The following is a 56,769-nucleotide window of genomic DNA, read 5'->3' on the forward strand; positions in this document are numbered from 1 at the left end:
CGCAAAAGCGCGCGGCCACTTGGGCCTGCCGGGCGCCCGGCTCGGCCAGCGCCTGCGCCACGCGCTGACGCAAATCCATCGAGTATGCTTGCATACAGCCGCTTACGTACGCGGAGCGCCAGCAGCTACATTGTCTGTGAATCTGCTATAGCAATAGCAATTTTGGAAACGTATTCCTCTCTCTAGAATTATACAAATAGAATACTAGTGACATCAATACTTTCTCGCCTGAAGACAAATCAGCAAGTTTGATTTCATCACCTGTTAACTCATTAAACATCCGCAATGTAAATACGTCACGAATCCCATTCTTAGAAGGATCATTAAAAGTAAAAGGCATTTTCCCTTCTTTCAATATTTCACGAAGAACATACCATGGCTTCTGCCCAATTCTCGCAAAAATATCTTCTTCTGATAAACCTTCTGACTTCAATTCTATTTCATCTATTCTATAGTTGTAAAATATTTCAGCAATTTTTTGTCCTAGTTGATTTTCATTTTCAACCAACACTGGAGGAAAGTGTTCTATAAACTCGTCTTTACTTATCAAGTCAAAGGATTTTCCTGTTTTACGAACTATGTCTGAAAAAACATGTCCTAATCTTAATTTAGCCTCACCTTGGACTTGGCCTCTACGTTGCCTAAATTCCTCATAGTATTTATTTAACTGCTGTTGCTGAGCCACTAAATCAATGGAATTGGCATTTGCCAGATTCCACTCTCCTTTTAGATATGCAACTTCGTGTTTACCTACGGTAACTCCCCCAATAGCGACTCTTTCACTTGTACCCACTTTGTTTATTATTGTATTATACACAAGCTCCAATATCTGAGACTTGCCTACACCATTAGGACCAGTTAAAACAGCAAACATTGGCACATTTAACCATTCAAAAGAATCTAAAGACTTATATTTCCCAGAGAAAGAAATATTCATGATATTTTCAGAAAAAAAGTCACTTTTACTAAACCGTCCTAAACCTTGAAAAGGTTACCTATTTCCTAATTTTAGTACTTCCCGGAATCTTCGCCCCGCGCTCCTGGGCTACCTGCTGGGCCAGCTCGTAGCCTGCGTCGGCGTGGCGGAAGACGCCCATACCGGGGTCGGTGGTGAGTACGCGGCGCAGGCGCTCGGCTTTTTCGGGGGTGCCGGTGGCTACGATGACCATGCCGGAGTGCGTGCTGTTGCCGATGCCCACACCGCCGCCGTTGTGCAGGCTCACCCAGTCGGCGCCGGAGGCGGTATTGGCCAGGGCGTTGAGTAGGGGCCAGTCGGCTACGGCGTCGGAGCCGTCCTTCATGCCCTCGGTTTCGCGGTTGGGCGAGGCCACGGAGCCGCAGTCGAGGTGGTCACGGCCGATGACGATGGGGGCCGAGACTTCGCCGCGGGCCACCAGGTCGTTGATGACCAGGCCGAATTTTTCCCGCTCGCCGTAGCCCAGCCAGCACACGCGGGCCGGGAGGCCGATGAAGGGCACCTTGGCCTGGGCCTTTTCGATCCAGCGGGCCAGCATCTTGTTGTCGGGGAAGGTTTCGAGCAGGGCGCGGTCGATGCGCAGGATGTCCTGCGGGTCGCCGGAGAGGGCGGCCCAGCGGAAGGGGCCTTTGCCCTCGCAGAACAGCGGGCGGATGTAGCCGGGCACGAAGCCGGGGTAGAGGAACTGCCCGTTTTCGTCGCGCACTTGCAGGCCGCCTTTTTCGGCCTGACCGCGCAGGTTGTTGCCGTAGTCGAGGGCCACGGCCCCGCCGGCCTGCATGTCGATGATGGCCTGGCAGTGCTTCACGATGGCCTGCAGAGCCTGGCGCTTAAACTCTTCGGGGTTGTCTTTGCGCAGCTGCAATACTGCGTCGATGTCGCCTTCGGGAATGTAGTCCATCAGGTCGTGGGCGGAAGTCTGGTCGGTGACGATGTCGGCCTTGTAGCCGCGCTGCAGCAGCTCGGGCAGCACGGTGGCGGCGTTGCCGGTCAGGCCGATGCTCCAGCCTTTGCGGGCCGCTTTGTACTGCGCCATCAGCTCCAGGGCGTGGTTTAGGTCGCGGGCCTGCTCGTCCACGTAGCCTTCGCGCACCTTCTGCTTCACGCGGGCATCGATGGGCTCGACGACCAGACACACGCCGTCGTTCATGGTCACGGCCAGCGGCTGGGCGCCCGACATGCCGCCCAGGCCGGCCGTCACGGTAACGGTGCCGGCCAGCGTGCCGCCGAAGTGCTTGTCGGCCACGGCGGCGAAGGTTTCGTAGGTGCCCTGCAGGATGCCCTGGGTGGCAATGTAAATCCAGGAGCCGGCCGTCATCTGCCCGTACATCATCAGGCCGAGCTTGTCCAGCTCATCGAAATACTCCTGGGTGCTCCAGGCGGGCACGATGTTCGAGTTGGCAATGAGCACCCGCGGGGCGTGGGCCCAGGTGCGCAGCACACCCACGGCCTTGCCCGACTGCACCAGCATGGTTTCGTCGGCTTCCAGGTTCTTGAGCGTGTTGACGATGGTCTGGTACTCCTTCCAGTTGCGGGCCGCGCGGCCGGCGCCGCCGTACACAATCAGCTCGTCGTAGACCAGGCTCACCGCGGGGTCGAGGTTGTTTTCGAGCATGCGCAGGGCCGCTTCGGCTTCCCAGGTTTTGCAGCGCAGCTCGGTGCCGTGCTTGGCTTTTACCGTTTCCGTGGGCTTGTACTCGTAGTACATCGGGCGCTGGGCCGGCTTGGCTTGGGTGTTGGCAGCGTCCGAGGCGGAAGTGGTTTCGAGGTTGAGTTCGGGGGTGTCGAGGGCAGAGTGTGACATGGGCGGGCGGGAATGTTCGGGGATTGGGTGGAGCGGCGAATATAGGAGTTTCGGCGGGGCAAAATGGCCTTTTTCGGGCGCATGAGCCGATTGATGCGCGGCTTGCTGGCTGGCGTAGTGGCAAGGGCTGCCCAACGGCTAACGCGGCGGCCGCGGCAGCTGACGCTGGGCGGCTGAAGACCGCCGCAGTCCGGGGCGGCTACTGCACGGGCAAGTGGCTCGGCTGAAAAATTTGCCTGGCTTCGACTACCCGCGCTGCCCCGCCGCGTACAGTAGCCATTGCCGCTCATCAATCATCTTCCCTCCTACCGTTAGCAACCCCATGAAGAAGAGTCTGTTTCTAGCACTGGCCGCGGCCACCTTCACGCTAGCCAGCTGCGGCGGCGACAAGCAGCAAAACGACACGCCCGAAGTCAACGGCATGTCCTCGGAGCAGGACGACCCCGGCCGCCCCGACGGCACCAGCAACGACAGCAGCGACACCGACCCCGGCAGCCAGACCGTGCCCGGCACGGCTACCCCCGGTGGCTCGACGGCGGGCAGCGGCAGCGCCACCACCAGCCGGCCCGAACCCGGGGAGAAGAGCGGCAACACCATCGGGGAAGACGAAACGATGCGTAACGGGCAAGTAAGCACCTCGGGCAGCCAGCCTGGCAACACCACGGGCAGCAATACCACCAGCGCCAACGGGGCCGGCACGGGCGCTACTTCGGGCCAATAACCAGTTTCGACGGGACGGCATAGCCACTGCCCCGGTCTGAAGTACTGTACCGGACTCGGTGGCTCGCAGCTGTACGCCTAGTTTAAGTAGAGCGCTTCTGCCTCGATTTCTAAGCCTTAGCCGGTTACCTCCCCGTTCGCTGGGTATCAAGCGTTGGTTGGACTGCCACGGGCTGCCAACTAACGCTTTTCCACCACCATTACTCCTTACTCCATGAAAAAGCTCCTGTTTCTGAGCCTGGCCGCGGCCTCGTTCGCCTTTGCCTCCTGCGACCAAAGCAAAACCAACTCCGCCGAGGGCAGCGCCTCCGGCTCGACCATGACGAGCACCCGACTCGGTGATGCCGACGGCGACGAAGGCAAAGTGGATACCGTGCGCACCGACGCCGGTACCCCGACTGTGAACACCCCCAGCGACACGATGGCCGGGCAATAGCCCGCTTCACTAGGTACCGGCGGCCCCGCAGCATCGAATTGGATGTCGCGGGGCCGCCGGTCTGGTTACAGCCCAAACGGTGTCCGAAAAGTCATTGGAGACTCCCTGCCCGTCATGCTTCGACAAGCTCAGCATGGCGGTACGGGAATTTTCGAATGCTGCCTTTTTGCTCAGCCGCCAGCGCCGCTACTAAGCGCTGTGCCGGTATTATGCATTTCTGCTCCGCGAGGTGTATCGGAAATGTTATAGCAGCCATAGTTTACTGTCGAGTTTAAAACATTATCAACATTTTTTTTCACAAATCTTGGGTTACCTACGGGCATAAGGAGTATAAAGACACGATTGAGCCGCTGAGCCGGCTTTATCGACAACTTCTTACCACAACCTTCACCAACCAATACCATGAAAAAGGTTCTGTTTATGGCCCTGGCCGCAGCATCGTTCACCTTCGCCTCTTGCGGCGGCAACAACCAAGAAGGCGGCTCGGGCGGCAGCACCGGCGGCACTGGCACTGAAAGCACTGGCGGCGGTACCATGGGCGAAAGCGGCTCGGGCTCGTCGGATATGGGCGGCAGCGGCGACGCTGGCATGAGCGCCGACACGAGCATGGGCGGCGGGTCTGGCTCCACCACCACGGGCGCTGCTACCACCACCTCGGGTGGCACGATGACCGGCAGCAGCACGGGCAGCGGCAGCACCGCTGGCACCACGGCCGGCAGCTCCTCGACGGGCGGCAGCACGGCCGGCGGCATGGGCACCACGGCTGGTGGCTCGACGGCTGGCGGCAGCACCGCCGGCGGCACCGGCTCGACGGGCGGTGGCACCACGGGCGGCCGTTAATCCACGCAACCGCAACTCATAAGCCACTTGGCTTTGCAGCAAAAGCCCCGCACGTCGTGTGCGGGGCTTTTTTGTGTTTGCGCCGACGGGAGCCCAGCAGCCAGTAAGCGAAATTTCATAGCAGGATGGCGGGATGAAGCCACGCCAGAGCAACCGCGCCCCGCGGAGCTTTCCTGGCCGCGCGGCCGGTACGCACAGGCGCGGCCCACAGGGCTAAAACGCGGCCTCAGCAACCCTGGCTCCGGCCCCGCGCAGGCCCGGGTTAAGCTGAACGGCCCGGTTGGCTTTTCCGGCGCCCGGTGTACCCCCGCGCCGCCAACCTGCGTACTCCCTGCTACACCAAACACCTGAGCCCGATGAACCAAGTAGCCGCTGGCGTTACCCAGCTCCAGATCCAACGCTTTGTCAACGTGTACTTCGTGGAAAGCAGCAACCCCGGCGAGTGGGTGCTGGTCGATACCGGACTTCCCGGCTCAGAAAAGCAGATTATCGAAACCGCCGATAAGCTGTTTTACCCGGGCACCCACCCCACGGCCATCCTCCTCACGCACGGCCACATGGACCACTCGGGCTCGGCGCGGGCCCTAGCCGAGCACTGGAACGTGCCGGTGCTGGCCCACCCCCTGGAACTGCCCTTCCTGCAGGCCAAAGCCGTGTACCCGCCCGCCGACCCCACCGTAGAAGGCGGCGGCTCGCTGGCCTTCGTGGCCCGCTTCTTCCCGCCCCAGAGCTTCCAGCTCAGCGACTTAGTGCAGCCCCTGACCACCGATGACGACGAAACGCCCTACCTGCCCGGCTGGCGCTGGCTGCACGTGCCCGGCCACGCGCCGGGGCAGATAGCCCTGTTCCGGCAGGAGGACCGCACCCTGCTCGGCGCCGACGCCTTTGCCACCGCCAACCACGAATCGGTGCCCTCGCTGCTGCTGCAGCGCCCGCAGATCAGCGTGGCCGGCGCGCCCTTCAACTATGACTGGCAGCAAGTGCGCGACTCGGTAGAACGGCTGGCCGCCCTGGAGCCGCAGGCCATTGGGTGCGGCCACGGCCCGGTTATTCAGGGCGCCGAAGCCGCCGCGGGCCTGCGCGCCCTGGCCGATAACTTCCCCGTACCCGCGTACGGGCGCTACGTTGATGAGCCAGCCCGCATCGATGCCGACGGCGTGCAGTACCTGCCGCCGGCCCCCAAAGACTCGCTGCCCGCCAAAGCGGTGCTCATCACCACGGGCCTGGCCCTGGCTGCCGTGGCCGGCGTAGCCCTGCTTGGTCGCAAGTCGGGCAGCCGCAAAGACGGTCAACAGCCTATGTACAACTCCAAGGTGTACGACCTGGCGGCCCGCCGCGCCCGGCGCCACGGGCAGGCCGACAACCGGCCGCGAGACTCCGACGACTACGTGTATCCGTACAAGGAAGTGCGTTACTAGTCCGAACTAAGCACCTGACTATGTGTCCTTAACACACACATCGGGCCGCCCTTGCTATGCAGGAGCGGCCCGAGCTTGTTATGTGAGCGTTGTGCCTAAGGAAGATACGTAGAATTTATTTATCCGCGCGGCTCACCGTTACGCCGCCGTTGGTTGTCACGGCCTTCACCGGGGCGCCGCCCTTGCCTAGCGCCACTGATACTTCGCGGCCGATGCTGCCCTGCACCTTGGTGGGAAAGTCGGTGCGGATGGGGCCGTGCTGGGTGCTGGTGAAGAGCTGCGCCGAATAATCGGCCGGTACTTTCCAGCTGATGCCGCCGTTGGTCGTCGTCACATCGAGGCCGGTGCCGTCCCACTTCGCGCCGGTGAGCGTGATGCTCAGGCCGCCGTTGCGGGTACTGCCTTTCACGTCGCCGCCCGCGCCGAGGATACTCACCCCGCCGTTTTCGGCTTCGAAGGACACTGGGCCGCGCAGGTTTTCGAGGTGAATGCCGCCGTTGTGGGTGCGCAGGGCCAGCGCCGTTTTCTCCGGCACAAAGATTTCGTAGCTCACCGCGTAGCCCCCGTCGCTGACGGCGTACCCGCTGTTCTTGCCCGAGCCATCGGAGCCGGCGGCGCGCAGGGTGTTGTTTTCGGTGCTGATTTTCACGTCGGCCACGCGGGCTTTGGCCGTGGCGTCGTCTTTGGCCCAGGCCTGCACCTTGGCCCGCACCCGGATGTCGGCGCCGCTGTAGCCCTTCACCGTGATGCCGCCGTTGCGCAGCCCGTCCACCGTCAGCTTGCCCGATTTGATGGCCGGCAGGGTCAGGTCGCGCGTTTCGCAGTAGCGCCGCTGCTCCGAGTTGCCCCACTTGCCTTCTTCGCAGGTGGACGTAAAGGCCGGCGTCGATTGGGCCAGGACAGAGACAGAGGCAGTGCTGAGCAATAGGGCCGTAAGCAGGATTTTCATAGCGTCAGAAAAGCTTTGGGGTTGGAATGATGCTCTACTGACAAGCGGCAAATATTCAAGGCTGCATATTCAACGAAATATTTCGTAGGCTTTTTTTTGGTGGCTATCGATAGTGTTTCTACGGCTAGTTCCCCTCCTCAATTGAGGAGGGGTTAGGGATGGTTGATGATGCGTTGAACGATGTCCAGCTCTAGCTTTTCTAACTCTAGTCTTCCAACCACCCCTAGCCCCTCCTCAGCTGAGGAGGGGAACTGGCCGCTAGCCTCATTCTAGCCTGCGGCCACGCCCGTCAGGTAAGCCGTGATGATGGTAGCAGCCAGCCGGGCCGTCATGAAGTCCCGGTCGAGCACGGGGTTGAACTCCACTACCTCAAACAGCCGCACCCCGGCGTGCTTGCCCGCCAAAAACGCGGCTACCGTGGCCTGGCGCGGCGTCAGCCCGTCGCTGCTGGGGGCCGACACGGCAGGGGCGAAGGCCTGCGCCACCACGTCGGTATCGAAAGAGACGAAAGTGGGGCCATCGGCCGCGGCGCGGCGCAGGGCGCGCTCCATGTAGAGCGTCATGCCCTCGTGCTGCACGTGGGCCAGCGGCACGATGGTGGCCTGCTGCTGATGCAGGAAATCCACGTCTTCCCAGGTGTTGAGGTTGGAGTGCAGGCCGATTTCGGTGAAGCGCGGGCCGCGCAGGAAGCCCTGACGCAGCAGCTTGCCGTAAGGCGTGCCGCTGCCCAGGTCGGGGCGGTCCTTCACGTCGGCGTGCGCGTCGAGGTTGATGCCGCCCACGGGCTGGCCACCAGTGGCATCGAACAGGCCGCGCACAGTGCTGAAGGTGCCGTCGTGGGAGCCGCCGAGCACCACCACGCGCGGGTACTGGCGCAGCAGCTCCCCTACCCGCTCGCGGATGCGCTGGTGATGCGCGGCGTGGTCGTAGGTCGCGCCGGGGGCGGTGATGTCGCCCGCGTCGGCAATGCGCAGGGCATCGAGGCGCACGTTGTGCTCCAGGTTGTAGGTTTTGTGGTAGCGGCGCAGCTCGCGGCGAATGGCCGCCGGGGCGCCCACGGCCCCGGCCCGGCCGCCTTCCAGGACGGTGCCGTGGTCCAGCGGCAGCCCCACGAGGCAGACATCGGCCTGGGGCAATTCGGCGGCGGGGCGGATCAATTGGCGCAGGAAAGTGGGCATGGCAGGTGGGCAAGTCGATGGAAGGCCAAATGAAGCGGACCGCGGCCGTTGTGCCAAACGGCCGGCGGCGGTACTTTCGGGTATTCTATCACGGTTGGCCGCGGGCGTTGCGCCTGGGTCGGCGGCTTTTCCTGCTTACATGACTTACCGCTTTTTCGGTTTTGTGCTCCCGGCGTTGCTGCTCGGCCTCACCCCGCCCGCGGCATACGCCCAAACCCAGCCGACTACCAAAGCGGCCAGGCCAGTAACTAAACCCGCGCGCAAGCCGGCCGCCAAATCAGCGGCTTCGGCAGCCAGCCCGGCGTCGTTTTACACCACCTACGCCTACCGCTCCTACAGCATTTATTCGCCTGACGAAGCCGAGCCGACCCCGGCCAACGGCGTGGGCGGCACGCTCACGCTCAACGCCGACGGCAGCTACCAGAAGCGGCTGCGGCTGGCGGGGCCGAGCGGCCCGATGTCGTTCAATCAGGACGGGCAGTTTACGCTCAGCGGCGACCAAATCAGCTTTACCTACCCCGGTCCCAACGGCCAGCCCAAAACCGATCAGGGCTCCTTCCGCCTCGACCCGAAGCAGCAGCTGGTGCTCACCATCGAGGGGTTTCCGGCCGGGAGCCGCGGGGTGTACACGCTGGAGGCGCAGCAGCCGGCCGCGGGCGCCAAATAGCCCACCCTACGGCCTCAAACGCGGCCCTGACTTAACGTTGGGGGTTGCCCTTGGTCGGGCTTTCGGCTAACTTGCGGCCCCTTCGGCAGCCGGCCCCTCGCCCGCCGAAACTCACTACCTCACAACTTCACAATTTCACCTTTATAGATGGGACGCGCGTTTGAATTCCGCAAAGGCCGCAAAATGAAGCGCTGGGACCGAATGTCGAAAGACTTCACCCGCATCGGGCGCGAAATCGTCATTGCCGTGAAAGAGGGCGGCGCCAACCCCGACACCAACTCGCGCCTGCGCACGGCCATGCAAAACGCCAAGGGCGTGAACATGCCCAAGGACCGCGTGGAAGCGGCCATCAAGCGCGCCTCCTCGAAGGAAGAAGGCAACTACACCGAGGTGGTGTACGAAGGCTACGCCCCGCACGGGGTGGCCATCGTGGTGGAAACGGCCACCGACAACCCCACCCGCACCGTGGCCAACGTGCGCATGTACTTCAACCGCGGCAACGGCGCCCTGGGCACGGCCGGCTCGTCGGACTTCACTTTCACCCGCAAGGGCGTGTTCAAGCTGGCCGCCGAAGGCCTCGACCGCGACGAGCTGGAGCTGGAGCTGATTGACTTCGGTGCCGACGACATCTACGAGGATTCGGAGGAGGACGAGCACGGCAACGAGAAGCACTACATCGTGGTGGAAACCGCTTTCAGCGACTTCGGCCAGATGCAAAAGGCGCTGGAACAGAAGCAGCTGAACGTCATCAGCGCCCAGCTGCAGCGTATTCCGAACACCACCGTGCACCTGGAAGGCGAGCAGCTGGAGGAGGTGATGAACCTGATCGAGAAGTTCGAGGACGACGACGACGTGCAGGCTGTGTATCACACGCTCGGCTAAGCGTTACGCTCCCCTCTTCCCTAGTCCAAACGCGGGCTGCCTTACCCCAGGGCAGCCCGCGTTTGGCTTTATTTGGGTTCGTTTTCAAGAAAGATTCACTTCCCGCTATTCACCAATGCGAGTATTGATTACCGCCCTGCTTTGGCTCTACACGTGCGTGGCCGTGGCCCAGCAGCAGCAACTAACCGCCCTGATGCAGAAAGCCAACGTGCCGGGCCTGCAGTTGGTGTACAGCCGTGGTACTACTGTCCGGAGCTACTACCTGGGAAAGCGGCAGAACGGCACCGCTCAGGCCGTGGATGCCAGGACCACGTTTCAGGCCGCGTCGCTCAGCAAAGTGGTGCTGGCTTACACCGCCCTGCGCCTGCACGACCGTGGCGTAATCAACCTGGACAAGCCGCTGCTGGCTTACGCCCCCTACCCGCGGCTGGGTACGCAGCCGCGCGCTGCGACCATTACGGCCCGCATGGTACTCACGCACACCACCGGCCTGCCCAACTGGGCCGACAACCCGCTAGGCCCGAGCTGGAAAACCTCGGCCCTGCCACTGAAGTATGCTCCCGACAGCTGCTGGAACTACTCCGGCGAAGGCTTTGTGTGGCTGCAGAAAACGCTGGAGCACCTCACCGGCAAGTCGCTGCAGACGCTGGCGCAGGAAGAGGTATTTGGCCCGCTCAAGATGCCCAGCAGCAGCTTCGTGTGGCGCGAGGCCTTCGGGCGCAACGCCAGCTACGGCCACGACCAGAGCGGTAGGGCCACGGAAATCCGGCAGTTTCAGGAACCTAGCGCCGGCTTCAGCCTGCTCACCACCGCCTCCGATTACAGCCGTTTTGTGCAGGCGCTGGTGCTCGGCCAGGGCCTTAAGCCCGCCACTGCCCGGCTGCTCACCACGGCCGCCAACCCGGCCAACCGCTGCGGCCTGGGACCCACTCCCACTGATCCGTACATTGCCTGGGCCTACGGCGTGGGCCTGGCTGCCACCTCGGCCGGCCCAGCCCTGTGGCACTGGGGCGACAACGGCGACTTCAAAGCCTTCTTTATGGCTTTTCCGGCCCAAAAAGCGAGCCTGGTGTTTTTTACCAACAGCGCCAACGGCCTTAAGCTCACCGACGACTTGCTACGGCTGTTTGTGGGCCCGGGTGAGTACCGCGCCATGCAATGGCTGGCCGAGGAGCAGTAGTCCGCGACAGCGCCCGCCCGATGGCGTTGGGAAGAGGTCGAATTATCAGTACGTTTAGCCCATAAGCCCCTTGGCTGTTCCGTCTTCCGCGTCAACCCGTTTTTTATGAAGCTCCTTTCCGTCCTGCTTGCTACCGGTATGCTGCTAGGCCTAGCCACCTCCTGCACTCAGCCAGACAAAGAAAACGCCTCGGCTGACGCTGCTTCCGCCATCCCTGCCTCCTATTTTGGCGGCGACACAGCCCGCGTGAAGGACGGTGGCGTGCAGGTCATTCCCATCACGACGCCCAAGGGTAAGTTCAACGTGTGGACCAAGCGCTTCGGCAACAACCCGCGCATCAAGCTGCTGCTGCTCAACGGCGGGCCCGGCGCCACGCACGAGTACTTCGAGTGCATGGAGAGCTTCCTGCCGCAGGAAGGCATCGAGTTCATCTACTACGACCAGCTGGGCTGCGGCAACTCCGACAACCCCAAGGACACCAGCATGTGGAGCCTGCCACGCTACGTGGAGGAAGTGGAGCAGGTACGCCAGGCCCTGAAGCTGGACAAGGACAACTTCTACCTGCTGGGCCACAGCTGGGGCGGTATCCTGGCGGCGGAGTATGCGCTGAAGTACCAGCAGCATTTGAAGGGCGTCATCATTTCGAACATGATGATGAGCATCCCGGCCTACAACAAGTACGCCGACGAGGTGCTGGCCCCGCAGCTCAAGCCCGAGGTGCTGGCCGAAATCCGGCAGATCGAGGCCAAAAAGGACTTCCAGAACCCACGCTATATGGAGCTGCTGGAACCCAACTTCTACGCCGAGCACCTGTGCCGCGTGCCTCTGCCCGAACCCGCCGCCCGCTCCCTGGGCAAAACCAACCAGTCGCTGTACGTGACGATGCAAGGGCCGAGCGAGTTTGGCGCCTCGGGCAAGCTGGTGAACTGGGACCGAACGGCCGACCTGCCCAAGCTCGCAGTGCCGGTGCTCAGCATCGGTGGCAAGTACGACACCATGGACCCCGAGCACATGCGCATGGTGGCGCAAAAGGTGCAGAACGGCTCGGCGCTGATCTGCCCCAAGGGCAGCCACATGAGCTTCTACGACGATCAGCAGACCTACATGAATGGCCTGACGAAGTGGATGCTGGCCGTGAACAAAGGCGAGAAGAAAGTGGCGCTGTAACCCGCTCCGGCAATGAACTGCTGCCCTAACGTGCTTAAATCCGGTCTGCTCGCTACCAGTCTGCTACTGAGCTGTATGGCCGCCGCTCAGCAACGCCCTACGCCAGCCAAGGTCCTGAACCCGCCCGGTGTGGCGCCGGCCAAGGGTTACTCACATGCCGTCAGCGTGGACCTGGGCACGGCCACCATGCTCATTATTTCGGGGCAGGTGGCGCTGGACGAGCAGGGCCGGGTGGTGGGGGCCGGCAACGTGGGCCAGCAGGCCGACCAGGCGTTTCGCAACATTCAGCGCATCGTGGAGGCGGCCGGCGGCACCATGCAGCACGTGATGAAGCTGAACTACTTCCTGCTCGACGCGGGCCAGCTGCCAGCGGTGCGCACGGCCCGCGACCGGTACGTGAACACCGCCGCGCCGCCGGCCAGCACCGCAGTGCAGGTTAGCAAGCTGTTTCGCGAGGAGTTCCTCATCGAAATCGAAGCCACGGCCATTATTCCGAAACCGTAGTCTGCGGGGCCTGCCGCGCCGCTACGCCCGTGAGCAATACGACAAGGGCTTCAACCGGCCGGCTCGTCGTACTTTTGCCTTTCGGCTACGTTGTAGTGGTCGGCCTCCATCCCATTTGCTTCCGTCATGCCTACCCGTCTCAACAAGTACATCAGCGAAAGCGGCATCTGCTCGCGCCGCGAAGCCGACCGCTTCATTGAGCAGGGCGTGGTATTCGTCAATGGCAAGCGCGCCGAGGTGGGCACCCAGGTGGAGCCCACCGATAAAGTGGTGGTCAACGGCAACCGCATCGAGCCGCGCGCGGCCGAAGATGCTATCTACATTGCCTTCAACAAGCCCCCGGGCATCACCAGCACCACCGAGCGCAACGTCAAGGACAACATCATCCGCTACATCAAGCACTCGGAGCGGATTTTCCCCATCGGCCGCCTCGACAAGGAGTCGCAGGGCCTGATTCTGCTGACGTCGAACGGCGACATCGTCAACAAGATCCTGCGCGCCGGCAACGAGCACGAAAAGGAATACATCGTGATGGTCGATAAGCCCATCACCGATGCCTTTCTGGAAGGCATGCGCCAGGGCGTGCCCATGCTCGGCACCATTACCAAGCCTTGCCCGGTGCAGAAGGATACCGATTACATCTTCCGCATTACGTTGGTGCAGGGCCTGAACCGCCAGATCCGCCGCATGTGCGAGTTTTTCGGCTACGAGGTGGTGCAGCTGGAGCGCTGGCGCGTGATGAACATCACCCTGAAAGGCCTGGGTGTGGGCGACTGGCGCGAGCTGACCGAAAAGGAATTGGCGGGTATCTTTGCAGCCATTGAGCATTCCAGCGGCACGGCGCCCAAGCGTCGCGCACGCGGCGAGAAAACGCCCCAGCAGCTGGCCAGCGAAGAGTGGCTGAGCGAAGCCCCGCGCAAATCGGGCCCCAAGCCACGGGCCAAAACCTACGGCGCCGAAGCGCAGGCCAAGGGCCGCCACCGCCCCGGCGGGCCCAAGCCCAAAGCTGCCGACGCCGGCCGCAAGCCCGCCGGTGGCAGCAAACCGGCTGGCGGCAAGACAGCTGCCGGCGGCAAAGCAAGTACCCGCAAACCAGCGCGGCCGGGCCGTCACTCCGGTCGCTAAGAGGCCGGGCCACCCGGCGTTGTCGCTGCGGTGAGGTCTAGGTGTACCCGCTCAACCCTTCAGCGCCATGTCGGCTGCGAAAATTGCATTTCTTGTTTTGCTGGTGCTGCTAGCCGTGGGCGGCTGCTCCGGCCAGGAAGAGTACACCGCCTTGCAGGGCCCGCAAAAGCGTTTGGTGTACGCCATGCTGTTCAGGCACACGTTTTCGGTGCAAGCGGCCGTGACCGAGCTGGCGGAGGACGACCAAATAGAGCAGCTCATTCCGACGGAACGCGTGGGCTGCGGGGCCTGGACGCCCCTGGCCTACGCGGCCTACATCGGCAACGTTGGCGCCGTGCGGCAGCTGCTGAAGCACGGCGCCAACGTGCAGTTTCGCGACCAGCTCGGGCAGACGCCCCTCATCCTGGCTTGTCAGGCGGGCAACACCGACGTGATGCGCGAGCTGCTGAAGGCAGGCGCCCACGTGTACGACACCGACGCAGATGACATGTCTACGCTCTCGCACGCCGCAACGGCCGGCAACCGCGAAGCCGTGCGGTTTCTGCTGGGCCACGGCTTCCACCCCGACAGCTCACGGGAGCACATGAACGCCACGGATTTTGCCCGCTTCTACGAGCAGCCGGAAATCAAGCAGCTGCTGGAAGAGCAGGGCCTGGAGGGCAACCGCTACAAAAAATAAGCCCCGCCGCGCAGGCAAAGGCCCGCTGATTTTGCGACGGTTACCGCGCCGCGCCGCCGCCTTGGCCCCTTCTTCATCTTCTATCCGCCGCTTCTGCTATACCTTCGGCCCGCCAAAGCAGCTACCCCACGGCTGCGGCGGGCCGCTTTGTTTGCCGCGGCGGCCTCTTGTTTCCCCACAACCACTCTCCCACCGTTATGCTCCGTACTGACTGGACGCTCGACGAAGTACACGCTATTTATCACCAACCCGTACTGGAGCTCGTGGCCCAGGCCAGCGAGGTGCACCGCCAGCACCAGGCCACCGGCGAAGTGCAGGTGTGCACGCTGCTCTCGGTAAAAACCGGCGGCTGCCCGGAGGACTGCGCCTACTGCCCGCAGGCTGCCCGCTACCACACCGGCGTGCAGGCTCATAAGCTGCTGCCCGATGCCGAAGTGCTGGCCGCCGCCCAACGCGCCAAGGATTCGGGCTCGACGCGCTTCTGCATGGGCGCCGCCTGGCGCGAAGTGCGCGACAACCGCGACTTCGACCGCGTGCTTGGCATGGTGACCGAGGTGAACAACCTGGGCTTGGAAGTGTGCTGCACCCTGGGCATGCTCAACGAGTACCAGGCCGAGCGCCTCAAGCAGGCCGGCCTCTACGCCTACAACCACAACCTCGACACCAGCGAGGAAAACTACTCCAACATCATCACCACCCGCACTTACGGCGACCGGCTCGACACGCTGGAGCACGTGCGCAAGGCGGGTATTTCGGTGTGCTCGGGCGGCATCATCGGCCTGGGCGAGACGGACGAGGACCGCGTGAAGATGCTGCACACCCTGGCCACGCTACCGGCCCACCCCGAGTCGGTGCCGGTGAATGCGCTGGTGCCGGTGCAGGGCACGCCGCTGGCCGATCAGCCCCGGGTAAGCGTGTGGGAAATGCTGCGCATGATTGCCACGGCCCGCATCCTGATGCCCCAGACCATGGTGCGCCTCTCCGCCGGCCGGCAGGAAATGCCCGTGACCGAGCAGGCGCTGTGCTTCCTGGCGGGGGCCAACTCCATCTTCTCGGGTGAGAAGCTGCTCACCACGCCCAACCCCGACTTCGACGCCGACAAAGAAATGTTTGCCTTGTTGGGCCTGAAGCCGCGCCAGGCATTTAAAAATCACGTACCAGAGGGCGCCACCGTTCTGGCCAGCGTCAACTAACTACCCGACGTGCGCGGCAGCGGGCGGCATCACCTGCCGGGCCCGCTGCCGTTTGCGTTGGCCCGGACTTCCCTGCTGTATATGATTATCGATTTCGAACTTAACCTCGACCACGCCTACGCCGAAACCATCCGCCAGCAGCACGACGCCCGCGAGGCCCAGGAGCTGATCGGCGAGCTGGAAGACACCATCGGGGCGGCCATCAGCCTGATTCACCAGCGCTACGGCGTGCTGCCGGGCGTGGGCGACCGGGTGGAAGTGGATTCGGCCTGGGTGGTGGTGACGGCGCGCACCTTCAGCCAGAACGGCGCGGTGTGGCTGTCGGTCGGCCAGTTCGAGGTTTAGCTAACTGCTTTTTTGCTGATGCCCCCTGCTTCGGCCCTGCTTCAGCGCCTGGCGCAGCACTTGCAGCAGCGCGAGGCCGAGGGCACCCGACGCCGCCTGCCACCGCCCCCCAATGCGGCGCGGGTGGATTTTGCGTCCAACGACTACCTGGGCCTGGCCCGCGCTCCTGCGCTGCGCACCGCCGTACAGCAAGCCGCCGCTACCGGCCCGCAGGTAGGCAGCACCGGGGCGCGCCTGCTCACCGGCAACTCCGCCGCCGCCGAAGCCCTCGAAGCGCAGCTAGCGGCTTTCCACGGTGCCGAAGCGGCCTTGCTCTTCACCTCGGGCTATGCGGCCAACCACGGCTTTTTTGCCGCCGCGCCGCGCCGCGCCGACGTCATCTTCTACGACGAGGCCTCGCACGCCTCGGTGAAGGACGGCATCCGCTCGTCCTTCGCTACGGCCTACAGCTTCCGCCACAACGACGTGGCCGACCTGCAACGCCGCCTTGCGCGCCTGCAACTGCCGGCCGGCGCGGCGGTGTTCGTGGCCGTAGAAGCCGTGTACTCCATGGGCGGCGACCAGGCCCCGTTGCGCGCGCTGGCCGAGCTGTGTCAAGCGCACGGCGCGCACCTGATAGTCGACGAAGCTCACAGCGTGGGCGTGTACGGGCCGCGGGGCGAAGGGCTAGTGACGGAGCTAGGGCTGGATGCGCAGGTGCTGGCGCGCGTCGTCACCTTCGGCAAGGCCGTGGGCAGCCACGGCGCCGCTGTGCTGGGCCCGGCCCTGCTGCGCGACTACCTGCTGAACTTCAGCCGGCCGTTTATCTACACCACGGCTTTACCGGAGTACTCCGTGGCCAGCCTGCGCGCGGCCTACGAGCTGCTGCCCAATCTGCACGAAGCCCGCCGGCGCCTGTTTGAGTTATCGGCCTACCTGCTCGGCCAGCTCGGTGCGGTGCCGGGAGTGCAGGTGCCGGCCGATAGCCACGTCATCCACCCCGTGCAGCTGCCCACGCACACGCCGCAGCAGGTGCGCGCCGTGGCCGCCGCCGTGCAGGCGGCCGGCTTCGATGTGCGCGCCATCGTGCCACCCACCGTGCCCGCGGGCCAGCAGTGCCTGCGCGTGATTGTCCACAGCTTCAATACCGAATCCGAAATCGATGACCTCGTTTCCGCCCTCCGTCAAGCGCTGGCCTGAGCAGCCCGACCGGCTCTTCGTTACCGGCATCGGCACCGACGTGGGCAAAACCGTGGCCGCCGCCGTGCTCACGCAGGCCCTCGGGGCCGACTACTGGAAGCCCGTGCAGGCCGGCGGCCTCGACCACACCGACACCGACGAGGTGCGCCGCCTCGTGACGCACCCCGGTAGCTACTTTCACTCCGAGCGGCACCGGCTGCAGCTGCCCGCCTCGCCCCACAAAGCCGCCGCGGCCGAGGGCCGGCAGCTGCTGCCCACCGACTTCACCTTGCCCGACACGCCCAACCACTTGGTGGTGGAAGGCGCGGGCGGCCTGCTGGTGCCCTTGGCGCCGGGCTTCCTGGTGGCGGATCTGGTGCAGCAGCTGGGCCTGGCCGTGGTGGTGGTGAGCCGGCATTACCTGGGCTCCATCAACCACACCCTGCTCACGCTGGAGGTGCTGCGGCAGCGCGGCATTGCGGTGCGCGGGCTCGTCTTCAACGGCCCGGCCGACCCCAGCACCGAGGACGTCATCCTGAACCATACGCCCGCGCCGGTGTTGCTACGCCTGCGCCCCGAGCCCGCGCTGACAGCGGCCGTGGTGGCGGCCTACGCGCCCCAGGTGCAGCTCTAGCCCTGAGCGGTACCCGGCGCTGCTTTTTTCCCGCTTTTCGTCTCTTCTTATGTCCTTAGCCGAACGCGACGCCGCCGTGCTCTGGCACCCCTACACCCAGATGCAGACCGCCCCGCTGCCCATTCCGGTGGTGCGCGGCGAAGGCGCCTGGCTGATTGCCGAAGACGGCCGCCGCTACCTCGACGCGGTGGCTTCTTGGTGGGTAAACCTGCACGGGCACGCCCACCCCTACATTGCCGGCCGCGTGAGCGAGCAGCTCCGCACGCTGGAGCACGTGATGTTTGCCGGCTTTACGCACCCGGCCGCCGTGGAGCTGGCCGAGGGCCTGCTGCGCGTGCTGCCCGATAATCAGCGGCGCGTATTCTACTCCGACAACGGCGCCACGTCCATCGAGGTGGGCATCAAAATGGCGCTGCAGTACTTCCACAACCGCGGTCAGGCGCAGCGCCGCACCCTGGTGGCCTTCCGCGACTCCTACCACGGCGACACGTTCGGGGCCATGTCGGTGAGTGCGCGCTCGGCCTTCACCGCGCCGTTTGCCCCGCTGCTCTTCGACGTGCAGTTCATCGACGTGCCGGTGCCGGGCCGCGAGGCGGAAGTGCTGGCCCAGCTGGAAGCTGTGCTGACCACCCACGACGTGGCCGCGTTCATCTTCGAGCCGCTGGTGCTGGGCACGGCGGGCATGGTGATGTACGAGCCCGACGCCCTGGACACCCTGATCAGCTGCTGTCACGAACACGGCGTGCTCTGCATTGCCGACGAGGTAATGACCGGCTTCGGGCGCACCGGCCAGCTTTTTGCAGCCGATTATCTGCAGACGCAGCCCGACATTATCTGCCTGTCCAAAGGTCTGACGGGCGGTACTATGGCCTTGGGCGCTACCACCTGCACGGCCGCCATCTACGAGGCCTTTCTCAGCGACGACCGGACGCGTACTTTCTTCCACGGCCACTCCTACACCGCCAATCCCGTGGCCTGTACGGCCGGCCTGGCCAGCCTGGAGCTGCTGCTCGCGCCCGAATCGGCCGCCGACCGAGCCCGCGTCGAAGCCCGGCACGCGGCCTTTGCGGCGGAGCTGCGGGGGCAAAGCGGCATTGCCGAGGTGCGGCAGCGCGGCACCATATTGGCCGTGGAGTTTCGCGTGGCCGAGGGCACGTCCTACTTCAGCCGCCTGCGCGACGAGTTTTACGCTCTCAGCCTGGAGCGCGGCGTACTGCTGCGCCCCTTGGGCAACATCGTGTACGTGCTGCCGCCTTACTGCATCACCGACGCCGAGCTGCGCCAAGTGTACGACACCCTGCTGGCCATGCGCGAGCTGGTGCTGCGCCCGGCCCAGGCCGCCGCGCCAGCTGATTTGCCCGAATACCCACATGATTAACCCCGTCGATGTACGCGTGGTCATTCGCGGCTGGGGCAGCGTATCGGCCGCGGGACTGGGCGCTGCGCCGGCCGCCGGGCCTACGTTTCAGCGGCACCCGCAAGCGGCGGTGCCCGTTGCGGCCCTGCCCGCCGCGGCCGAAGCGGCGCTGGACGCCCTGCGCCGCAGCCGCCCCGCCTACCGCGCCCTCGACCGCAGCGTACTGCTGGCCTTGCTGGCCGCGCAGGCAGCTTTCCAGCGGGCCGGCTGGTCGCCCACCGATCCGGCTTCTTTGGCTGTCAGCCTGGGCTCCTCGCGCGGCGCGACGGAGCGGTTGGAGACATTCCACGCCGATTTTCTGCGCGACGGAGTGCCCCCCACGGCTGCCTCGCCGCTGACCACCCTGGGCAACGTAGCCAGCTGGGTGGCCGACAGCGTGGGCGGTGCCGGCGCGGCTATCAGCCACAGCAGCACCTGTAGCACGGCGCTGCAGGCGCTGGGCAACGCCCTGGCCTGGCTGCGGGCCGGGCTGGCCGAACGGTTTCTGGCCGGCGGCACCGAGGCCCCACTTACACCCTTCACCCTAGCTCAGATGCAGGCCCTGGGCATCTACTCCGCACTGCCCGCCACGGAATACCCCTGCCGCCCCGGCGCCGGCGGGCCGTCTACGTTCGTGCTGGGCGAAGGCGCAGCCGTGTTTGCCCTGGAAGCCGTGCCCGCGGCACGCCCCGGCGACCTGCTGCTGGAAAGCGTGGGGTTTGGCTTCGAGGCGACGGGCACCAAAACCGGCCTCACAGCCGATGGCCAGCACTTTCAGCAGGCCGCCCGGCAGGCCCTGCGCTTGGCTGGCCGTCAGCCCGCCGAGGTAGATTTGCTGGTGCTGCACAGCCCCGGCACCCGGGCCGGTGACGCGGCGGAGCGCCGGGCCGTAGAAGCGGTTTTCGGGAAGAATTTGCCGGCTTGTACCTCCAATAAGTGGCAGCTGGGCCACACCCTCGGCGCCTCCGGCGCGCTCAGTCTGGATCTGGCCTTGGGCATTTTGCGCGGCGAAATCAGCTCCGAGCCTTTGCCGTTCGAGTCGTGGCTGAACCAGCGGCCCGCGCCAGCCCGGCCGCGCCGGGTGTTGGTGCAGGCGGCGGGCTTTGGGGGCAATGCAGCCTGTGCCTTGGTGAGTCGGGTCTGACCTTACTCGTTACTGGCAAGGCTGCTGTGCAACGCTCCGTAAATTTTCGAGTATGTTAGCCCGCCGCGCCGTTCATTATCGATTTCGCATGACCCGTTTCGCCCCGCTCTTTTCAGCTGCCGCTGTTTTCTTCGCCTTCACTGCCCATGCGCAGGCGCCTGCTGCCTCCGCTTTGGTTACGCCGCCCGCCGACGCCGACATCCAGAAGATGGTGGGCGAAATTTCGGCCCAGCGCCTCAACGACGACATCTACAAGATGGTATCCTTCGGCACGCGCCACACGCTTTCTGACACCAAGGATAAGAAGCGCGGCATCGGGGCCGCCCGGCGCTGGGTGGAAGACGAGTTTAAGAAGTACGCCAAAGCCAGCGGCGGCCGGCTCAAGGTGGAGCAGGATACCTTCACGGTGAAGCCCGACGGCCGCCGCGTGGATGTGAAGACCGTCATGGCCAATGTGATGGCCACGCTGCCCGGCACCGACCAGAACGATAACCGCGTGTTCATCGTCAGCGGCCACCTCGACTCGCGCGTAACCGACGTGATGAACCGCACCGCCGACGCGCCCGGCGCCAACGACGACGGCTCGGGCGTGGCCATCGTGATGGAGCTGGCCCGCGTGATGTCGACGCGCAAGTTCCCGTGTACCATCGTGTTTGTGGCCGTGCAGGGCGAAGAGCAGAGCCTGATTGGCTCGGGCTACCTGGCCCGCAAGGCCAAGGCCAACAACTGGAACGTGGTGGGCATGCTCAACAACGACATCGTGGGCAACTCGCACGGCCACGACCCCGACCTGAGCGACGCGGGCCGCGTGCGCGTGTTCAGCGAAGGCGTGCCGGCCGGTGAGACGCCCGAGCAGGCCCAGCTGCGCCGCCAGCTTTCCTCCGAAAACGACTCACCCTCGCGCCAGCTGGCCCGCTACGCCAAGCGCGCCGGCGAGCAGTACGTAACGGGCCACGTGGTGGAGCTGGAGTACCGCCCCGACCGCTTCCTGCGCGGCGGCGACCATACGCCCTTCAACCAGCAAGGCTACGCGGCGGTGCGCTTCTCGGAAATGAACGAGGACTTCACCCACCAGCACCAGGACTTGCGCACTGAAAACGGCCGCCCCTACGGCGACCTACCCGAGTACGTCGACTACGAGTACCTGCGCAAAAACACCGGCGTGAACCTGGCTACGCTGGCCGGCTTGGCCCTGGCCCCGGCTGCCCCGCAAAACGTGGGCGTGCTCACGGCCAACCTCACCAACCGCACCGAGCTGAAGTGGGAAGCCCCGGCCACCGGCCGCAAGCCCACCGGCTACGTGGTGCTGATGCGCGAAACGTCGTCGCCGGTGTGGCAGCGGCGCTTCCCGGTATCCGGTACCACGGCCGACCTGCCCCACAGCAAAGACAACTACATCTTCGGCGTGGCAGCGGTGGACGAGCAGGGCCACGAGAGCCTGCCGGTGATTCCGAAGCCGGTGCGGTAAGCTGAGCATTAACGCTTAGCAAAGGCCATCGATGCCAATGGTAACCGGGCCGCCAGCCAGCCGCTGCTGTTCCGGACTCCGCTGTTCATCGTAACGGAGCGCCGTTGAAGGGCACTGTTCAAAACGACAAACCCTACCCTTCCAAAATGGTAGGGTTTGTCGTTTTGAACAGTGCCCTAAAACTCGCAATTACTTATCAAACATACACTTGCTTATCACCCGAGTATTCCGGCACGTCCCATGCGTTAGCATCCCCGAACATTTCGACTGCCTCGCCATGAGCACCGCGCTTCTTATTCTCGGCATTATCCTCGTCTTCCTGGTCCTGGGCCTGCGCATTGCGCAGGAGTACGAGCGCGCCATCGTGTTCCGGCTGGGCCGCTTTACCGGCGTGCGTGGGCCGGGCCTGTACTGGATCATTCCGTTCATCGAGCGGCAGCAGACCATCGATATGCGCACCAAGACGGTGGATTTGGAGCAGCAGGAAACCATCACCAAGGACTCGGTGACCATCAAGGTAAACGCGGTGCTCTGGTTCCGGGTCATTCATCCGGCCGACGCGGTCATCAAGGTGGCCAACTTCAACCAGGCGGTGTACCAGCTTTCCGTCACGGCCCTGCGCAACATCATTGGCCAGCACCAGCTCGACGAGGTGCTCAAGTCGCGGGAGCAGATCAACCGCACCCTGCAACAGATCGTGGATCAGGCCACCGAGCCCTGGGGCGTGAAGATTGAGATGGTAGAAATCAAGGACGTGGAAATTCCCGGCTCCATGCAGCGCGCCATGGCCCGCGAGGCCGAAGCCATCCGGGAAAAGCGCGCCCGCCTCATCAAGGCCGAAGCCGAGCTGGAAGCCTCGCAGAAGCTCACTCAGGGCGCCAAGCAGATGGAAAGCAGCCCGATTGCGCTGGAGCTGCGCCGCATGCAGATGCTCTCCGAAATCGGCATCGACAACAATACCACCACGGTGGTGCTGGTACCCTCCGACTTCACCAACGCCGCCCGTAGCTTCACGCAGATGGTCAATCAGCAGCAGACTGCCTCCTAATTCAACACTCTTCCAGACACTTACTTTATCTGTTTACGCATTTTCACACTACTGTCATGGTCAACGTAACCCGCCAGGCCGACACTTTTGTCTTCGACGTGCAGGGCCTGCACAAGCTTTGGGCCTTCAAAAGCCAACTCCAGATTCCGGCCGCGCACATCCGCACGGCCCGCCAGGACCCCAAGGCGCTGGGTGGCTGGTGGAAGGGCTGGCGCATGCCCGGCACCCACGTTCCGGGCCTGCTCACGGCCGGCACCTACTTCAAAGATGACCGCCGCATTTTCTGGGACGTGCACGACGAACGGCAGGCCGTCATTATCGAGCTGGAGCACGAGGATTACGACCAGCTCATCATTGAAGTGGCCGACCCGGACGCCGTGATTCAGCTGCTCACCAGCGGCCGCTGAGGCCTCCGTTTTTTTGTCGGCGGGGTAGTGTGTGAACCGCCGATTCCGTCAACCCTTTTTCCCTTCTATTTCCATGGATTGGCACCACGAACATTCTTTGGGCTGGGGCACGTTGGCTCTGGTAAATGCCGCCCTGGCGCAGGGCAAAGGCCGCAGCGGTGTGTCTTGGTTTATCCTCTCCCTGCTGCTCGGCCCCATTGCCACGCTGCTCCTGATTTTGAGCCGCCCGCGCCCGGTGGACGGCATCCGCTAATGAATGCGGGCTGCGCACTTACTTTGCTGAGTGATGAACTCACTTGCGGCCATGATTATTCGCGAAGCCACCCCGGAGGATATCGACCAGCTGACGACGGTGCGGCTGGCCGTTCGGGAAAACGTGCTGCACACGCCCGGCCTGGTTACGCCCACCGCCTACGTCGACTACCTCACCCAGCGGGGCAAAGGCTGGGTAGCCGTGACGCCCGCGGGCACGGCCACGGGGTTTGCCATTGCCGATTTGCGCGGCCACAGCATCTGGGCCCTGTTCGTGCACCCCGACTACGCTGCGCAAGGCATCGGCAAGCAGCTGCACCGGCTGATGCTGGATTGGTACTTCGCCCAAACCGCCGAGCCGGTGTGGCTGAGCACCGCGCCCGGCACCCGGGCCGAGGCGTTTTACCGCCGCCAGGGCTGGCAGGAAACCGGGCGCACCAGCAGCGGGGAAGTGCGGTTTGAGCTGACGGCGGAGCAGTGGAAAGTCCAGAAGCACCTCCAGCAAGCTTAGCATGCCCGACTCAGCTTTTTTGGTGCTCAACCGTGTAGCCCAAGATCAACTGCCGCTGTCGGCCGGGCTGGCTTGGTTTGACGAGCTGTCCGACGAAGACCAGCAGGCGGCTATGAACGAGTTGCACTTCTATGTGCATCAGGCCCGCCCTACGCCGGAAGTAGTGCAGCGGGCCACCGAAACCGCGCCCATCAGGCCGGGCGCCACGCCCCTGGCGCTGCTGCGAAAGTTTCCCTTTCCCGTAGCATTGCGCAAAGTGACCAGCTTGCGGGCCGACGAGCGGCGCAACGCGTTTGCGGCCCTACTCACCGTTTTCTGCCTCGCCGACACCGAGCGCCGCATTACCCAGTGTCGCGGCCGTTGCGGGCACGACTGGCACCAGTTGCCTGCCATGCCGTAGCCGCTGCGCGGCGTTACTTTGCGGGCATGTCGCTGTTTGCTCCTCTCAGCCTGCTCCCCGCTTTCTTCGTCGCCGTATTCGCCGCTGGCTCTGGCCAGGCTGTGACCACGTTGCCCCGTCCGGAAAGTACTGGCTTCAGTCACCCCAAGCCGGCTTTCGATGTGGTGCCGCTGGGCGTAAAGGGCGGCCTCGACGAAAGCAACCTGTCGGCTTACCTCGTGGCCCCGACCGGCAGTCAGGACTTTATCTGCCTCGATGCGGGCACCGTGTACAGCGGCGTGCGGCAAGCCGTACGGCAGCGCGTGTTCCGGGAGTCCGCCGAAGCCGTCATTCGCCGGCGCATACGGGCCTACTGCATTTCACACCCGCACGTCGACCACGTGGCCGGGCTGCTGCTCAACGCCCCGGACGACACCGCCAAGAGCATTTACGGCACCGAAGCCTGCCTGCGCGTGCTGCAGCGGGATTATTTTAACTGGCAGACCTGGCCGAATTTTGGCGACGCCGGCCCGGCCCCCAGCCTGCGCAAGTACCAGCTGCGCACCCTCGCGCCGGGCGAGGAAACCAGCGTGCCGACCACCGCCCTGAGCGTGCGCGCCTTCCCGCTCAGCCACGGCCCCAACTACCCGAGCACGGCTTTTCTGGTGCGCTATGAGCAGAGCTACGTGCTGTACTTGGGCGACACCGGCGCCGACGAGTTGGAGCACAGCCAGCGGCTACGTGAGCTGTGGCAGGCCGTGCAGCCGCTGGTAGCCGCCGGGCAGCTACGAGGAATTTTCATCGAGGCCTCCTACCCCAACGAGCAGCCCGACAACCAGCTGTACGGCCACCTCACACCCACGCGCCTGCTGCAGGAGTTGGGCGTGCTTGGTCAGCTCACCGGTCCCGAAGCGCTGCGGGGGTTGCCGGTTATCGTCACGCACCTCAAGCCCACGAGTGCGAACGAGGCCACGATTCGGCGGCAGCTGGCAGCGGCCAACACGCTCGGACTGCGGCTGATTTTTCCGCGGCAGGGGCAGCGGCTACGGCTGTAGCGGGCAGCGAAGCAGCCCGGTGGCAGACGAGCAAAAAGTGGCTTTATGCTCGCTTCAGCCTACCTTTCGCAAAATCCCTGCTTCGCCGAACATGAAAAATATTGCGCAAGTATTCCTCGCCTCCTGCCTTGCGCTGCCGGCCTGGAGCCAGAGCCTGCACTCCCCTGCCAACAAGCTGGCGCTGCGCTTCAGCCTCAGCCCGGCCGGCGAGCCAACCTACCAGCTCAGCTTCGGTTCGCGCACCGTGCTCAAGCCCAGCCGGCTGGGCGTGCTGGTGCAGGATCAGGCCGGGTTTGCGCAGGGCCTGACGGTGGTGCGCATGGATTCGGCGCAGCACGACGAGACGTGGCAGCCGGTGTGGGGCGAGGTCAAAAGCATCCGCAACCGCTACAAGGAGCTGCTCGTGACGCTGCAGCAGCCGGGCCCGGAGCAGCGGCAGGTGCAGGTGCGCTTCCGCCTCTACGACGACGGCCTGGGCTTCCGCTACGAGTGGCCCCGCCAGCCCAACCTGCAGTACTTCACCGTGATGGGCGAACGGACTGAGTTCAACCTGCCGGCCGACCACAAGGCCTTCTGGATACCCGGCGACTACGATTCCAACGAGTACGCCTACACCACTTCGCGCCTGAGTCAGGTCAACAGCGGCGGCATCACGCCCATTCAGCTGAAGTCGGACCCGAAGCGGGTGCAGACGCCGCTGATGCTCAAATCGGACGACGGACTGTACGTGAACATTCACGAGGCGGCCCTGGTGAACTACCCGGCCATGATGCTGGACGTGAGCCCGCGGGGTTTCGGCCTGACGGCGCACCTGGTACCCGCGGCCACCGGCGCGGCGGCTTACCTGCAGGCGCCCGAGCACACGCCCTGGCGCACCATCGTGGTGAGCGACAAGGCGCCCGAGGTGCTGGCCTCCAAGCTGATTCTGAACCTGAACGAGCCGACCAAGCTCACGGACACGGGCTGGATCAAGCCGCAGAAGTTCGTGGGCGTGTGGTGGGAAATGCACGTCAACCGCTCCTCCTGGAACTACTCCGATGCCTCCAACCTCAAGCTGGCCGACACCGATTGGCAGGCCCTGAAACCCAACGGCCACCACGGCGCCAACACGCAGAACGTGAAGCGCTACATCGACTTTGCTGCCCGGCACGGCATCGGGGGCGTGCTGGTGGAGGGCTGGAACGTGGGCTGGGAAGACTGGGCCGGCAACTGGAAGGAGGAAGTATTCGACTTCGTGACGCCTTACCCCGACTTCAGCGTGCCGGAACTCCAGCAGTACGCCCAGCAGAAGGGCGTCAGGCTCATTATGCACCACGAAACCTCCGGCTCGGTCACCAACTATGAGCGGCGCCAGGACCGCGCCCTCACCTTCATGCAGGAGCACGGCTACGACGCGGTGAAAACCGGCTACGTGGGCCGCATCATCCCCCGCGGGGAGCACCACGACGGCCAGTGGATGGTGAACCACTACAACCGCACCGCCGCCAACATGGCCCAGCGGCGCATTATGGTGGACATGCACGAGTCGGTGCGGCCGACGGGGCTGCACCGCACTTATCCCAACTGGCTGGCCTCGGAAGCAGCCCGCGGCAACGAGTTCAACGCCTGGAGCGAAGGCAACGCGCCCGAGCACGAAACCATCCTGCCCTTCACCCGCCTCATGGGCGGCCCCATGGACTACACGCCCGGCATCTTTCAGATCAAGCTGGAAAGCTGGAACCCGGCCCGCAACCAAGGCAAGCAGGTACATACCACGCTGGCGAAACAGCTGGCCCTGTACGTGACCCTGTACTCGCCGCTGCAGATGGCTGCTGACCTGCCCGAAGCCTACGAAAAGCATCCCGACGCTTTCCAGTTCATCAAGGATGTGGCCGTGGACTGGGACGATACGCGCATCCTCGCCGCCGAGCCCGGCGACTACCTCGTGACGGCCCGCCAGGCCAAGGGCAAGAACGAGTGGTACCTCGGCGCCATCACCGACGAAAACGCGCGCCAGCAGACGGTGAAGCTGGACTTTCTGCCCGCCGGCCAGAAGTACCAGGCCACCATTTACGCCGACGGCAAGGGCGCTTCATGGGATAAAAACCCACAGGCCTACCAGATCCGGAAGCAGACGGTGGACAGCAAATCGACGCTGAAGCTGCAGCTGGCCCCGGGCGGCGGCGCGGCCGTGAGCTTCAAGCCTGTGAACCGTTAAGTACCCCCGTGAGCCCCGTGGCACCCTTGCCCGACAATCATAGACTCGAAACCATCCGCACCGTTGTCGCGCAGCTCAACGCCGGTTACTCGCTACGCGACTAGGCCAGCAGTGATGGTAGCAGCGAAAACAACCGCGCCCGGGACCGTTTGGCCCCGGGCGCGGTTGCGTTTGGCTCAGACGATGGGTTAGCGCTTCTTCCCGACTTCCTTGAGCAACTGCTCGTTCAGGCGGGTGTACTCGTCCTTGGTACGCTCGTTTTGCTCGTTTTTCACCAGCGCCAACGACTGCCGCGCGGCTTCGGCAGCTTCGTCTTTGCGGTTGGCCTTCTGCAGCATCTTGCCTTTCCAGTAGTAGGTGTAGTAGCTGGGCTGCTGCTTGATAACCTCGTCGAGCCAGGCTACGGCCTGGTTGATGTCCTTGTCGGTGCTGTAGTAATACTGCGCGGCGGCGAAGTAGGGCTTGCGGTCCGTCTTCATGGCCTCCTGGATCTGGGCCATGATGCGGGCGTCGGGGTCGGCCACGATGGGCACGCTTACCCGGGTTTTGTCCCAGCGAATGGTGAGGTCGGCGGCCTCGGGCTGCAGGTTCTCCAGTACCATCGAAAACGACTCCATGGCCGTGTTGGAGGTGCGGGGCTTGGCCGTCACGCGCACTTGGTCCAGTTCGGGACGGTAGTCGTAGGCCCCCCACTGCGAGGTATCCTTGTTCAGGATAATGGTCCACTCCTTCGGATCAGGAATGGTAAACAGGGCGTAGGTACCGGCCGGCACCACCTGCCCGCCAAACTTCACTTCTTCGCCAAACTTGATGCGCGTGGAAGAGTTGGCCCCGGTGCGCCACACTTCGCCGTAAGGCACCAGCTTGCCGAACACGTCGCGGCCGCGCTTGGAAGGGCGCGCGTACACCATCTCGATGTAGGACGTGGAAAAGTCCTCCCGCGTGTGCACGGTCGGGCTCATGGCTGGTAAGCGAAGTTGCTGCGCCTGCAACGGCGCCGTGGCCAAGCTACACAGACAGCCGGCCAGACAGAGGGTCAAAATACTTTTCATGCACGGAGAGGTGTGGGAGATGAGCAACTCGTAGCAAACATCGGCCCAGCTGGCCCTCCGAACGGCCTTTTTCCGAACGTTTGTTCGTAAAAAACTTCCTCTGCCCGTGGCGGGGCTCCGTTCGGCCAAAGCCAGTGAGTACAACGCGGTTTGGCCCAGCCTATTGCCTGGGCCGGCACAAAACTAGCCCGCCGCACCCGAAGCCCGGTCGCGCTGGTTGGGGCGGCGGCTTGGCGGCGTGCCGTTCGGCGCCGTATCTTGTTGTATGCGTGCTGGCTTACCCTTGCTGACTTTTTTGCTTGCCCATTACTTTTTGGGGCGGCGGCCGGCACCTGCCCACCCTGCGGCGGCCACGCCTACCGAGCTGGTCATCGTGGGCACGGTGCACCGGCCCACGCGCCTGTTCAACCCCGATTCGGTGATGCGTATTCTGGAGCGCGTGCGGCCCGACCTGATTCTGGTGGAGCTGGACAGCACCTTTTTCACACCCGCCTTCGAGCTAAAAATGCCGGGCCGCGAAAACGAAGACCTCGGCGTGGCGCGCTACCGGCGCCTGCACCCCGCGGTGCCCATGCGCCCCTTTGACTACGAGGGCCGCAACGAGTTTACGCGCCAGCACGAGCTGCTCACGCGCCCCGGCGAGGTGCTGGCCCTGCTCGACGGGCTGTACCAGAACCGCCTGCTCACCCCCGCTCAAGGCCAGGTGCTCGACCGTTACTACGCTCTGACGGACTCGCTGAACCGCTACGCCCGGCAGCGCCCCTATGTCATCAATCAGCCCGCGGTGTACGCGCTGGCAGCCCGGCGCCAGCAGTACCAGTACCAGAAGCTGAACGAGGTGGTAGCCGCCCGCCGCGAAATGGCCGATTACCGCGCGTTCTGCCGGCTCAACGCTGACTTCTGGGACCAGCGCAACCAGGCCATGGCCCGCCACATCCGCCACTACACCCGCCAGCACCGGGCGCGGCGCATCGTGGTGCTGGTGGGCCACGCGCACAAGTACTACCTGCTGCGCGAGCTGACGCCCCACGCCGCGGCGGAGGGATTTCGCCTGCGCGAGTATTACGAGTATGTTCAGCGCTGAGCCATTCCGGCCCGGCTATTGGCAGAAAATTGTCGGTGCACTTGCTAGAAATTGCACCATTATGTTCGTACTTGCGGCCGCAAAGCCGGCAGGCCCCTTTTCTGCTGCCGGGTTTGTACTTCGATGATGTTGGCTACGGCTTGCCTGTTTTGCGCTTTCACGGCTTCGGCCGCCACGTCCGTTTCGGCGGCGAAGGCAGCCGTGTGTCTGGGCAGCAAGAAACGCAAGGGCGCTAAACGGGTAAAACATACCCGCCGCTGACCGTCGCCTGCTCGTTGCTCGTCTTTTCGACTCTGAAAGTAACCCGCGCCGGTCCTTGTGAACCGGCGCTTTTTTTATGCGTTTTACCAAGCAACCGGCCCCGTTCGGTTGCGTTTTTGACCTCACACTTTCGCTGATTCCATGAAAGTTCTCAAGTTCGGCGGTACGTCCGTCGGGACGGCCGAGCGGATGCGGGCCGTAGCCGGGCTGATCCAAGCCCCCACCGGGCAGCGCATCGTGGTGCTCTCGGCCATGTCGGGCACCACCAACGCGCTGGTCAACATCGCCAAGCTGCTTTACGAAGGCGACACCCGGGCCGGCACGCTTCAGATCGAGGTGCTGCGCCAGCACTACCACATCGTGACCAAGGAGCTGCTGCCCGATGAGGATACGGTCGCCGAAGGCCTGAAGCTGGTGGACGAGTCGTTCAAGAGCATCTTCAACCTCACGCGCCAACCCCTCGGAGCGGCCGGAGAAAAGGTGATTCTGGCCCAGGGCGAGCTGCTGAGCACCCGGCTGTTTCACCTCTACCTGACGCGGGTGCGCGGCGAGCGGGCCGTGCTGCTGCCGGCGCTGGAGTTCATGCGCCTCGACCAGAACGAGGAGCCCGACGCGGCTTACATCCGGGAGCATCTGGCCGCGCAGCTGGATCAGTACCCGGAGGAGCAGCTCTTTATCACGCAGGGCTACATCTGCCGCAACGTGCAGGGCCACATCGACAACCTCAAGCGCGGCGGCTCCGACTACTCCGCTTCGCTGATCGGGGCGGCGGCCGGGGCCGAGGAAATTCAGATCTGGACCGACATCGACGGGCTGCACAACAACGATCCGCGCGTGGTGGAGGACACCTACCCCATCCGCGAGCTGTCGTTCGACGAGGCGGCCGAGCTGGCCTACTTCGGCGCCAAGATTCTGCACCCGAGTTCGGTGCTGCCGGCGCGGGAGCACGGCATTCCGGTGCGCCTGCTCAATACGATGCAGCCCGAAGCACCCGGCACCCTGATTTCGGCTCATACCGGCGAGGAGGCCATCAAGGCCGTAGCCGCCAAGGACGGGCTGACGGCCATCCGCATCAAGAGCAGCCGCATGCTGCTGGCGTACGGCTTTCTGCGCAGCATCTTCGACGTGTTCGAGAAGTTTCGCACGCCCATCGACATGATTACGACCTCGGAAGTGGCCGTGTCGCTGACCATCGACGACGCCTCGCGCCTGCCCGAAATCCTGGAGGAGCTGCGCAGCTTCGGCACCGTGGAAGTAGACCACGACCTGACCATCATCTGCCTGGTGGGCAACCTGGTACAGGAGCAGCACGGGGCCGCCGGCCAGGTGTTCGACACGCTCCGCAACGTGCCGCTGCGCATGATCAGCTACGGCGGCTCGCCCAACAACATCAGCATCCTTATCAACACCGCCGACAAGCGGCGCACCCTACTGGCCCTGAACGAAGGGCTGTTTCGCCGCGCCACGGCTGCCCTGTAGCCCATCCGTTTCCTGCGCGTGCCCCGGCTGACGTAGCAGCGGCGGTCCTCCGACGACCGGTGCCGCCGCTGCCGTTCACCGATACGCGCACAGGAAACGGGTGCTCCGCTGCGCCTACTTCCTCCTCACCATGCCTTTGCAACTTCCGGCCGACCTTTCGACCCGGCCCACGCCCTTTTACCTCTACGACCTCGGCCTGCTCGGCCGCACGCTGACGGCTGCCGCCGAGGCCGCTCGTCAGCACGACATTCAGGTGCATTACGCCCTGAAAGCCAACTCCAACGCGCCCATTCTGGAACTGGTGCAGCAGCACGGCTTCGGCGCCGACTGCGTCAGCGGCAACGAGGTGCAGTGCGCCCTCGACGCGGGCTTTGCGCCCGACCACGTGGTGTTTGCCGGTGTGGGCAAGTCCGACGCGGAAATCAACCGCGCCCTAGCCGCCGACATCTGGTGCTTCAACGTGGAATCGGCGCCCGAGCTGGCCATCATCGATGAGCTGGCCGGGGCGCAGGGCCGCCGGGCCCGCGTGGCCCTGCGCCTGAACCCCAACGTGGACGCGCGCACCCACCACTACATCACCACCGGCCTGGAAGCCAACAAGTTTGGCATCAACATGACCGACTTGCCGCAGGTGCTAGAGCTGCTGCAAGGCCTGCGGAACGTGGAGCTGGTGGGCTTGCACGTGCACATCGGCTCGCAGATTACCGACTTGTCGGTGTTCGAAACGCTGGCTGGGCGCGTCAACGAGCTGCAGCAGTGGTTTGAGCACCGCGGCATCCAGCTACCACACCTGAACGTGGGCGGCGGCCTGGGCGTGGACTACCACCAGCCCGACGGCCATCTGGTACCTGACTTCGCCAGCTACTTCGGCATTTTTGGCCGCTTGTTGCAGCGCCGGCCGGGCCAGCAGGTGCACGTGGAGCTGGGCCGCGCCCTGGTGGCGCAGTGCGGTACCCTGGTGAGCCGGGTGCTGTACGTGAAGGAAAGCCAGCAGACAAGCTTTGCCATTCTGGACGCAGGCATGACGGAGCTGATTCGCCCGGCCCTGTACCAGAGTTACCACCGCATCGAGAACCTGACCAGCCGGGCACCGGAGCGTACGTACGACGTGGTAGGCCCCATCTGCGAGTCTTCCGACACCTTCGGGCGCAAAGTAAGCCTGCCCGAAACGCGCCGCGGCGACGTGGTGGTACTGCGCACCGCGGGTGCCTACGGGGAGGTAATGTCGTCGCGGTATAACCTGCGCGACAAGGCCGAGGCTGTGTACGTATAGCGGCCGCGCCGGCCGTCATTGCGAGGACGCAGGACAAAGCAACCGTCGGAAGGCGTAGCCAGTTCTTCCTCTAGTAGCGCCGCCAACATAATCCCTACTACCCGAAAACAGCCCCGCCCGAAACCAGAATTGATGGTTTTGGGCGGGGCTGTTCTATGCCGGTTTCAGGCTGCTGCCAGTGGTGGCATCGTGCCGCGAGAGGAAAGATTGGCTGCGCCTTCCTACGGTTGCCGTGCTTCGCTCGCAATAACAACGGAGTGAGCCGTCTGCGCTGTAATCAAGCAGCTCGTTACCGGCTATAGTAAATGCGCCACGGACCGATGTGCTCGTGCTCCGTCAGGCCCTGCACCAACGCCTGGCGGCCGGCGGGCAGGTCGCCTTTGACCAACACCACCGGGCGCTGGCGCAGCAGCGGGCCCAGCGCGGTAGTGTCGGCCGGGTCGCGCAGGTTGATGAGGTTTTGGTGCCAGTTGTCGCCCACTTCAAACTGCGTTTCGCGCTGCAGGGCGCTGTTGCCATCATACAGTGAGACGGGTAGGCGGTGCTGCTCGAAGGCCAGGGAGGGTAGCAGCTCGTTGTAGACCAGCACGGGGCGGTCGGCCAGGTGCAGCTCCCGGAGTCGCTCGGCCACCGGGCGGCTGCCGTTGGCGCGGGCTTCGATCTGGCCAAGGATGGGCTTGGCGGCGGCCAACAGGCCCACGGTGAACAGCACCGCCATGACCAGCAGGCGCGGTGCAATGCGCACTTCCTCCCAGAACATGTGCGTGAAGAGCAGCAGCAGCACGCCCGCTGCCGGCCACAAGGCCGTAGCCGGGTTGATGTTCAGGTTGAACTGGGGGCCCAGCAGCGGCAGCAGGCACAACCCGCCCAGCAGGAGCCCGAACAACGCCATGAAGCCTACGTACCAGCGCAGCAGCACGGCATCGGTGCGGCGGCCGAGCAGCTCCACGGTGAGCAGGGCCATGCCGGGGAAGATGGGCAGCACGTAGAGCAGCAGCTTGGATTTGGACAAGGAGAAGAACAACAGCGGCACCAGTACCCACCAGAGCAGCACCTGCTGCCAGCGCCGCCCCAGGCCACGCCAACCGTTGCGCACCAGCTCGGTGAGCAGCGTGGCCGACCACGGCAGAGACCCTACTGGAGCCAGCACTACGTAGAACCACCACGGCTTGGCGCGGTTGAAAGTGGCCGCATCGGCGAAGCGCTGCACCGTCTGCTTAAACAGGAAATAACTGATGAAGTCCCGGTTTTCGAGCACCAGGCCGATGTACCAGCTCAGGCCCACCACGGCAAACAGCACGCCGGCCAGCAGGTGATGCGCGCTCCAGGGGCGTCGCGGCGTATCCTTGGTGAAGTGCAGGCTGATGACGGCCATCAGCGGCAGCACCGCCGCCACCGGTCCTTTGGTGAGAAAACCCAGCCCCAGCATCAGCCAGGCCAGGTACAGCCAGCCAATGCCGCTGCGCCGGGACGGCGTGGCGTGGTAGCGCAAAAAGGCGTAGGCCGAGAGCAACTCCAGCGTGGCCAGGTAAGCGTCGGTGGTGACGTTGAGGGCCGAAATGAGGATGACGGGCATGGTGGCGTACACCACGGCAGCGGCCAGGGCGCGGCGCCGGTCGCCGGCAAACAGCAGCCGCCCCAGCCCGTACACCAGCGCCACCTGCAGCAGCACGGCCAGCACCGGCAGCACCCGCACGGCCCCGGCCGAGCCTCCGAACAGGCCCAGGCTGGCTGCCGTGAGCCAGTACGTCACCGGGGGCTTGTGGAAGTGCTGAATGCCGAGCAGGCGCGGGTGCAGCCAGTCGCCGCCGGTCAGCATTTCGCGGCCGATTTCGGCGTAGCGGGCTTCGCTGCTCTCCAGCACGCCCCAGGCGTTCAGGTTCAGGAAAAACGCCCCGCCCAGCACTGCCAGCAACAACCACAACCACAGGCGCGACGACATCGGGGGCAAAGCAGGCATAAGCGAGCAAGTAGGAAAGATGCGGCAAAAGTACGCCAAAACCCGCCTCCCTGCGCAGCTACGGCCACCCGTCCCACGCGGCACCGCGCGTCAGCTACGCGCCCCAACTCGCCGGGCGCCGTAGCTTCGCGGCCATGAAGCGAAGAACCTTGTGCACCGGCCTTCTGCTTCTAACTCTGGCCTTGGCAGCGCACGCGCAATCCGGGCCGGCGGTGCAGCACCTCGTGCTCGGCCAGGCGCACCTGCTGACGGGCCGCACGCCCAATGCGGCGCTCGGACCGGAAACCTACCGCATGGCTGGGGGTACCGTGGCCTACCGCAACCGCCGCCGCGAAGCCGATGCCGACTACAATACCGACGTCACCGTGGGCCTGCGGGCCGGGGCGGGCCACGCCCGGCGCACCGCCGCCAACAACGGCATCCAGCAACGGCCGCTGTGGGGCCTGAACGCCTTTGCCGCCGCCGATGGCCGGTATTTCGGGGCTTCGTTGGGCGGGTGGCTGGGCCGCCTGGGCTACTTCCGCGGCGGTGAAAGCCGCCTTGCCCATGCCCTGCCGCAGGTGCGGGCCCGCGGTGGCCGCCTCGATGGCCCGCATGCCCAGCTCGACTACGCCGACGAATTCAACGGCTTTGGCAACCCGCCCCTGCGCCTGGCCGCCGGCCTGGGCTTTCCCACGGTGCCGGTGCTGCTGCGGGCCGGCGCGGCCATTCCCACACTGGCCGCCGAAGGCAGCGAGGTACAGCTATTTGCCCAGGTGCAAGCCCGCCTGGGCCGCGCGCTGCAGGTGCAGGCTTATTGGCAGCCGCGCTTTCACGCCACCGCTCCTACGCAGCTGGCTTTCGGGCTCGGCTACGTGCCCTAGCCGCCCAGCCGCCGGATCAGCCAGAGCACGGTGCTGAGCAACAGGCTCACGAGCAGCATGGACGCCAGCGGCGCGTAGAAGCGGAAGCCCGGCCGCTCCACCCGGATGTCGCCGGGTAGGCGGCCAAACCAGCTCAGCAGGCTGCCGCCGCCCAGCCACAGGAAGGCGCCGAACACGGCCAGCCCTAGACCGAGCATGACGAGGAGTTTACCGAGTTGAGGGGACATGGCGGGCAAAAAATACACCCGTTCGATACGCAATGCGCTCCGAACGGGTGCATGGCAGTGGCCGCGGGCCAGTTTTTTTAAGGACGCGGCTTACTCCGGCTTGGCGTAGAAAGCTGCCAATGAGCGTGTATACACGCAGTAGTTGATGGGGTACCGCACCTGAAACACCGTAGGCTCCTTGGCGCCCGCGGGGACCAGCATCAGGCTGCTCTTGCCATTTACGTTGCCGCGCTCCAGCCCGAGCCCCTCGCGGTTGTCGAACTTCACGTCGAGGTAGTACAGGTAGGGCGCTATCCAGGTTACGTAGCCCATCTTGCTCGTGCCCGACAAACTGCGGATTTCCAGGTCTTTGCAATTGCGGGCAATGGCCTGCTGAAACTCCACGGCGTTCAGCGGCTTGCCGCGCAGCACGGGCATCACGTCCCACTGCCCGTCGAGCAGCACCCACTTCTGCTGATCGGGCAGCCAGGTTTCCAGCAGCACGTGGCCGGCACCGCTGTCGGTGGTTTCCACGTCCTTGGTTTTCAGTCCGAGCACCCGCGACTTCAGCCCGTAGGCATTCAGGCAGGACGTGGCCACGATGCCGTATTCCACGCAGCGAAACTGCTTGCCCTGCTTCACTTCTTCCAGAATGGACAGCGCGTCGTTTTTGGTGGGCTCGTTGCTGCCGTTGTGGTTCCACTGCTGATGCACCCAGTGCAGCAAGCGCAGGGCGCGCTCGGTGTCGTTTTTAGCGCCCTGCACCACGGCGTCCAGGTGGTATTGCTGGCGCAGCTGCGCGAGGTAAGCATTGTCGCGGCCAGCCTCGTACCGAAAGGCGAAGGGCGCAGCCGGACGCGCGCCGTCGAAGCGCAGGGGCTCGGCGGCAAAGGCGGTGGTGCGCAGCTCCGTGAGGGCGTAGCGGCCGTCGTCGAGGTGCACGTAGAAGCGCTGCATCTCGCCAGGCCTGAGGGTGTAGCGGATGGAATCCTGATCGGTGCGGAACACTACGGCTTCCTTGGCCGCGTGCAAAGGCAACGTCAGCACATCAGGGCTGGCTTCCGGAGCAATGCGCCAGTTGCCGCGTACCCATTCGCGCCCGAGGCGGTAATCGGCCTGGGCCGCGTGCGCCTTGATGACGGGCAGGCCCTGGTAAGTGGAAGATTGGGCAAAGGCAGTAGTGCCTGACAGCAGCAGACCGGCCAGCAGCAAAGTTTTCATAGCGGTTGAGAGAACCAAGGGTGTACTCGCCTAGATGTTCCCTGGCCGATGGCCGTTGCCTGCCTGAGCGCTTTTCAGCTGCTTTTTCTGCGCGCAGCCGTCAAACCAACACGGTACCAGTCCCCAACGCTTTTAGCCCACGAAGGACAAATACACTGACGTTACGGCCACCACCACGGCAGTGTAGGCCCCCAGCGCCCACCATTCCGCACGCCGGCTGAAGTCATAGGGGTAGCGCTGCCGGATGCGCTGCTGCACCCACACAGAGGCCATGAACCCGATGAACACCACGGCCAACGCTACCTGACTGGGCAACACCTGCCGAAACATCAGCAGCAGCGCCAGCAGCGGCACTAGGCCCACGAGGTAGCCCAGCAGCCGCGCCCGAAACAGCGCGCTGGTCGGTGGAGGGGGCGGCAAGGGTTGCGGTTTGGCTTTGGACTTGGGTTTGGAAGGCATGCTTGAAAGGAAAAAGCTAGGCGCGGACAATGGCCAGCGCAATATCGGCAACCACGGGCGGAAGCGCGAGGCACAGCTCCCCGGCCGAAACGGCGGCGGTCAGCTGCCCAAGGGGCCGCCCCGCCTGCGTGTCCCACAGCGTGATGTGGTAGGCCCCAGCTGCCAGGCCGGGTACCATCAGCTGCACGGGCAGCGGCTTGGCGGTTTTGAGCACCAGCCGCTGCCGGTCGCGCCGGTCCTGACGCAGCAGCCACACCACGGCCTGCCGCTCGTCGCCGCAGGCAAAGGCCGCGAAGGCCGGCGTCGACAGCTGCACCTGGGTATCGAGGTTGCGGCGGCGAAAGCGCGGCCAGTTGATGAGCTGGCAGAAGTCGGCCAGGCTGCGCTGGGCGGCTCGCATGCCGGGCGTGAGCTGGTGCGGGTGGCGGTAGGGCCAGCGCAATCCGCCCCCGGCTCCGCCCGCCGCCAGGTGCGCCCACTGCATATGCCGGAAGTACTCATCGTCGAACGGTTCGGGCAGGGTGCGGCGCCGGAAGGCGGCAATGGGGCCGTGTTCGGTATCGAAAAACGGGCGGGCGGGCGACAGGTGAGCCAGGGCTTCGCGCACCAGCTCGGCCGTGCGGCGGGCCGGGGCCACGGTGTTGCGCGGCCGGTCGATGGTGGCCTTGTCGTAGAAGTGGGTGGTGGCGAAATCGAGCTGCGGGTGACGGAAAATTACCTCTGCCAGCTCCGGGTGCTCGGCCAGCGTGGGCCCAAACACCGACACGGTCTGCAAGTGGCTACGGCCGTGAAAGCGCAGCTCCTCGGCTTGCAGGTGCCGTCCCACGTCATCGATAAACTCGGCGAAGTGGGCAGTGCTGCGGCCGGCGTGCAGCGGGTGAATTTCATTCCACAAGTCCCAGCCAAACAGCGCCCCGCTCCCGCCCCACCGCTCGGCCGCGAAGCTCAGGCGGCTTTTGATGGCCTGCCGGGTAGCCGGGCAGCGCAGCCATTGCGTGCGCCGGGCGCAGGGGCCGCCCTGTAGCTGATTGTAAGGATGATGTCCCCAGCGCCGCCACATCCAGAACGTGTCGTAGGGCGTGAGCAGCAGGCGCAGACCGTGCTTTTCGCAGAGCCCGAATAGGTCGTCCCAGAACTGCACCATATTGGGCTGAAAGCGCCCGACGGGCCGCTCCAGGTAGCGGTTCTCCGTCTGGCAGTACTCCAGCATCAGGCGCAGCACCGTTACGCCGTGCGCCGCCAGCCAGACCAGATGTCCTTCAACAGCCGCCACGTTCTGGCGCCGAAACAGACCTGCCAGTTCGGGCCAGGTCACGGCGTCGTTCTGACCGATGGGCGTCCACGGCCGGCCGTCGTCGGTGATGAAGTAGGGCGCGGCAGGCGCTACCTGAATCCAGGGCAGCGGCGCGGCGCAAGTGCCAGATAAGGGCTGAACTACAGCAGGCAAGGGTTTAGCGAATCCCGAAGGCTGCCGGGCTGCTGGGCACGAAGTCCAGCACCAGCGAGTTCATGCAGTAGCGCTTGTAGGTAGGCGGCGGACCGTCGTTGAAGATGTGGCCCAGGTGCGCGTCGCAGCGCCCGCAGAGCACTTCGATGCGCTCCATGCCGTGGGTGTGGTCTTCTTGATAGCGTACGGCTTTGGCGCGCAGCGGCTCGAAAAAGCTGGGCCAGCCGCACTCACTGGCAAACTTGGCGTCGGAGCGAAACAGGCCGTTGCCGCAGGCGGCGCAGTAGTAAGTGCCGCGGCCGGTGGCGTTCCAGTACTTGCCCGTAAAGGCGCGCTCGGTGCCCTTGCCGCGGGCTATCTGGTACACCTCCGGCGTCAATACTTTCTGCCACTGCGCATCCGAGACGCGCAGGCGGGTGGTGTCGGTACGGGAGTAGTACGGGTTGGTAGGCTTGGCCGTCGCAGCCGTTTTGGAGGCCGACGTGCTGGTTTTGGAGCGGGTGGTTTGTGCCAGCGAGACAGTTGTCCAGGTCAGCAAGGCAACCAGCAGGCTGGTTAGTCGGAAGTACATGCGTTGGAAAGAAAGGTTGTTTACCATACGCCGCCGCTGGGGCGGTTGGTTCTTGGGCGGCGTAAAGAATTAGACGGATCTACTGTCTGGTTACAACCCACCTTGAAGAATGTTGCGGCCCGTTTCGTCCTCTGGCAGAAATGAAGCATAGCGGTTGGCTTTGCCCAGCTGAATCCAGAGTCTACCACACTGCTCACACTGATACACATGGCGGAAACATCCACGTAATAACGGCTGATTAAATCAGCAATCAGACTTTCATCCGTCAAGTCAGTAGGATACCCTTCGCTGAAGTTCTGACGAATCCAATCGGTTCTACGACCTTCCTGCGTAGCCTTCACCAACCCGGCCAGCGCGTTCGGCAGAATCTCATACAAGAACTCCTGATGCTGATCCGGCAGCAAATTGGCTTTGTAGCTCAGGTCATCCGTCTGGTCAACGATGACGTGGCCACAGTTACAGAGCAGCTTACCCATTAGCTCATCATGCCTTCTTCTCGAACACGAACTTCACTTCGCCCTCGGCCGTGACTTCCAGCGCGGCATCGAACTTCTGGCCGGTGCGCTGGGACGTGAAGCCGCGCAGCACGTCGGACTTGCCGCGGCGCAGCAGCTTGGCTACCTGCGCGTCGGTGAGCTGGCGGCCGCAGAGCTCCAGCGGCACGCGGAACTGGCAGTCTTCGCGGAAGCGGGAGCAGCCCCAGGCCGTTTTGCCCTTGAGCATAGTGCCCAGCCGGCACACCGGGCAGGGAATCTGCTGAGGTTTGTCCTCGGCGGCGGGCTTGCTTTCGGCCGCGCGCACCAGCTCCGGCTCATGCTTGGCGTTCAGGCTGATGGCCGCGTCGAACTTCTGGCCCACGTCGTCCACGAAGCCCTTGATAACCGGCGTGCGGCCCTTCGTGAGCAGCGCCGATAATTGCTTGTCGGTAAACTTTTTGCCCTCGAACACCAGCGGGAGGCGGAACTTGCAGCCGTCTTTCCAGCCCGAGCAGCCATAGGCCGTCTTGCCCTTCAGAATGTGGCCTTTGCTGCAGGCCGGGCAGGTACCGAAGGCGCCCTCCGGCGCGGGCGCGCCGCCGGCCGCTGGCTTAGCCGCCGCAGCCGGTTTAGCCGGGGCTTTGCTGCCACCGTTTTTAGCTGCGGAGGCAGCCGCATCGGAAGCCGTGGGCGGCAGGGCTACCATGCGGGCGCGGTCCTGCTTCACTTCCTGCACCATTTCCTGCACCAGCGCCTTCAGCTCGGCCAGGAACTGGTCGGATTCCAGGTTGCCGGCCTCGATCTGGCGCAGCTTCCGCTCCCACTGCCCCGTCAGCTCGGCCGACTTCAGCGTGGGGTTCCGGATCAGCCCGATCAGCTCAACGCCGGTGGGCGTGGGCACGATGCGCTTTTTCTCGCGCTGGATGTAGCCGCGCTTAAACAACGTTTCGATGATGGCGGCGCGGGTGGAGGGCCGGCCAATGCCGTTTTCCTTCATGGCCTGGCGCAACTCCTCGTCGTCCACATTACGGCCGGCCGTTTCCATGCCGCGCAGCAGCATGGCTTCGGTGTACTCGCGCGGGGGCTGGGTTACTTTCTGGTCGAGCCGCGGCTTGTGCGGCCCCGATTCGTCCTTCACGAACGAAGGCAGCACGGTGTTCACCACGTCGTCGTCGCCCTCACCGGCTTTGGCGGTGCTCGGCGCCTGCTGCTGCGTCGGGTCGCCGTACACGATGCGCCAGCCGGGGCTCAGAATCTGCCGGCCGCGCACGCGGAAGGGGTAGCCGGCCGCCGCGGCCGTCACGGTGGTGTTCGAGACTTCGCAGTCGGGATAAAACGCGGCCAGGAAGCGGCGCACGATGATGTCGTACACGTTCGACTCCCAGGTGCTCAGCCCGCCGGGCGCGTTACCTGTGGGAATAATGGCGTGGTGGTCGGTGACTTTATTGTTGTTGAAGACCTTGGAGGACTTGCGGATCGGCTTGCCCAGCAGCGGCTGCACCAGGCTGTTATACGGCCCGCTAATGCCCTGCAGAATGCCGGGAATCTTGGGGTACTGGTCGTCGGGCAGGAAAGTGGTGTCCACGCGCGGGTAGCTGACCACCTTCTTTTCGTAGAGCGCCTGCACGGTCTTGAGCGTATCCTCGGCCGAGAGACCCAGCTGGTTGTTGCACTGCACCTGCAGGGAAGTCAGGTCGAACAGCGCGGGCGGCGACTCCAGCGCCTTCTTGATTTCGACACCGGTAATGACCAGCGGTACGTCCTTCACCGCCTCCATAGCCTTGTCGGCTTCCTCCTGCGTCACAAAGTAGCCGCGGGCTTTCAGGCGGGCCTTTTCGTCGGGCTCGTCGTCCTCCCCTTTCCCTTTTTTGGGCGGAGCTACGTGGCTGAACATGGTGCCACGGTATTCCGTCCGCAGCACCCAGTACGGCTCGGGCTTGAAGTTCTGGATTTCGTGGTAACGGTCCACCAGCAAGGCCAGCGTGGGCGTCTGCACCCGGCCGAGGCTGAGCACCTGCCCGCGGCCCTGGGCGTATTTGAGCGTGAACAGGCGCGTGGCGTTCAGCCCCAGCAGCCAGTCGCCGATGGCGCGGCTCTTGCCGGCCATGTACAGGCGGTCGAATTCCTTGCCGTCGCGCAGGTTCTGGAAACCCTGGCGGATGGCTTCCTCTGTGAGCGACGAAATCCAGAGGCGCTTGAAGGGCTTGCGGTACTTGGCTTCGGTGAGCACCCAGCGCTGAATCACCTCCCCTTCCTGGCCCGCGTCGCCGCAGTTGATGACTTCCTCAGCATCGGCCAGCAGGCGCTTGATGGTGGCAAACTGCTTGCGCACCCCGTCATCCTCCATGAGCTTGATGCCGAAGTTGTCGGGCAGCATGGGCAAATCGTGGATGCTCCAGCGCTTCCACTCGGGGTGGTAGTCCTGGGGCTCCTTGAGGGTGCAGAAGTGGCCGAAGGTCCAGGTGACCTGGTAGCCGTTGCCCTCGAAATAGCCGTCCATGCGCAGGCGGGCACCGAGCACGTTGGCAATTTCGCGGGCGACGCTGGGCTTTTCGGCAATGCAGACTTTCACGGGCTCGTTTTCCCGCTGATTGTTCCGGCGGCGCTGACGGCGGGGGCATCAGCGGCGCATTGAATCAACAAAGATAACGGGAGAAAAAGTCGGTGCGGGCAGCGGAAGTTGTACGGATTTGCAGACTCTAAAGCTCGGCTTAAGCCCCAAAGAGATACGGCTTACAACCTTTTAGCTGCCAACCGGGTCATGCTATATTAGGCCGCCCCTTCTATTCACCCAGCTTTACCTCTTATCCCATGCGCAAACTTGTACTTCTCTTCCTGTCCTGCCTCGGCAGCGGCGTTCCGACCCTGGCCCAATGGCAACGCGTGACAGACCCCGTCACGGTCCGCAATTACGATTTCGCCAAAGTAGAACCCGTAAATGCGCAAACGGCGTGGTTTGCCTACGGGACCCGGGGCGCGGGGGCGCGCATCTCCAACGTCGAGGTGTACCGCACCCAGGATGGCGGCCGCAGCTGGCAAAACAGCTCCCCCGCCCTAACCAGCGGCCCCTACCACTGGTTGCATGAGCTGCGGGCGGTGGACCAGCAGGTAGCCTGGGCCGTTGTCTCGTCGTCGGCTACGAGCGGGGTTGCGGCGACCAATAATCAGCTGCTCAGCACTACCGACGGCGGCGCTACCTGGGTTTCCCGGACGCTGCCAACGCCGGATTTTGCTGCCGGCCGCTTGTCAATGCATTTTTTTGACCCGACCGAAGGAGTGCTGTTCAGCCAGAACGCCCGGGCCCTGTACCGCACCACCGACGGCGGCCTGAGCTGGCAGTCCATTGCTACCCTGCCCGCGCTGCCGCTGGCGGGAACCTACGATAAAATTGAGTTCTACGAATCCGGCAGCGTGCTGACCCTGTACAGCCAGCCGGCCGACAGCCCCACCCTCACGCACTGGATCAGCACCGACCATGGCCTGACGTGGCGGCTGCTGCAGCTCAACAACGCCCCGCTGACGGGCTTTCCCGTGTTCCGGGATGCCCGGCACGCCCTGCTCGGGCAGGCCGGTCAGGTCTGGGCTTCGGCCGATGCAGGGCAAAGCTGGACGCCGGCCACTCTCCCGCCTTTCCTAGCCTACACCGGCTTTAGTCCGGTTCCCGGTACCACGGCTTACGTAGCCGGGGCGTCCTCCCTGCCCGATAACAGCACCACGACCAAAGGCTCGGCCATTAGCTACGACGATGGCCGCACCTGGACCCTGCTGGAAAACAGCAACACCTTCGCCAGCATCCGGTTTGCGGCCCCTGATGCCGCCTGGGGCTTGCAGGCCACCTTCGACCCGCTGGGAAGCGAGTTTTATTTCGGCAGCCTCAGCCGCTACAACGGAACGGCCCTAGCCGTGCGCGGCCGGGCATTGTCAGCCGGGCCGCTGCAGGCTTACCCCAATCCCAGTGCCAACGGCCGTTTCGCGCTGCAGCTGCCCACCACCGGCTTGCGCATCCGCTCCGTGCGCGTACTCGATGCGCTGGGCCGGGTCGTGTACCAGGCCTCGTCCTTACCCGCCGACCAGCGCCTCGACCTAAGCCAACAGCCCAAGGGCCTGTATTCCTTGACCATACAAACGAACGAGGGCCTGTTGCGCTGCCCGCTGCTAAAGAACTAGGTAGAGCTGGCCCAGCGCCTGGCTGGGCGCGGCATCCGCGTGACACCCATGCACCCCGGCTGGGTCCAAACCCGTCTGGGCGGGCCCAGCGCCCCTACGCCCGAGCAGGCCGCCGAAGGTATTTACCGGGGCATCCGGACCCGGTCCGAAAGCGGCCGGCTCTGGAACGTGGAAGCCGACGCCGTGGAAGCATACTAGCGGCACCGCGGGGCGTGGACCGCAAGGCCGCATGGCTGGCCCTGGAGGGCGTAAGCAGGTGCAGCTAGGTGGGCCGCGTCGGCCGGGCAAGCCGCTCTTCTTCTCCGGCGGCCAGCGCCACCTTCAGCTGCTCCATGCTTCCGATGACGCCCGAAAACTGCGCCGCCTCGAACCGCTCGTGGTACTGCTGGTACTGGCGCAGCAGCTTGTCGAGCACGAACTGCGTCTCGTCGCCGTAGCCCTGCTGCCCCACGCACAGCAAGGCGTCGAAAATCAGGGCTTTGATGTAGTCGAGCCGCTGCACCGACCAGGCCAGGCACAGGGCCGTGATGACCTCGCGCCGAAAGCCGGGCGCGCGCTTCATGCGGCGCTTCCACTCGTTGTGCTGCACCTTGTGGGTCATGTACACCACGGCGTCGTTTTCGCCCTGGAAGGCCTTGTTCAGCGTGCCCTGGGCCGAGCGCCAGTCCTTGTACTGGGCCGTGAGGTAGGTCACCAGCGGGATGAGCACGGCCAGCAGCGGCGCGTAGCTGCGAAACAGCGCCCAACCGCTGGTTTCGGCGCCCGAGGCAGCCAGGTTCTGCCCAAAGCCCGCGGAAGAAACGAATAGGAATAGCAAAGGGAATAGCCGTTTCATCAAATCGGGACGAGTAATCGAAGGCCAAGCCGCGCCCTTACGGAGGAACGCAAGCATGAAGATAACCGCCGGCGCCGCTTCGTGGGTAACTCCTGACGCCGGATGTCCCTTTCCGCTCGCAGTTCAACCTTGCGTAGCGGCGGCCAAGCCCGGACCGCAGCAGCCCCACCCTGCCCATATCAGCATAAGAACGTAGCCTTGCTAACCAGCCGGTGACAGCTGCCTTTCCCGGTCGGCTCTATACTCTTACTCTTCAGCCCAGAAGGCGGTGAAGGCTGCCGCTGCTTCGGCTAGCTCAGCCGCAGCGGCAACCGGTACCTGCGCAAAGGGGGCCAGCTCTACCGCTGTGCCGCGCGGGCTACGCTTCCAGGTGCCCACTACCCGCCCATCAACCACGATGATGGGGCGAAAGATGCCGTTACTGGTCATAACGGCCGCTGCGTGCGGTGCGTCGAGCACCAGGCTGCGGTCCTTGTAGGCAAGGAGGTACTCATCGAAGCCGGGCAGCAGGCAGGCTGCCGGCGCCGCAGTTGCGGCCGGCACTTCGGGCAGCCAGTAGGTCTGTCCGCCGACCACCACCGATTGCAGCTCCGCCTGCACCGCTTCCAGCCCCTGGCGCGCCTCCCCCAGCGGCAGGCCGGCCCACCAGCCAAAATCGGCTACGGCGGCGGGACCGTGGCTGCGGAAGTAGCGGCGGGCCAGCTCGGCAATGGCATCGGGTCGCGGGTGCGCGGGCGCCGGGGGCAACCACTCGTCAAGCAGGGCGTAGGTGGGCTCGGCGCCGTGGCGGGTGGCCGGGCAAATAAGCTGCTCCAGTACGCCGCGCTGCAGCAGGGCGGTCAGGCGGGAGCCGTCGGTGTGGATGCCGGCTTGCTGCAGCGCCTGGGCCAGCGCACTGCGCGGCTGCGGTGGCTGCCCCTCTAGTACCCCGGCCAACACGGCCAGGCTGCGGCTGATGGTAGCGGCATCCAGCTCGCGCTGACGGTACATCGGCGCGCAGGCAGCAATGATGCGCGGCGCCAGCAGCGCCAGCAGCCAGCGCACATCGGCGGCGGCAGCCAGGTGCAGCGTGCCCCGCAGCAACCAGGTGCGCACGAGGCGCCGCTCGGCCAAAGCCTGCGCCACCGAGGCGGCGGTGGCACGGGGCTGACGCACGCCCACGGCCCACAGACCTTGGCCATAATCCTGGGCCTGCATGGCGCCGAGGTGAGCTACCAAGGTGGCAGCGTCGGGGGCGGTGGGTGGAGCTACTTGCTGGTTGAGCAGCCGAAGCCGGAGCAGCAGATCGGGCGTCATGGGGCGTGTCAGTAGTTAACGAATAGTCAGCTGCAGCACCTGGTATTGCTCAGGCTTTACCTGGCTGCTGTCGGCGCTGTACGTGCTAGGGTGCCCCGCCCGGATGACAGCCTGCTGCGGCCCCAGCCAGCGCACGGTGGTCGGCTCGTCGGCGGGTAGCCAGTGCGGGAAGTGCGCCGTCAGCACGTGGCGCAGCGCGGTGCCTTCCACCCGGTACAGCTCCACCACCGAGGCCTCCTCGTAGGGGTTGCCGCCCACGCAGAGCACGTGCCGGCCATCGGGGGCCAATTGGGGCAGGGCCGTCAGCTCTTCGCGCTGCTGGCCGGTGCGCCGGTCAATCAGCCGGAAGCCCCAGTTTTCGTAGTAGGTCACGCCCACCAGGTAGGCGTCGAGCGCGTCGATTTCGCCGAGGTACTGGTAGGCTTCGCTGGCCGTTTCGTCCTCGGGCGGGTTCTTGTCGCGCAAGGTCACGTAGCCCGGCGCCTGAGCAATGCGCAGCTCCAGCCGGCCGTTGCCCTCATGGCGCACCGCACCTGGCTGCTTCACCACCGCGGGCAGATCGACGACGGGCCAGGCCTTGGCCGGTAGCAGGTCCAGCGTCAGGTAGGCGGCCAGCGGCTGATGCGCGGCGGTATCGGCGAAAGCGACGTCGGCATCCTGGGCCAGGTCGGAGCCGCGCAACCGTAGGCTGGTCAGCTCGCCCAAGTCCCGGGCCGGCACGTACAGCTTTTCCCAGCCCCAAGTGGTTATTTCCTGGCCTTTTTCGGTGCGCGTGCGCTCGGTGCGCTCCTTTAGTATTGCCCAGCGGCCTCCCGGCGCGTCGGCCGCCTCGATGTACCCGATGACCTCAACCCGCTGCCCGTAGGCCAAAGGCCCCAGCCGGGTGCTGCCCACGGCGGGCGCATCGTAGGCCGCCACGCCTTCGGGCCGGATGATGTAGGCGGTGCGCAGCGTGGGCAGGTCGAATACACTTTCCGTTTTGGCGGGTGGCCCCGGCACGGGAGTCACGGCCTTCGCCGGCACCGGGGCCGCCGGCGGTTCAGCGGTGGTCGAGTCCGGGGAAGAGTGACAGGCGGCCAGGCCCAGCAGGCTCAGGGCCAGCAGCGGTAAACGTCGGGGCATAAATATCAGCGCCTGCTGCGGGCCGGGCGTACGGCAACAATTCAATAAGAAAGCGCCTCAAGTTGGGCGTTTACCGGCGGCGGGCCAACTGCGCGGCCCCGGCACGCAGAAAAAAACCTCCGCGCCAAGGGCAGCGGAGGTTTTTGGGCAGGGTGGGCGAGCTATAGGTCCCACGCCGGCACTGGTCAGCAGGCGGCAGCAGAGGCGTGCCGCCTCCCTTGTTTATCGTTTCCCGGCGCTTACTACTTCAGCCGTTTCGGCTTCGGGCGCTGCGGCCGGCTGGGTCTGGCCATTCGTGGCCGGGGTGCTTTGCTGCTGCGCCGCGGTGGGCAGTTCACGCTCGTAGATGTGGCCGAACTCGTTCAGGTCGTCGGTGCTTACTTCCAGGTCCTTCAGGATACCCTCGCGGATGTCGTACACCAAACCGTGCAGCTTGGGCGGGTTGGGGCGCTTGCGGGCGTTCTGGATGATGTTGGTCTTGGCCAGGTTGCGCACCTGCTCGATGACGTTCAGCTCCACGAGGCGCTGCAGGCGCTTTTCTTCGTCCTTGATGCGCAGCAGTTCCGTCTCGTGTAGGCGGATAACGTCGCGGATGTTGATCAGCCAGTTGTCAATCAGGCCGTACTGCTTATTGGAAGCTGCCGCCGCCACGCCGCCACAGCCGTAGTGGCCCACCACCATGATGACTTCCACCTCCAGCACCTCCACGGCGTACTGCAGCACCGAGAGCATGTTCATGTCGGTGTGCACTACCAGGTTGGCAATGTTGCGGTGGGTAAACATCTCGCCCGGGCCGGTGCCGGTGATGCCCGAGCCAGGTACGCGCGAGTCGGAGCAGCCGATAAACAGGTAGCGCGGTTTTTGACCAAGGGCCAGTTTCTCAAAGTACTGGGGGTCCTTGGCAAGCTGTTCTTTTACCCAACGGCGGTTGCCTTCGAGGATACGTTTCATGTGGGGGGGAAATGAATTCTGGGGAATGGAGGCCATGGCGGTCGGACGGCAAAAAGTGAGGTGAAAAGCAGAAAATCTGGCGTATTCTACGCAATCTGCCGCTGTCCGACCAGCTTAGTGGCCCATAGTCTCGACCTGCGGAATGGCGCGCAGCTCCAGTTGCACGCCGCGGTCGGCGGCGCTTTGGCGGAAGTTTTCGATGGCTTCGAGCACGTCGTAGTCAATCGTGAGCGAGTCGGCACCGTCCAGAATTACGCGCGTGCCGGGCTGGAAGCGGTCCAGCGTGGTGGCAATGGCGGCTTTGTTCAGGAAGGTCACGTGCTCCGAGAGCTTGAGGTGCACCGTGCCCGGCTCGTGGCTGGGCTCGTTGTGGTAGAAAAGGGCCGACTCGGCGTTGGCCTTCAGGATGAAGAACGCGGCCACGGCCAGGCCCACGCCCACGCCTTTGAGCAGGTCGGAGGCCAGGATGGCCACCACCGTCACCACGAAGGGCAGGAACTGCGGCCAGCCCAGGCGCCACTGCGAGGAGTACAGCGCCGGCTTGGTGAGCTTGTAGCCCACCAGCAGCAGCACCGCGGCCAGGGCCGAGAGCGGAATGAGGTTGAGCACGTCTTCGAGGAAGAGCACGGCCAGCAACAGCAGTATGCCGTGGATAAAGGCCGACAGGCGCGACTGGGCGCCGGCGTTCAGGTTGGCCGAGGAGCGCACGATAACGGCCGTCAGCGGCAGCCCGCCCAGCAGGCCCGAGATGGTGTTGCCGGTGCCCTGGGCCAGCAGCTCGCGGCTGGTGGGCGTGCGGCGCTTGTGCGGGTCCAGCTTGTCGACGGCTTCCACGCTCAGCAGGGATTCCAGCGAGGCTACGGCCGCAATGGTAGCAGCCAGCAGGTACACGCCCGGGCCCTTGGTGAGCACCGACCAGTCGGGGAAACGCAGCACTTTGCTCAGGTCGTCGAGGCCGCTGATGTGGGGCAGGTTCACGAGGTGCGCGGTTTGCACCTGCCACTCGGGCCGCAGCACGCCCAGCAGCTCGTTGATGCCGATGGCCATCAGCACCACCACCAGCGCGCCGGGCAGCAGGTTCAGCACTTTGATTTTCTTCAGGAACGGCTGCTCCCAGATCAGCAGGATGCTCAGCGACGTGACGCCGATGAGCATGGCACCGGGCTGCAGCTTGGCGGCGGCCCGCTGGATTTTATCGAGGGCGCCCACAAACTCCGACTCGAACAGGTCCAGGTCCTTGAAGAAGTCTTCGCGCCCGCCCAAGAAGTGCGGTATCTGCTTCATCAACAGGATGACGCCGATAGCCGCCAGCATACCCCGGATAACGGAGGTGGGGAAGTACATGCCGATAACGCCGGCCTTGAGTAGGCCCAGGCCGAACTGCAGCACGCCTGCCAGCACCACGGCCACCAGAAAGGCTTCGTAGCTGCCCATCTTCTGAATGCCGGCCAGCACGATGGTCGTCAGGCCGGCGGCGGGGCCGCTCACGCTCAGGCTGGAGCCGCTTACCCAGCTCACCACCAGCCCGCCGACGATGCCTGCAACCAGGCCGGCAAGCAACGGGGCGCCCGACGCCAGGGAGATGCCCAGGCAAAGGGGAAGCGCCACGAGAAATACAACCAGCCCCGCGGGCAGGTCTTTGGCCAATGACGGCCCCAAGCCCTGCGGTTGCGGGGCGTTGGTCGTCATGTGCGGCCGAGAGGAATCAGCAGAGGCTTTGAGGGCTTCCATAGCGCAGAGAAACAAATGAAAATCGGGTGGTGCCAGCCCTCGGTCATTCCGACAGGACACACCATCCGATGTTATTTGTAAATCTCCCGTAGCCGTCTTAAGCTCCCGTTAAAAGGGTATTAAAAGGTCATTAAAAGACTTTTGAGCTAGTGGGGCAGAGTGGTTTTTTCGACGACTCACAAGTGCCTGCTTATCACGCCCTGGGCAGTTCCAGCGCCACAGCCGTGCCCTCCCCTAGCGTGCTTTCTACCCGGATACGGCCGCCGTGCAGCTCCATAATCTTGTGCGTCAGCGGCAGGCCGATGCCGTGGCCGGGCACGCCGCGGGCGTTGTCGGCGCGGAAGAAGGGTACGAATACCTGCTGCCGGTCGGCCTCGCTCATGCCCACGCCCTGGTCGCGCACTTCCAGGCGCACGTGGCTGGGCGAGGCACTAAGCGTGGCCAGAATGGGCAGCTCGGAGCCGCGGGAAAACTTGCAGGCGTTTTCGAGCACGTTGAGCACAGCCGAGAGCAGCAGCGCTTCGTTGCCGCGCACCACCGGGTCGGGCGCATCGGCGGAGAGCTGCAGGTCCAGGTCGATGCGGCAGGTGGGGTGGCGGCGCTGCACTTCCTCGTGGGCCTGCAGCAGCAGCTCGTCGAGGTGCAGGGGCCTGAGGGGCACCTGCGAGGGGTCGTCGGAGGCACGCGCAATCTGCAGCAGCCCGTTGGCCAGGTCCTTCAGCAGGCGCGCCGCGTCGAGGGTGTTGCGCAGCACCTGCTGGTAGCCCTCAATGGTGCGCACTTGCAGCAGGGCCACTTCCAGCTCCCCGATAATCACCGTCAGGGGCGTGCGCAGCTCGTGCGAGGCGTCGCGCACAAACGTGCGCTGCCCCACGAAGGCGGTTTCGAGGCGGTCGAGCAGGCTATTGAAGGTACGCGCCAGCTGCGATACTTCGTCCTGCCCGTCGGCGCCGGAAAGGCGGCGGTGCATGTCCGAGGCCGTGATGCTGCCCATTTCCTGCACGGCGCGGCGCATGGGCTGCAGGGCCTGCCCGGCAAACACCCAGCCGCCGATGCCGGTGAGCACCAGCGCCACCAGCAGGCCCACGCTCAGCACCCCGCGCAGGGTGCCCAGCTGGCGCTGGCTGTCCACATCCACCGACCAGGCCACCACCAGAAAGCGGCCCCGGCCCGGCACCGTGTAGTGCAGGCCCACGGTATAGCGCCAGCCGGGCGCACGCAGCAGCAGCGACTCGGCAATGGTGTTCAGCCACTGCTCGGGCACGGCGCGGCCGGTGGCCTGCCCTTCCCGAAACAGCACCCGCCCGCTCGGGTCGTAGATGCGCACTTCCTCGTCGGGCAGGGTGCGGTACAGCTGGCGCAGGTAGCTATTGTACACGGCGCGGTGCCGCTCGTCGGTCTGCGGGTGCTGCCCATCGAAGTACACGTGGGCCACTACCCGGGCGCGGTTGAGCAGGCTTTCGGAGAAGAACTGGCTGCGCGAGTAGAACGTGAACAGGTAGATCAGCGCCGAAAACAGCACCAGCGTCACGGCCACAATGGCCGCAAACTGCAGCGCCAACCGCAAGCGGATAGACATACAGGGAGTTTGTGAGTTAAGGAGTTATTGAGGGCAAGAGTTGATGAGGGTTAGAGCTAGGCAATGCAGCCGCCGGTGTTGATTGAACCCGACTACCAAGCCCTTGCGCGAGCAGACTGTTTTCTCTGTCACCAAACAGCCTGCTCACTCATAGACTCATCCCTCTTTAACTCACAAACTCAACAACGTTCAGACTTCGTTGACTTTGGCCACGTAGCCCATTCCCACCAGCGTGTGGATGAGCTTGGGTTCGAAGCCCTTGTCGATTTTTTTGCGCAGGAAGTTGATGTACACGTCGATGACGTTGGAGCCCGTATCGAACGAGGTTTCCCACACGTGCTCCAGGATGTCGACGCGCGACACGACGCGGCCCTGGTTGCGCAGCAGGTAGTGCAGCAGGGCAAACTCGCGGGCGGTGAGCTGCACGGGCTGCCCGGCGCGCGTCACCACCTTGCTGACGGGGTCCAGCGTGAGGTCGGCCAGGCGCAGCTGCGGCTGCACGGGCGCGTCCTGCCGGCGCCGCGACAAGGCCCGGATGCGGGCCAGCAGCTCCTGAAACGCGAAAGGCTTGACGAGGTAATCATCGGCACCGGCGTCGAGGCCCCGGATTTTATCGTCCGTCTCGCCCAGGGCGGTGAGCATAAGGATGGGCACAGCGGGATTGTGGGCGCGTACCTGCCGGCACACCTCCAGCCCGCTCAGGCCGGGCAATAGCTGATCGAGGATAATCAGATCATAAGGAGTGGACAGCGCCTGCCGCAGGCCCAGCACGCCGTCGGCGGCCACGTCCACGGCGTGGGTCTGCTCGCTCAGGCCTTTCTGCAGGAAGGCCGCCACTTTGGGTTCGTCTTCGACGAGGAGAATCTTCATATAGGCGGGGAATACGTCCCCTAAGGTAGGCAGTTGCGGGCAGCCACCCCGGCCCCGCTACAGGTGCAGCGGCGATTATACTTTACTGAGCCTAGTTGCACTCACTATATTTTTTACAAATATTTCTAGGCAAAGTTTTAAGATTAACTTGACATTTATGAATGAGTCCTATAATTTAGGCATAAAGTTCAACAAGGGAAGAATTCTGCCCTAAGGACGAACTACTCGGTTTGTACTCGCCATCCGCGCCACCGGACCGAGTGTGGGCCAAGTGGGAATATTTTCTGAGCACACCAATCCTCCACCACCATGCTCAACCACTTATCTCGCTTGCGGCTATGGCCGCTGGTACTGCTATGGCTTGCGGCCTGCGTACCCCAGAGTCGGCTCGTGTACCTGCAAAACCCGCAGTATTCGAAGCAAACGCCCGTGGCGGTAGCCAACGAGCCTACCCCGTACCACATTCAGCCCAATGACGTGTTGTCTGTGCGCGTGCAGAGCGCCCAACCGGCGCTGAACGACATCTTCAACGTGACCGACGGACGCACGCTGTCCAACGGCGACCCGGGCAACATGTTCCTGGCTGGCTACTCCGTCGACAACGAGGGCAACATCAACCTGCCCACGGTGGGCCGGGTGAAGCTCGCCGGCCTGACGCTGGAGCAGGCCCAACAGACCATTCAGCGGGAAATCACCAAGTACGCGCGAGACAGCAACGTACTGGTGAAGCTATTGTCGTTCAAGGTCACCGTGTTGGGCGACGTGAAAGCTCCGGGCCGCTACTTCATCTACAACGGGCAGGCCAACGTGCTGGAAGCCCTGGGCATGGCCGGCGACCTGACCGAATTCGGCAACCGCCAGAACGTCAAGCTGGTGCGCCAGACCGACAAGGGCTCCGCCGTGGTGCTGCTGGACCTGACCGACCCCAACATCCTCGCCTCGCCTTATTACTACCTGCTCCCCAACGACGCCTTGTACGTCGAGCCTTTACGGGCCCGCACCAGCCGCGCCAACGCCAGCAATTTTGCCTTGGTGTTTGCCGGCATATCCGCCGTGGTACTGGTGCTCAACTACATCAAACTGCTGTAAGCCCGCGTCACCGGGCTGCGGCAATTCTCCCTTAGCTAACCCCACCACTCACCGGTATGGACACACGCGCTACTTCAGCCGCTCCCGAATTGGACCTGCACCAGCTGTTTTTCAAGCTTCGCAACCGCTGGCCTTATTTCCTGGCCAGCCTCGCGCTGGCCGGCAGCCTGGCCTTGCTTTACCTGCAGATCAAAGCCCCGACCTACGACTTCCGCTCCACCCTGCTGCTGGGCAACCAGAGCACGGGCTCCAAGCAGGCGCAAGAACTCCTGAACCTACTGGAGGTCAAGGAAAAAGGCATTAAGATCAAGGATGAAATCGGCCTCATCAGCTCGGCGGCCATGGTGCGCCAGGCTCTGCAGCGCCTGCCCGAGTTTCAGGTGAGCTACTACGTGGCGCCCGACAGCTGGATCAATAAAGTGGCCGAGCTGAAGGTGCGCGAAGAGCCCGCCAGCGACGTGCCCTTCCGGGTGGTGCCGGAGCCCGGGCTGCCCCAGCTGCAGGGCGTGGCCGTGCACATCGAGCCGCTGGCGGATGGCAACTTCCGCCTGCGGGCCGAAGCCAAAAAAGCCATGCTGGCCAACCTAGCCACCGGCGAGTCGCTGCGCGAGGTATTCGACGTGAACATCGACGAAACCGTGCCCGCCGGCCAGCCCCTGCGCCACCCCATGCTGAACCTGACCATTCAGCCGGTGGCCAGGATCAGCCCCAAGCCGGGCGCGAGCTACAGCTTCCAGCTGCGCGACCTCAGCTCGCTGACCGGCGACTACCAGGGCCGCCTGCTGGTGCGCACCATCGACCAGGAGTCGCGCATCATCGAGCTGGACCTGAAAGGCCCGGTGCCGGTGAAGGAGCGGCAGTTTCTGGATACGCTCATGAGCGTGTTCATCGCGGCCGACGTGCGGGATAAAAACCAGACCGGGCAGCGCAGCCTCGACTTCCTCAATGGCGAAATAGCCCAGATGAACCAGGAGCGGCAGCAGGCCGCCGTGGCCCTGAGCTCGTTCCGGCAGGCGCACGGCGTGGTGGACGTGGGCGCTCAATCCAACTCGTCCATTACCCAACTCTCCAACCTGGAGCTGGAACGCTCGCGCATGCTGAGCCAGCGCCGCAGCTACCAGACGCTGCTCCAGCACCTGCGCACCAGCCACGATGTAACGGCGCTATCGAGCATGGGCGTGAACGACCAGGTGCTGAACAGCCTCATTCTGCAGCTCTCCGACCTGACGAGCCAAAAGGCAGCCCTGGGCGTGAATGCCAGCGAGCTGAACCCCATGGTGGCGGTGCTGAACCAGCGCATCCGCAGCGTAAAGGCGGCTTTGGAGGAAAACCTGACCAGCGTCATCCGCTCCACCGACATCACCCTGGCCGACCTCAACACCCAGCTGGCCCGCGTGAAAGGCGACATGAACCGCATGCCCGAGGAGGAGCGCCAGCTGGCCCTGCTCAAGGCCAAGGCCGACTACAACGACAAGAACTACTCCTTCTTAGTAGAGAAGCGCGGTGAGGCCGCCATTGCCCTGGCCACCAACGCTACCGACAAGAAGATAGTGGACCGCGCCAGCCTCGTGGGGGGCGGCCCGGAGGCTCCCAAACCGATGATGGTGGGCCTGATTGCGGTGCTGGCCGGCCTGCTGATTCCGACCGGCCTGGTGCTGGGCCTGGACAAAGCCAACCGCCGCATCCAGAGCAAGCAGGACCTCTCGGAGGTGACGAGCATTCCGCTGCTGGGCGTCATTGCCCACGGCAGCCGCAAGGACAAGCAAACCATGCTCGATACGCCCAAGGGCCCCATTGCCGAGTCGTTCCGCTCGGTGCGGGTGAATCTGCAGTACCTCTCGGCCGGGCTGGATAAGAAAGTGCTCGGCGTGACGTCGTCGGTGCCGGGCGAGGGCAAGACCTTCTGCGCCGTGAATCTGGCCGTGGAGCTGGCGTACTCCGGCCGCCGCGTTATCCTGGTAGAAACCGACCTGCGCCGCCCCACCGTGGCCAACTACTTCGACCTGGACAAATCGGCCCCGGGCCTGGTGTCCTTCCTGACGGGCGAAGAGCCGCTGGAGCGCTGCATTCAGCCAGTGAGGGAGGGGCAGTTGGACGTGCTGGCCTGCGGCACCATCCCCGCCAACCCCACGCAACTGCTGGAATCGACGCGCATGGCCCAGCTCATGGAGCGCCTGCGCGACGAGTACGACTACGTGATGGTGGATACCCCGCCGGTGGGCCTGGTGTCGGAGTACTTCGTGCTGCTGCGCTTCCTCGACGCGAACATCTACGTGGTGCGCCACAACTACACCGAGCGGGAGCTGGTGGGCCAGATCAACGAGCTGTACGTCAACCAGAAGATCAAGCACGTGTACCTGGTCATCAACGACATGCACTTCGACAAGACCTACGAGTACCGCTACAAGCGCAAAGCCTACGCCTACTACGGCGCTTAAGCCCTCGGTTTTTGTCTTCCTTTCTTTTAGCGCCCGGTTATGTCCGCTACTGAGCAACAGTCGCCGTCGTTGGTTTCCTCCGCCCTTCGTGGTATCCAGTGGACCACGGCGGCGGCAGTCACCACGGCGCTGCTGCAGGTCGGCTACACGGCCGTGATGGCGCGCCTGCTGCCGCCGGCCGCCTTCGGGCTGGTGGCGCTGGCCGGGGTGGTGCTGCGCTTCGGCGGGTATTTCGCCGAAATGGGCCTGGGCCACGCCTTGGTGCAAAAGCCCGAGCTGACGGAGAAAGACGTGCGGGCCACGTTTACGGCGGCCTGCCTGCTGGGCCTGGGCGTGGCGGGCCTCACCTGGGTGCTGGCCCCGCTGGCCACCTTGTTCTGGCGCGAGGCCGCCGTGGTGCAGCTGGTGCGCGTAATGGCCCTGGGCTTCGTGCTGACTTCGCTGGGCACCACCGGCACCAGCCTGCTGCGCCGCCGCATGCAATTCGATACCCTGGCCAAGCTGGAAGTGCTGGCCTACGTGCTGGCCTACGGCGGGGTAGGCGTGACGCTGGCCCTGAGCGGGGCCGGCGTGTGGAGCCTGGTGGCGGCCAGCATGGCCCAGCAAGGGCTGCTGAGCGCGGCTACC

General features: G+C 64.4%; 54 protein-coding genes (1 of these 54 only partly in view). 34 read left to right on the top strand and 20 right to left on the bottom strand.

The features are described 5' to 3' along the window. Positions 1-145: 145 nt before the first annotated feature. Positions 146-937: a hypothetical protein gene (locus tag B0919_RS24950; protein ID WP_139362350.1), complete on the bottom strand. Its 792-nt coding sequence runs from the start codon at positions 935-937 to the stop codon at positions 146-148. Positions 938-995: 58 nt separating this feature from the next. Next, positions 996-2,780, bottom strand: coding sequence for a urocanate hydratase (gene hutU / locus B0919_RS23375; RefSeq protein WP_217701068.1), 1,785 nt, complete (start codon positions 2,778-2,780; stop codon positions 996-998). Positions 2,781-3,102: 322 nt separating this feature from the next. On the opposite strand from hutU, the gene B0919_RS23380 reads away from it, so the two are divergent. The 4 genes from B0919_RS23380 to B0919_RS23395 all read left to right on the top strand — a co-directional run bounded on the left by B0919_RS23380 (position 3,103) and on the right by B0919_RS23395 (position 6,194). Further along, entirely contained in the window at positions 3,103-3,501 is a 399-nt protein-coding gene (locus B0919_RS23380; protein ID WP_078014733.1) for a hypothetical protein, read from the top strand. Positions 3,502-3,714: 213 nt separating this feature from the next. Further along, a complete protein-coding gene (locus B0919_RS23385; RefSeq protein WP_078014734.1) occupies positions 3,715-3,936 on the top strand; it encodes a hypothetical protein in 222 nt (73 codons plus the stop codon). A gap of 402 nt (positions 3,937-4,338) precedes the next feature. Beyond that, positions 4,339-4,776, top strand: coding sequence for a hypothetical protein (locus tag B0919_RS23390; protein WP_078014735.1), 438 nt, complete (start codon positions 4,339-4,341; stop codon positions 4,774-4,776). Between the two features lie 299 nt (positions 4,777-5,075). Beyond that, entirely contained in the window at positions 5,076-6,194 is a 1,119-nt protein-coding gene (locus tag B0919_RS23395) for an MBL fold metallo-hydrolase (protein WP_078014736.1), read from the top strand. Between the two features lie 115 nt (positions 6,195-6,309). Here B0919_RS23395 and B0919_RS23400 read toward each other — a convergent pair whose 3' ends face one another. Next, entirely contained in the window at positions 6,310-7,143 is an 834-nt protein-coding gene (locus B0919_RS23400; RefSeq protein ID WP_078014737.1) for a hypothetical protein, read from the bottom strand. 269 nt (positions 7,144-7,412) lie between these two features. Further along, positions 7,413-8,321: an arginase family protein gene (locus tag B0919_RS23405; RefSeq protein ID WP_078014738.1), complete on the bottom strand. Its 909-nt coding sequence runs from the start codon at positions 8,319-8,321 to the stop codon at positions 7,413-7,415. Between the two features lie 139 nt (positions 8,322-8,460). Here B0919_RS23405 and B0919_RS23410 point away from each other — a divergent pair, with 139 nt between their 5' ends. The 21 genes from B0919_RS23410 to B0919_RS23510 all read left to right on the top strand — a co-directional run bounded on the left by B0919_RS23410 (position 8,461) and on the right by B0919_RS23510 (position 27,712). Beyond that, complete coding sequence (locus tag B0919_RS23410) at positions 8,461-8,988, top strand: hypothetical protein (RefSeq protein ID WP_078014739.1); 528 nt, start codon at positions 8,461-8,463, stop codon at positions 8,986-8,988. A 147-nt stretch (positions 8,989-9,135) separates the two neighbouring features. Further along, complete coding sequence (locus tag B0919_RS23415) at positions 9,136-9,870, top strand: YebC/PmpR family DNA-binding transcriptional regulator (RefSeq protein ID WP_078014740.1); 735 nt, start codon at positions 9,136-9,138, stop codon at positions 9,868-9,870. Positions 9,871-9,985: 115 nt separating this feature from the next. After that, positions 9,986-11,050, top strand: a complete 1,065-nt coding sequence (locus B0919_RS23420; protein ID WP_078014741.1) for a serine hydrolase domain-containing protein — start codon at positions 9,986-9,988, stop codon at positions 11,048-11,050. Between the two features lie 105 nt (positions 11,051-11,155). Further along, a complete protein-coding gene (locus tag B0919_RS23425) occupies positions 11,156-12,217 on the top strand; it encodes a proline iminopeptidase-family hydrolase (protein WP_078014742.1) in 1,062 nt (353 codons plus the stop codon). 75 nt (positions 12,218-12,292) lie between these two features. Continuing rightward, positions 12,293-12,721, top strand: a complete 429-nt coding sequence (locus B0919_RS23430) for a RidA family protein (protein ID WP_078014743.1) — start codon at positions 12,293-12,295, stop codon at positions 12,719-12,721. 126 nt (positions 12,722-12,847) lie between these two features. Then, positions 12,848-13,846 (top strand): 23S rRNA pseudouridine(2604) synthase RluF, encoded by a 999-nt coding sequence (gene rluF / locus B0919_RS23435; RefSeq protein ID WP_078014744.1) that lies wholly within the window; start codon positions 12,848-12,850, stop codon positions 13,844-13,846. Positions 13,847-13,913: 67 nt separating this feature from the next. Continuing rightward, positions 13,914-14,525 carry an ankyrin repeat domain-containing protein gene (locus tag B0919_RS23440; RefSeq protein ID WP_078014745.1) on the top strand — a complete coding sequence of 204 codons (612 nt, stop codon included), beginning with the start codon at positions 13,914-13,916 and terminating at the stop codon, positions 14,523-14,525. Positions 14,526-14,722: 197 nt separating this feature from the next. Further along, on the top strand, positions 14,723-15,718 hold the full coding sequence (gene bioB / locus B0919_RS23445; protein WP_078014746.1) for a biotin synthase BioB: 996 nt from the start codon (positions 14,723-14,725) through the stop codon (positions 15,716-15,718). Positions 15,719-15,799: 81 nt separating this feature from the next. After that, positions 15,800-16,063, top strand: coding sequence for a hypothetical protein (locus B0919_RS23450; protein ID WP_139362351.1), 264 nt, complete (start codon positions 15,800-15,802; stop codon positions 16,061-16,063). Between the two features lie 18 nt (positions 16,064-16,081). Beyond that, positions 16,082-17,242 (top strand): aminotransferase class I/II-fold pyridoxal phosphate-dependent enzyme, encoded by a 1,161-nt coding sequence (locus B0919_RS23455; protein ID WP_078014748.1) that lies wholly within the window; start codon positions 16,082-16,084, stop codon positions 17,240-17,242. Next, positions 17,205-17,855 carry a dethiobiotin synthase gene (gene bioD, locus B0919_RS23460; protein ID WP_078014749.1) on the top strand — a complete coding sequence of 217 codons (651 nt, stop codon included), beginning with the start codon at positions 17,205-17,207 and terminating at the stop codon, positions 17,853-17,855. The genes B0919_RS23455 and bioD overlap by 38 nt, the downstream gene beginning before the upstream one ends. Positions 17,856-17,904: 49 nt before the next feature. Next, a complete protein-coding gene (gene bioA, locus B0919_RS23465) occupies positions 17,905-19,233 on the top strand; it encodes an adenosylmethionine--8-amino-7-oxononanoate transaminase (RefSeq protein WP_078014750.1) in 1,329 nt (442 codons plus the stop codon). Continuing rightward, entirely contained in the window at positions 19,226-20,395 is a 1,170-nt protein-coding gene (locus B0919_RS23470; protein ID WP_078014751.1) for a beta-ketoacyl synthase N-terminal-like domain-containing protein, read from the top strand. Before bioA ends, B0919_RS23470 begins: the two co-directional genes overlap by 8 nt. Positions 20,396-20,483: 88 nt before the next feature. Further along, positions 20,484-21,863 carry a M28 family metallopeptidase gene (locus B0919_RS23475; RefSeq protein WP_217701069.1) on the top strand — a complete coding sequence of 460 codons (1,380 nt, stop codon included), beginning with the start codon at positions 20,484-20,486 and terminating at the stop codon, positions 21,861-21,863. A 277-nt stretch (positions 21,864-22,140) separates the two neighbouring features. Beyond that, positions 22,141-22,911: a slipin family protein gene (locus B0919_RS23480; protein WP_078014753.1), complete on the top strand. Its 771-nt coding sequence runs from the start codon at positions 22,141-22,143 to the stop codon at positions 22,909-22,911. 56 nt (positions 22,912-22,967) lie between these two features. Beyond that, positions 22,968-23,318, top strand: a complete 351-nt coding sequence (locus B0919_RS23485; protein WP_078014754.1) for a hypothetical protein — start codon at positions 22,968-22,970, stop codon at positions 23,316-23,318. Between the two features lie 73 nt (positions 23,319-23,391). Further along, positions 23,392-23,571: a hypothetical protein gene (locus B0919_RS23490; RefSeq protein WP_078014755.1), complete on the top strand. Its 180-nt coding sequence runs from the start codon at positions 23,392-23,394 to the stop codon at positions 23,569-23,571. Between the two features lie 33 nt (positions 23,572-23,604). Then, a complete protein-coding gene (locus tag B0919_RS23495) occupies positions 23,605-24,081 on the top strand; it encodes a GNAT family N-acetyltransferase (RefSeq protein ID WP_254846657.1) in 477 nt (158 codons plus the stop codon). 1 nt (position 24,082) lies between these two features. Further along, positions 24,083-24,481: a DUF5958 family protein gene (locus B0919_RS23500; protein ID WP_078014757.1), complete on the top strand. Its 399-nt coding sequence runs from the start codon at positions 24,083-24,085 to the stop codon at positions 24,479-24,481. A gap of 26 nt (positions 24,482-24,507) precedes the next feature. Continuing rightward, a complete protein-coding gene (locus B0919_RS23505; protein WP_078014758.1) occupies positions 24,508-25,515 on the top strand; it encodes an MBL fold metallo-hydrolase in 1,008 nt (335 codons plus the stop codon). A 91-nt stretch (positions 25,516-25,606) separates the two neighbouring features. Continuing rightward, the gene (locus B0919_RS23510) at positions 25,607-27,712 is read left to right on the top strand and encodes a glycoside hydrolase family 97 protein (RefSeq protein ID WP_078014759.1); all 2,106 of its coding nucleotides are present in this window, start codon (positions 25,607-25,609) and stop codon (positions 27,710-27,712) included. A gap of 188 nt (positions 27,713-27,900) precedes the next feature. Here the strand turns inward: B0919_RS23510 and B0919_RS23515 are convergent, their stop codons facing one another. Next, positions 27,901-28,674, bottom strand: a complete 774-nt coding sequence (locus tag B0919_RS23515) for a DUF2911 domain-containing protein (protein ID WP_176133197.1) — start codon at positions 28,672-28,674, stop codon at positions 27,901-27,903. Positions 28,675-29,029: 355 nt separating this feature from the next. Here B0919_RS23515 and B0919_RS23520 point away from each other — a divergent pair, with 355 nt between their 5' ends. The 3 genes from B0919_RS23520 (at position 29,030) to lysA (ending at position 32,861) form a co-directional block, all read left to right on the top strand. Further along, a complete protein-coding gene (locus B0919_RS23520) occupies positions 29,030-29,848 on the top strand; it encodes a hypothetical protein (protein WP_139362352.1) in 819 nt (272 codons plus the stop codon). Between the two features lie 402 nt (positions 29,849-30,250). Beyond that, the gene (locus B0919_RS23525) at positions 30,251-31,588 is read left to right on the top strand and encodes an aspartate kinase (protein WP_078014762.1); all 1,338 of its coding nucleotides are present in this window, start codon (positions 30,251-30,253) and stop codon (positions 31,586-31,588) included. Positions 31,589-31,718: 130 nt separating this feature from the next. Beyond that, positions 31,719-32,861 (top strand): diaminopimelate decarboxylase, encoded by a 1,143-nt coding sequence (gene lysA, locus B0919_RS23530; RefSeq protein WP_078014787.1) that lies wholly within the window; start codon positions 31,719-31,721, stop codon positions 32,859-32,861. A 289-nt stretch (positions 32,862-33,150) separates the two neighbouring features. Here lysA and B0919_RS23535 read toward each other — a convergent pair whose 3' ends face one another. Beyond that, positions 33,151-34,821, bottom strand: coding sequence for a glycosyltransferase family 39 protein (locus tag B0919_RS23535; protein ID WP_078014763.1), 1,671 nt, complete (start codon positions 34,819-34,821; stop codon positions 33,151-33,153). Positions 34,822-34,955: 134 nt separating this feature from the next. Between B0919_RS23535 and B0919_RS23540 the strand changes: the two genes are divergently transcribed. Then, positions 34,956-35,684, top strand: coding sequence for a hypothetical protein (locus B0919_RS23540; RefSeq protein ID WP_139362353.1), 729 nt, complete (start codon positions 34,956-34,958; stop codon positions 35,682-35,684). On the opposite strand, the gene B0919_RS23545 is transcribed toward B0919_RS23540, so the two are convergent. From B0919_RS23545 to B0919_RS23570, 7 genes are all read right to left on the bottom strand, one after another. Next, the gene (locus tag B0919_RS23545) at positions 35,681-35,911 is read right to left on the bottom strand and encodes a DUF2905 domain-containing protein (RefSeq protein WP_078014765.1); all 231 of its coding nucleotides are present in this window, start codon (positions 35,909-35,911) and stop codon (positions 35,681-35,683) included. The genes B0919_RS23540 and B0919_RS23545 overlap by 4 nt on opposite strands. 90 nt (positions 35,912-36,001) lie before the next feature. Further along, complete coding sequence (locus B0919_RS23550; RefSeq protein ID WP_078014766.1) at positions 36,002-37,111, bottom strand: transglutaminase domain-containing protein; 1,110 nt, start codon at positions 37,109-37,111, stop codon at positions 36,002-36,004. Between the two features lie 132 nt (positions 37,112-37,243). Continuing rightward, on the bottom strand, positions 37,244-37,570 hold the full coding sequence (locus B0919_RS23555) for a hypothetical protein (protein WP_078014767.1): 327 nt from the start codon (positions 37,568-37,570) through the stop codon (positions 37,244-37,246). A gap of 16 nt (positions 37,571-37,586) precedes the next feature. Beyond that, positions 37,587-39,017, bottom strand: coding sequence for a hypothetical protein (locus B0919_RS23560; RefSeq protein ID WP_254846658.1), 1,431 nt, complete (start codon positions 39,015-39,017; stop codon positions 37,587-37,589). 4 nt (positions 39,018-39,021) lie between these two features. Then, positions 39,022-39,588, bottom strand: coding sequence for a peptide-methionine (R)-S-oxide reductase MsrB (msrB, locus tag B0919_RS23565; RefSeq protein WP_078014768.1), 567 nt, complete (start codon positions 39,586-39,588; stop codon positions 39,022-39,024). 20 nt (positions 39,589-39,608) lie between these two features. Then, positions 39,609-40,064, bottom strand: coding sequence for a hypothetical protein (locus B0919_RS24955; RefSeq protein ID WP_139362354.1), 456 nt, complete (start codon positions 40,062-40,064; stop codon positions 39,609-39,611). Between the two features lie 7 nt (positions 40,065-40,071). Further along, a complete protein-coding gene (locus B0919_RS23570) occupies positions 40,072-42,636 on the bottom strand; it encodes a type IA DNA topoisomerase (protein ID WP_078014769.1) in 2,565 nt (854 codons plus the stop codon). Between the two features lie 239 nt (positions 42,637-42,875). On the opposite strand from B0919_RS23570, the gene B0919_RS23575 reads away from it, so the two are divergent. Both B0919_RS23575 and B0919_RS25455 read left to right on the top strand, forming a co-directional pair. Beyond that, positions 42,876-44,231 carry a YCF48-related protein gene (locus B0919_RS23575; RefSeq protein ID WP_078014770.1) on the top strand — a complete coding sequence of 452 codons (1,356 nt, stop codon included), beginning with the start codon at positions 42,876-42,878 and terminating at the stop codon, positions 44,229-44,231. A gap of 48 nt (positions 44,232-44,279) precedes the next feature. Beyond that, positions 44,280-44,429 carry a hypothetical protein gene (locus tag B0919_RS25455; RefSeq protein ID WP_176133198.1) on the top strand — a complete coding sequence of 50 codons (150 nt, stop codon included), beginning with the start codon at positions 44,280-44,282 and terminating at the stop codon, positions 44,427-44,429. 64 nt (positions 44,430-44,493) lie between these two features. Here B0919_RS25455 and B0919_RS23580 read toward each other — a convergent pair whose 3' ends face one another. The 7 genes from B0919_RS23580 to B0919_RS23610 form a co-directional block, all read right to left on the bottom strand. Further along, positions 44,494-45,048 (bottom strand): hypothetical protein, encoded by a 555-nt coding sequence (locus B0919_RS23580; RefSeq protein WP_078014771.1) that lies wholly within the window; start codon positions 45,046-45,048, stop codon positions 44,494-44,496. A gap of 264 nt (positions 45,049-45,312) precedes the next feature. Continuing rightward, positions 45,313-46,362, bottom strand: a complete 1,050-nt coding sequence (locus tag B0919_RS23585; protein WP_078014772.1) for a winged helix DNA-binding domain-containing protein — start codon at positions 46,360-46,362, stop codon at positions 45,313-45,315. A gap of 15 nt (positions 46,363-46,377) precedes the next feature. After that, on the bottom strand, positions 46,378-47,484 hold the full coding sequence (locus tag B0919_RS23590; protein ID WP_078014773.1) for a hypothetical protein: 1,107 nt from the start codon (positions 47,482-47,484) through the stop codon (positions 46,378-46,380). A 222-nt stretch (positions 47,485-47,706) separates the two neighbouring features. After that, positions 47,707-48,435: a carbonate dehydratase gene (can, locus tag B0919_RS23595; protein WP_078014789.1), complete on the bottom strand. Its 729-nt coding sequence runs from the start codon at positions 48,433-48,435 to the stop codon at positions 47,707-47,709. Positions 48,436-48,549: 114 nt separating this feature from the next. After that, positions 48,550-50,166 (bottom strand): SulP family inorganic anion transporter, encoded by a 1,617-nt coding sequence (locus B0919_RS23600; protein ID WP_317043914.1) that lies wholly within the window; start codon positions 50,164-50,166, stop codon positions 48,550-48,552. Positions 50,167-50,359: 193 nt separating this feature from the next. Continuing rightward, entirely contained in the window at positions 50,360-51,745 is a 1,386-nt protein-coding gene (locus B0919_RS23605) for a sensor histidine kinase (protein ID WP_078014775.1), read from the bottom strand. 189 nt (positions 51,746-51,934) lie between these two features. Continuing rightward, entirely contained in the window at positions 51,935-52,615 is a 681-nt protein-coding gene (locus tag B0919_RS23610) for a response regulator transcription factor (protein ID WP_078014776.1), read from the bottom strand. A 309-nt stretch (positions 52,616-52,924) separates the two neighbouring features. Here B0919_RS23610 and B0919_RS23615 point away from each other — a divergent pair, with 309 nt between their 5' ends. The 3 genes in view from B0919_RS23615 to B0919_RS23625 are tightly spaced (at most 56 nt apart) and all read left to right on the top strand, a layout consistent with a single transcriptional unit that may run on beyond the window. Next, entirely contained in the window at positions 52,925-53,704 is a 780-nt protein-coding gene (locus tag B0919_RS23615) for a polysaccharide biosynthesis/export family protein (protein ID WP_078014777.1), read from the top strand. Between the two features lie 56 nt (positions 53,705-53,760). Beyond that, positions 53,761-56,142, top strand: a complete 2,382-nt coding sequence (locus B0919_RS23620; RefSeq protein WP_078014778.1) for a GumC family protein — start codon at positions 53,761-53,763, stop codon at positions 56,140-56,142. 39 nt (positions 56,143-56,181) lie between these two features. Next, positions 56,182-56,769 carry the beginning of a lipopolysaccharide biosynthesis protein gene (locus tag B0919_RS23625; RefSeq protein ID WP_078014779.1) on the top strand. It continues 984 nt past the right edge of the window, so only the first 588 of its 1,572 coding nucleotides appear in the window; it begins with the start codon at positions 56,182-56,184; the stop codon falls past the right edge of the window.

This window comes from Hymenobacter sp. CRA2 (assembly GCF_002007105.1).
Lineage (GTDB): Bacteria > Bacteroidota > Bacteroidia > Cytophagales > Hymenobacteraceae > Solirubrum.

Coding starts and splice junctions, on each gene's coding strand:
- B0919_RS23535 (WP_078014763.1), bottom strand. CDS start 34,821: ATGCCTGCTTTGCCCCCGATGTCGTCGCGCCTGTGGTTGTGGTTGTTG.
- B0919_RS23550 (WP_078014766.1), bottom strand. CDS start 37,111: ATGAAAACTTTGCTGCTGGCCGGTCTGCTGCTGTCAGGCACTACTGCC.
- B0919_RS23575 (WP_078014770.1), top strand. CDS start 42,876: ATGCGCAAACTTGTACTTCTCTTCCTGTCCTGCCTCGGCAGCGGCGTT.
- B0919_RS25455 (WP_176133198.1), top strand. CDS start 44,280: ATGCACCCCGGCTGGGTCCAAACCCGTCTGGGCGGGCCCAGCGCCCCT.
- B0919_RS23380 (WP_078014733.1), top strand. CDS start 3,103: ATGAAGAAGAGTCTGTTTCTAGCACTGGCCGCGGCCACCTTCACGCTA.
- bioD (WP_078014749.1), top strand. CDS start 17,205: ATGACCTCGTTTCCGCCCTCCGTCAAGCGCTGGCCTGAGCAGCCCGAC.
- B0919_RS23555 (WP_078014767.1), bottom strand. CDS start 37,570: ATGCCTTCCAAACCCAAGTCCAAAGCCAAACCGCAACCCTTGCCGCCC.
- B0919_RS23505 (WP_078014758.1), top strand. CDS start 24,508: ATGTCGCTGTTTGCTCCTCTCAGCCTGCTCCCCGCTTTCTTCGTCGCC.
- hutU (WP_217701068.1), bottom strand. CDS start 2,780: ATGTCACACTCTGCCCTCGACACCCCCGAACTCAACCTCGAAACCACT.
- B0919_RS23500 (WP_078014757.1), top strand. CDS start 24,083: ATGCCCGACTCAGCTTTTTTGGTGCTCAACCGTGTAGCCCAAGATCAA.
- B0919_RS24955 (WP_139362354.1), bottom strand. CDS start 40,064: ATGGGTAAGCTGCTCTGTAACTGTGGCCACGTCATCGTTGACCAGACG.
- B0919_RS23440 (WP_078014745.1), top strand. CDS start 13,914: ATGTCGGCTGCGAAAATTGCATTTCTTGTTTTGCTGGTGCTGCTAGCC.
- B0919_RS23540 (WP_139362353.1), top strand. CDS start 34,956: ATGAAGCGAAGAACCTTGTGCACCGGCCTTCTGCTTCTAACTCTGGCC.
- B0919_RS23495 (WP_254846657.1), top strand. CDS start 23,605: ATGAACTCACTTGCGGCCATGATTATTCGCGAAGCCACCCCGGAGGAT.
- B0919_RS24950 (WP_139362350.1), bottom strand. CDS start 937: ATGAATATTTCTTTCTCTGGGAAATATAAGTCTTTAGATTCTTTTGAA.
- B0919_RS23490 (WP_078014755.1), top strand. CDS start 23,392: ATGGATTGGCACCACGAACATTCTTTGGGCTGGGGCACGTTGGCTCTG.
- B0919_RS23415 (WP_078014740.1), top strand. CDS start 9,136: ATGGGACGCGCGTTTGAATTCCGCAAAGGCCGCAAAATGAAGCGCTGG.
- lysA (WP_078014787.1), top strand. CDS start 31,719: ATGCCTTTGCAACTTCCGGCCGACCTTTCGACCCGGCCCACGCCCTTT.
- B0919_RS23470 (WP_078014751.1), top strand. CDS start 19,226: ATGATTAACCCCGTCGATGTACGCGTGGTCATTCGCGGCTGGGGCAGC.
- B0919_RS23390 (WP_078014735.1), top strand. CDS start 4,339: ATGAAAAAGGTTCTGTTTATGGCCCTGGCCGCAGCATCGTTCACCTTC.
- B0919_RS23400 (WP_078014737.1), bottom strand. CDS start 7,143: ATGAAAATCCTGCTTACGGCCCTATTGCTCAGCACTGCCTCTGTCTCT.
- B0919_RS23590 (WP_078014773.1), bottom strand. CDS start 47,484: ATGCCCCGACGTTTACCGCTGCTGGCCCTGAGCCTGCTGGGCCTGGCC.
- bioA (WP_078014750.1), top strand. CDS start 17,905: ATGTCCTTAGCCGAACGCGACGCCGCCGTGCTCTGGCACCCCTACACC.
- B0919_RS23450 (WP_139362351.1), top strand. CDS start 15,800: ATGATTATCGATTTCGAACTTAACCTCGACCACGCCTACGCCGAAACC.
- B0919_RS23475 (WP_217701069.1), top strand. CDS start 20,484: ATGACCCGTTTCGCCCCGCTCTTTTCAGCTGCCGCTGTTTTCTTCGCC.
- can (WP_078014789.1), bottom strand. CDS start 48,435: ATGAAACGTATCCTCGAAGGCAACCGCCGTTGGGTAAAAGAACAGCTT.
- B0919_RS23425 (WP_078014742.1), top strand. CDS start 11,156: ATGAAGCTCCTTTCCGTCCTGCTTGCTACCGGTATGCTGCTAGGCCTA.
- B0919_RS23600 (WP_317043914.1), bottom strand. CDS start 50,166: ATGGAAGCCCTCAAAGCCTCTGCTGATTCCTCTCGGCCGCACATGACG.
- msrB (WP_078014768.1), bottom strand. CDS start 39,588: ATGTACTTCCGACTAACCAGCCTGCTGGTTGCCTTGCTGACCTGGACA.
- B0919_RS23545 (WP_078014765.1), bottom strand. CDS start 35,911: ATGTCCCCTCAACTCGGTAAACTCCTCGTCATGCTCGGTCTAGGGCTG.
- B0919_RS23385 (WP_078014734.1), top strand. CDS start 3,715: ATGAAAAAGCTCCTGTTTCTGAGCCTGGCCGCGGCCTCGTTCGCCTTT.
- B0919_RS23455 (WP_078014748.1), top strand. CDS start 16,082: ATGCCCCCTGCTTCGGCCCTGCTTCAGCGCCTGGCGCAGCACTTGCAG.
- B0919_RS23515 (WP_176133197.1), bottom strand. CDS start 28,674: ATGAGCCCGACCGTGCACACGCGGGAGGACTTTTCCACGTCCTACATC.
- B0919_RS23485 (WP_078014754.1), top strand. CDS start 22,968: ATGGTCAACGTAACCCGCCAGGCCGACACTTTTGTCTTCGACGTGCAG.
- B0919_RS23605 (WP_078014775.1), bottom strand. CDS start 51,745: ATGTCTATCCGCTTGCGGTTGGCGCTGCAGTTTGCGGCCATTGTGGCC.
- B0919_RS23610 (WP_078014776.1), bottom strand. CDS start 52,615: ATGAAGATTCTCCTCGTCGAAGACGAACCCAAAGTGGCGGCCTTCCTG.
- B0919_RS23420 (WP_078014741.1), top strand. CDS start 9,986: ATGCGAGTATTGATTACCGCCCTGCTTTGGCTCTACACGTGCGTGGCC.
- B0919_RS23620 (WP_078014778.1), top strand. CDS start 53,761: ATGGACACACGCGCTACTTCAGCCGCTCCCGAATTGGACCTGCACCAG.
- B0919_RS23430 (WP_078014743.1), top strand. CDS start 12,293: ATGGCCGCCGCTCAGCAACGCCCTACGCCAGCCAAGGTCCTGAACCCG.
- bioB (WP_078014746.1), top strand. CDS start 14,723: ATGCTCCGTACTGACTGGACGCTCGACGAAGTACACGCTATTTATCAC.
- B0919_RS23585 (WP_078014772.1), bottom strand. CDS start 46,362: ATGACGCCCGATCTGCTGCTCCGGCTTCGGCTGCTCAACCAGCAAGTA.
- B0919_RS23480 (WP_078014753.1), top strand. CDS start 22,141: ATGAGCACCGCGCTTCTTATTCTCGGCATTATCCTCGTCTTCCTGGTC.
- B0919_RS23525 (WP_078014762.1), top strand. CDS start 30,251: ATGAAAGTTCTCAAGTTCGGCGGTACGTCCGTCGGGACGGCCGAGCGG.
- B0919_RS23520 (WP_139362352.1), top strand. CDS start 29,030: ATGCGTGCTGGCTTACCCTTGCTGACTTTTTTGCTTGCCCATTACTTT.
- B0919_RS23615 (WP_078014777.1), top strand. CDS start 52,925: ATGCTCAACCACTTATCTCGCTTGCGGCTATGGCCGCTGGTACTGCTA.
- B0919_RS23410 (WP_078014739.1), top strand. CDS start 8,461: ATGACTTACCGCTTTTTCGGTTTTGTGCTCCCGGCGTTGCTGCTCGGC.
- B0919_RS23405 (WP_078014738.1), bottom strand. CDS start 8,321: ATGCCCACTTTCCTGCGCCAATTGATCCGCCCCGCCGCCGAATTGCCC.
- rluF (WP_078014744.1), top strand. CDS start 12,848: ATGCCTACCCGTCTCAACAAGTACATCAGCGAAAGCGGCATCTGCTCG.
- B0919_RS23510 (WP_078014759.1), top strand. CDS start 25,607: ATGAAAAATATTGCGCAAGTATTCCTCGCCTCCTGCCTTGCGCTGCCG.